This window comes from Halomonas sp. PAMB 3264, assembly GCF_031954245.1.
Classification (GTDB): Bacteria; Pseudomonadota; Gammaproteobacteria; order Pseudomonadales; family Halomonadaceae; genus Vreelandella.
In genome coordinates, this window is the sequence record NZ_CP134866.1 from 1880697 (window position 1) to 1937724 (window position 57028).

The window sequence follows — 57028 nt, forward strand, 5'->3', positions numbered from 1 at the left end:
ATCGACGCCGAGCTTCCGCAAACCCAGTGCACCAAGTGCGGACATGACGGCTGTCGCCCCTACGCCGAGGCGATTGTCCAGGGCGAAGCCATTAACCGCTGCCCGCCCGGCGGCGATGAAACGCTCAAGCGGCTGGCCGGGCTGACCGGTCGCCCGGTCATTGCGCTGGCCGAGCCGCCCCAGCCCCCGCTGCTGGCGGTGATTCGCGAGGCCGAGTGTATCGGCTGCACCAAGTGCATCCAGGCCTGCCCGGTGGATGCCATTCTCGGCGCGGCCAAACAGATGCATACCGTGATCGAGAGCGAATGCACCGGCTGCGAGCTGTGCGTCGCGCCCTGCCCGGTCGACTGCATCGAACTGATACCCCATCCGCAGTGGCAGGCGGCGTCCACACCCGACGAGCAAACCGATTACCTGGAGCAGCGCGCCCTCAAGGGGCGCTCGCGCTTTATTGCGCGCAACCAGCGCCTGGCCGCCGAGGCCGAGGCCAAAGCGCAGCGCCGCGCCAAACGTCACGCCGCCAGCCCGCCCGCTGTGGCCGCCCCGCAAGCGCCCGAGCTCTCGCCAAGCGCCCTGCGTGCCAGTCGCGCCCGCCAGGCGGCGGCGCTCAAGCGCCTCGAGCGCAAGCTGGCCGCCGAGCAGGATGACGCTCAGCGCCAGGTCGTAGCCGATCAGCTAGCGGCGCAGCGCCAGAAACTGGACGAGCTCGACACCACGCTTGAACGCCTTTCCGGCGTCGCGCCCGCCACGACGACCGAGCCCAACGCCACGCGCCGCCACCAGAAGCGGCTGGCGCTCAAGGCCGCCGAGCAGTCGCTTCGCCACGTGCGCCAGCAGCTCGCTCACGCCAAGCGCCAGCAGGATAGCGCGGCGGTGCGCCAGGTCGAAGAGCAGCTCGATAAGGCCCAGCAGGTGGTCGATTCGGCCCGCGCGGCGCTCGATTCGGAAACGACTCCATGAATGCTCAAAAACGTGCCGAGATCTTCTCCCGGCTTCAGGCGGAAAACCCGCATCCGACCACCGAGCTCAACTGGAGCACGCCCTTCGAGCTTCTGACCGCCGTGCTCCTGTCGGCCCAGGCGACCGACGTTGGCGTCAACAAGGCGATGGCCAAACTCTTCCCCATCGCCAACACGCCACCGCAAATTCTGGCGCTTGGATTGGAAGGACTCAAAGAGCACATCAAGACCATCGGCCTTTACAACACCAAGGCGCAGAATCTGATGAAAACCTGTCAGTTGCTCGTTGAGCGCCATCAGGGCGAGGTGCCCAAAAGCCGCGAGGCGCTGGAGGCGCTGCCCGGCGTCGGGCGCAAGACCGCCAACGTGATCCTCAACACCGCCTTCGGCGAGCCGACCATCGCGGTGGACACGCATATCTTTCGCGTCTCCAACCGCACCGGCATCGCCAGGGGCAAGAACGTGCTGGAAGTGGAGCAAAAGCTCGAGCGCCACGTGCCCCGCACGTTCAAGCAGGACGCTCACCACTGGCTGATTCTGCACGGCCGCTACACCTGTATCGCCCGCAAGCCGCGCTGCGGCAGCTGCCTCATCGAGGATCTGTGCGAATACAAGGAGAAAACCGAGCTCTGACCGCCCCCGGTCATTTCCCCACAATTAATTCGCGGTAGCGCGCCTGCCACTGCGGCCACTCGAACGTCTGAAGGTCGAGCGTTGGTGGTCGGCTTTCCGGAACCTCCAGCCACCCCTTCAGGCGCTCGAAAAGTCCGTCGCGTGTACCGTCGTAACAAAACGCCGCAGGGTAGAGTTCGGGAAAGCAGAGCCGCGCGGGGACCAGCGGGCGAGCGCCGCGCTGGGCGGCCTCCATGATGGCAAGCCCCTGAAACTCGTGCCAAGCGGTCGATACCACGATGCCGCCTTCGTCCAAAAGCGCCTGGTATTGTTGGTATTCGAGCGGCCCCCAGCAGTGGATATGCGCGCCAAGGCGCTCCCTAGCCTCATCAAAAACCGCCGGGGCGTCGCGAAAACGCTGCCCCACCACGGCAAGTTCAAACGAGACGCCTGCTTGGCTTAGTTGGAACAGCACCTCAAAAAAATCCTGCGGGTTCTTGTCGTACTCCCAGCGGTGGTTCCAGATGATTCGATTGATAGACGAACCTGAAGCGGCCTCGCCTGGACGTGCCTCGAGCGGTACCGGGAGAACACGTGCGCGACGCCGTAGCGCCTCCAGCGGCGCGGCAACGGGGAGTTTGTCCGGCATCTTTTTTAGAAACGCCTTCGCGCCGTCGATGAAGGAATCACGATTGAAGGCGGTGTTGAACGCGACCTCGTCGGCGGCCAGCGCCGAGTAGAGATTGACCATCATCGCCTCGACGGGCGGGCGCTGCGCGCTCGAACTCGGATAGGCAAACTGGTTTTCGTGGAAGTAGACGATCTTGCGCGCCTGCCCCAGGTGCGGAAAAAGCCCGATGAGCGTGGCCAGGTCCACCATCGAGGTAGCGAGTACGACGTCAAACGCCTGACTCAAGGTGGCGTGCTCCCTGAGCCACCAGCTCAGCGGATTGCCGCGAATACGCCACGCGAAATGACGCGGCGTAAGGCTTAGCCGCACCCACTCGATATCGTCCAGCCGCGCCGTCAATTGATCCGCCCAGTAGCGGTGGCTAACCGCCTCGTACGCCGAGAGTAGCAGTACCCGCATGCCCTGTCCTATTGACTAACGCTTTTAAAAGAGGCGGGATTATAGCAATCCTCGATGCGCCCCGCTTTCAAGCAATCACCGGCGGATTTGCACCAAGGTCGCCTAGGCGCAAGGCGCCTATCTACTTAAACTTCATTTTCAAAGCCCTGATGGGAATCGAGGCCTATCGCTATATCGAACCACTCAAAAGGCGTGATGTTGCACACTCCGGTTACGGCTCTACCCCGTCGCCGGGCGTTTGGCCTTTCCAGGAGTAAACGCCATGCGTAAAGGGCTGCCCACGCCGCAATGGCTCGTAGGCCTTTGGCTGTTACTGGGAGGCATAAGCCTCGCAGGCGGCGCCATTTTCGCAGCGTGGCTCGACAGTCGCCTGGCGCTGGAGCCTGCTGCCAGGCTTTTAATGTGGCTTTGCGCACTTTCAGGTGGAGCGACGCTGCTGGCGGTTGGGTATCTGCTCGAGCGTTATCTCTTCAAACCGCTGCGTACGCTGCATGCGGAGCTGGGTAAACTGATCGCCCATCCGGACAAACCCATCGATGCTCCCGGCGGCTGGCTCGAAAGCCTGGGCCCGGACCTTTGTCAGATTGCCAGACGCTGGAGAGACGACCGCGAACGGTTAAAGAACGCCCACCGAGACGGAGCGCGAGAAGCCGCGCGAATCCGTCAGGAGTTGGAAGGCCTGATCGAGCGTTTACCAACCCCCGTACTGCTTTTCGATCAGCACGGCAGATTGCTACTTTTCAACCCGGCGGCCAGCGCGCTTTTCCCCTCGCCGTTCAATTTGGGCCTGGGCAAGGAGCTCAAGCACCTTCTGCCCGACCCGGTACTGGCCGCACGTTTTAATGCGCTAGTTGAAGCGATGGATGCGGACGACACCTTTTCGCGCGACGTCCTGACCAGCGCTTTTGAGCGGACGATATCGGTCAGCCTGACCCGACTTTCCTCTACGCCTTGCGAGATTCTAGTGACACTCAAGGACGTTACGCGCGTCTGGCAAAACGAGCTGGGCGTTAGAAAACGCCTGACGCTGACGCTTGATTCGCTCGAGCAAACCGTGCCGGCGTCGTCACTTTCCACACTCAGAGAGCTTTGGCACCATAGTGAGTTGGTCAACGAGCGCCTGAGCTCGATCTGGTCCAACGCGTTCTGGCATACCCTGGATGAGCAGTTAAATCCCTCGCTCAAACTGATCACGCCGATCGGGGTACCGGGCTGGTTCAAGGGCCACGCGCCGTCGCTGATCGCGCTTTTCGATTTACTGGTGACCCAGCTGCACGGCCAACTGCCTCAATGCCGCTTCGAGGGCTCGCTGGTTCATGAGGAAAAAGGCGTTTGGCTAGCTTTCATCTGGCAAGGGGGGGCCATCGAGCAGACACGACTAAATCAGTGGCGAAACGCGGTGATCGACTCACTTCCGCTTTCGCCCACGGTGGGCGACATTCTTGGACTCCATGGCAGCGAACTTTGGAGTGAACAGGACGCGGATGGTGTTCACGCGCGCCTTTGCGTATCGCTTAAAAGCTCGACGCGCCAAAGCGCTCCAGACCCCGATATTGCCTCACGGCCCGAGTTTCATGACTTCGATATCGCCCGCCTGGCGCCGCCCCAAACGCCGCTTTCCGAGCGCGCGCTGGATCAACTGGCTATCGTTGCCTTCGATACCGAAACGACCGGGCTCGACCTTCGCGGCGCCGATACGCTATTGAGTCTTGGCGCCTGTCGTATCGTCAATAACCGGCTGCTGGCAAGGGACGTGTTTGAGCGCTACATCAACCCAAAGCGCGCTATCCCCGCCGCGAGTACGGCCATTCACGGCATTCGCGATGAAGACGTGCGCGATGCTCCCGCCGCAAGCGTGGTACTTGAAGCGTTTGAAACCTACGCTCGCGAAGCGGTGCTTTTGGCCCATAACGCCTCGTTCGATCTGCTCGCACTGAGCCAGGCAGGTAAGCGTCTCTCCCATCCGATACTGGATACCCTGCTGATATCCAAAGCGCTGGACAGTGCTCTGCCCGGCCACGATCTCGAATCCCAGGCAAAACGCTATGGTCTATCGATTCCTCCAGGGGCTCGCCACACCGCTTTGGGGGACGCCCAGCTAACCGCCGAACTGTGGCTTTCGATGTTGCCGCGTCTCAAGGCGCGCAAAATTCTCACACTCGATCAACTATTGGCTTTTCAAGCCAGCGCTCTGGACCGCCGTGATGGCAGCTTGTAGACACACATCAACTGTCGTTTTAGGCATAAGCCGTTTACACTAAAGCAATCATTATTTTCTTAAGCACAGTGATGTGACTATAACCAGATTAATATAAATTAATTTGACGCTCCAACTCCCTGCAAACTCGGAATGCACTCATCGAATGAACAGTGACACACTCGCGGAGGCTAGTAAAAACTATACGATTGCCCTGCAACCCATCGTTGACGGTCAACTTCGCCATGTCGCAGATGAGCTTCTTTATCGCGGCCACTTTGATGCCACCGCAGCCAGTATCGATGACGATGTCAAGGCAACCGCCCGCGCCTGCTCCGTTGCAATTTACGAAATTGGATTAAAAAAACTTTGTGGCGCGCGCAAACTGTTTGTCAACGTCTCGGAGCAGTGGCTGCTCAACCCCGACTTGCACGCCTTGCCTGCCAATCAGGTGGTACTGGAAATTCTTGAATCGACGCGCCCGACCCAGGAGGTCAAAAAGGCGCTGGAGCGGTTAAAAGCGCAAGGCTACACCCTGGCGATCGACGACTTTCAAACACAGGAAGATCACCAATCGCTGTTGGAATACTGCGATATCGTCAAGCTGGATATTTCATCCGATATCACCCATGAGATGATCAAATCACTTCAGCAACAAAAACTGACGCTACTGGCCGAGCGCGTGGAAACGCGTGAGGAGTTCGAGCATTTCAAGGCGTTGGGAGTGACGCTTTTTCAGGGCTATTTTTATGAGCGGCCAACCGCTCAAAAAACTCGCTATGTTCGTCGCTCGTCGCCAAAGGCCAACCTGCTTCGCCTGATTGCCAAGCTCTACAAGCCGGAAATCAATATGCAGGAGATCAGGTCGTTGGTCGCGCAGGACCCTTACCTGGTGGAAGCCGTATTGAGACGCGCCAACTCGGTTTGGCACGCGCTTGCAAAGCCCTCCTACAAGTTGAGTGATTGCATTCAGCTTCTGGGGGTCAACGAGCTTAGAACGATGGTGACGATTATTCTTTTTGCCAATAACAGTCCGGCCAACAAGCTCAACCTGATCAAGGGCTTGACCAAGGCACTGGCCTGCGAGCAGGTAGCGAAAAGCAGGCACATGGATGACGAAGAGGGGTTTATCATCGGACTCTTGTCGCACATGCCGGTGATTCTGAATATCGATCTGGACACGTTGATGAAAGAGCTCAACCTCGGCGGCAGCTTTTGGCGCACCCTGATCACGCGAGAAGGTCATTTCGGCGCGATGCTCAACGACGTCGAATCAGCCGAAAGCGGTATCAAACTGGAAGGCCTGCCGGATTCATTGATACTAAGCGCTGCCGCGCGCGCACGATCACTGATCGACAATACGCTCGTGTTATACCGACAGCATTAGGACTCGACCCGTCAGCTTTTATCTCGCGGGTCCGGCTCGAACATCGCCTCTCCGACCTCATCGATATAGCGCTTGGCCTTGGTGACCATCATTTCGTCGCAGGCCTGGCGCGACGGCAGCATGTCCGAGCGCTCGAAGCGGTGCTCACGCGCTTGGCCATCCTCAAATGTTTTGCTGATCGTACCGCTCACCCGGTACTGCCCGCTCTGGGCGTCCGGTGTGGAGACGATCGCGAAGTCGCAATAGATTACCGGTTCGGAAGCCCGGGATGTGGCAGCGGGCTTCTCGCTCCCGCCCATCAGGGCCGATAGTAGTTTCTTGAACATGACGCTCTCCAAAATCGATTGACCGACAACATCTTGATATGAAAACGGCCAGTCAGACTGGCCGTTTTTATTCACATCAAGCGTGCATCACGGGGCGGCTCAGCTCTGCTTGCGGCCCTTGCCGGCGGCGATGCGCAGGCGTAGCGCGTTGAGCTTGATAAAGCCCTCGGCGTCTTTTTGGTCGTAAGCGCCGGCATCGTCTTCGAACGTGGCGATCGACTCATCGAACAGCGACTGCTCGGACTTACGACCCACCACGGTGGCGTTGCCTTTATAGAGCTTCATGCGCACGACGCCAGACACGTTGCCCTGGGTTTCGTCGATGGCGGCCTGCAGCATGCGCCGCTCCGGGCTCCACCAGTAGCCGTTGTAGATCACTTCGGCGTACTTCGGCATCAGCTGGTCTTTCAGGTGCGCCTCTTCGCGATCCAGCGTCAGCGACTCGATGGCGCGGTGGGCGCGCAGCATGATGGTGCCACCAGGCGTTTCGTAGCAGCCACGTGACTTCATACCGACGTAGCGGTTCTCGACGATGTCCAGACGACCGATGCCGTTATCGCCGCCGAGCTTGTTGAGCTTCTCGAGCACTTCGTGGGGCTTGAGGGCTTCTCCGTCGATCGCGACGATATCGCCCTTCTCGAAGGTGAGCTCAATATAGGTCGGGGTCTCGGGCGCCTCTTCCGGCGAGACGCTCCAGCGCCACATGTCTTCTTCGGCTTCCGCCCAGGGGTCTTCCAGAATGCCGCCCTCGTAGGAGATGTGTAGCAGGTTGGCGTCCATGGAGTACGGCGATTTCTTCTTCTTGTTGGAGAAGTCGACCGGGATGTTGTGCTCTTCACAATAAGCCATCAGCTTTTCGCGCGAAGTAAGGTTCCACTCGCGCCAGGGCGCGATGACCTTGACGCCGGGCTTCAGGGCGTAGCCGCCGAGCTCGAAGCGTACCTGGTCGTTGCCCTTGCCGGTCGCGCCGTGGGAGATCGCATCGGCACCGGTTTCGTTGGCGATCTCGATGAGGCGCTTGGCGATCAACGGGCGGGCAATGGAGGTGCCCAGCAGGTACTCGCCTTCGTAGATGGTGTTAGCGCGGAACATCGGGTAGACGTAGTCGCGAACGAACTCTTCGCGCAGATCCTCGATGTAGATTTCCTTGACGCCGAGGGCCTGCGCCTTGGCGCGCGCCGGCTCGACTTCCTCACCCTGGCCGATGTCGGCTGTGAAGGTCACGACCTCACAGTTATAGGTCTCTTGCAACCATTTGACGATTACGGATGTGTCCAGGCCGCCTGAATACGCCAGCACAACCTTTTTGACATCGGACATTCTTGACTCCTTGGGGTTAGCAAAGCCCGTTTTAACGTCGGACTTTATCGAATGAGTTAAACCAAGAGTATAGCGCTCTCAATGGGCCGGGAACACCGTCAACGACGCCGCCAGGGTAAAGCTGCTAGAATCAGGGCACTGTTAGCGAACGCCTTCGCTATCCCCGACCGACGACTTCTTTACCGACTACTCGCTTTTAAGGAGAGCTGCATGAGCGAGGCAATAGCCCGCGACCTGATGGCCCAGCGTTTTCGCAGTTATCTACCGGTCGTCATCGATTTGGAAACGGGCGGCTTCAACGCCCAGCGCGACGCGCTGCTTGAAATCGCCGCGGTGACGCTGACGATGGACTCCGACGGCAACCTGCTACCCGATGATACCTACTCGTATCACATTCAGCCTTTTGAGGGCGCCAACGTCGAGCAGTCCGCGCTCGATTTTACTGGCATCAACCTGGACGACCCGCTCAGAAAACAGGTCGCGCTCTCCGAGGCCGACGCACTCGGCGAAATTTTCAAGCCGATCCGCAAATCGGTCAAGGCGCACAACTGCTCTCGCGCCATTCTGGTCGGCCACAACGCCGCCTTCGACCACGGCTTTTTGAACGCCGCCTCCGCTCGCTGCAATGTCAAAAGAAGCCCCTTTCACCCTTTTTCGAGCTTCGATACCGCAACGCTTGCGGGCTTCGTTTACGGGCAGACGGTGCTGGCCCGCGCCTGCCGCGCCGCGGGCATCGAGTTCGACAACAAGGCCGCGCACTCGGCGCGCTACGATACCGAACGCACCGCCGAGCTCTTTTGCACCATGGTCAACCGCTACAAGGATTTGGGTGGCTGGCGGCTGGCTCAGCAGGAGCAGGACCTGGATACAGCGGAGTAAGCACTCGCCCAACCATACTTGGGCCTGATGCAGTCCCGAGCGCTTTACGCTAAAATCCCGCCGTTTACGATGCGATTGGCCGGGCTCAAACGACCGGCCACGCTCTCTTTTGATCAGGAGTTAAAAGGTTTCCATGGCTCAGCACAACGCCTTCTACGCCCAGTCCGGTGGCGTCACCGCCGTCATCAACGCAAGCGCCTGCGGCGTGATCGAAGCCTGCCGCCAGGCGCCCGACCAGATTGGCAAGGTGTACGCCGGTCATAACGGCATCATCGGCGCGCTGACCGAAGATCTGATCGACGTGACTCAGGAGAGCGACGACGCCATCGCCGCACTGCGCCACACGCCCGGCGGCGCGTTTGGCTCGTGTCGCTACAAACTCAAGGATATCGAGACTCACCGTGCCCAGTACGAGCGCCTGATCGAAGTATTCAAGGCCCATGATATCCGTTACTTCTTCTACAACGGCGGCGGCGACAGCGCCGACACCTGCCTGAAAGTCTCCCAGCTTTCGGAAAAGCTTGGCTACCCGCTCACCGCTATCCACGTGCCTAAAACCGTGGACAACGACCTGCCGATCACTGACAACAGCCCGGGCTTTGGTAGCGTGGCCAAGTACATTGCCACCTCCACCCGAGAGGCCTCCCTGGATATCGCCTCCATGTGCGCTACCTCGACCAAGGTGTTCGTACTGGAAGTAATGGGCCGCCACGCCGGCTGGATCGCCGCCTCCGGAGGGCTGGCCGGTGAAGGTGAAGGCGAGCCGCCGCACCTGGTGATCTTTCCGGAGATCGCCTTCGATCGCAAGGCCGTCATGGCACGCGTCGATGAGAGCGTCAAGAAGTACGGCTACTGCGTTATCGTGGTGTCGGAAGGCGCGCGCTACGAAGACGGTACTTTCCTGGCGGACGCCGGCAACACCGACGCCTTCGGCCACCGCCAGCTCGGCGGCGTGGCGCCCACGCTTGCCGGCATGGTGAAGCAGGATCTGGGCTACAAGTACCACTGGGCGGTCGCGGATTATCTGCAGCGCGCCGCGCGTCACCTGGCCTCCAAAACCGACGTCGAGCAAGCCTACGCCGTGGGCCGCGAGGCCGTAAGCCTGGCGCTGGCGGGCAAAAACTCGATGATGCCGGCGATTCGCCGTATCTCGCAAACGCCTTATCAGTGGGACGTAATCTCGGCGCCGCTGTCGCAGATCGCCAACCAGGAGAAGTTCATGCCACGGGACTTCATCTCGGACAACGGCTTCGCCATCACCCAGGCCTGCCGCGACTACCTCTCGCCGCTGATCCAGGGCGAGGACTTCCCGCCGTTCGAGAACGGCCTGCCGAAGGTCGCCAAATTGAAGCTTGCAAAGGTCGAGCAAAAGCTGCCTACCTTTACCCTTTGAGCGCGATCGACTTGCGCCGGTGACGGCCGATAAAAAAGCGGGGCGATGATTACATCGCCCCGCTTTTTTGTGCTCGCCAAACGCTAGCGTAAAAGCCAGGAGAGCACGAGCAGCAGCAGCAGGATACCTGCCACGCCCTGCCAAAAACGCCGGGGCTCGCTTCGTATTTCGACATGGGGCACACGGCCAAGCGGTACGCGAAGCGCGTACAGAAGTTCCGACATTTTGCGAAAGCGAAGTGCCCGCTGCGGGTCCAACGCCCGGCGCAACGCATCGTCCAGCGCCGAGGTAATCTCGGGGTTGGCGCTGCGCGCGCTTTTGTAGGTAAGCGACTCGAGATCGGTGTGGCTTCTAAGCCGGTCCGGCGTCAGCGTATAGGGGAGCGCGCCGGTCAAAAGCCAGTAAACGGTGGACGCCAGCGAATACTGATCGCTTCGCCTTCCAACGCTGTCACCAAGCGCGTACTCGGGGGCGGTGTGCTCGGTGAACCCCACCTGGCGCAACAGCTCGCCGGAGTTACGGTGGCCTTCCATATCGCGCATGTGGCAGGCGCTAAAGTCCGCCAGCACTACCTTGCCGTGGATATCGATCAGCACGTTGTCCGGCGAAATTTGCTGATGAATGATGTCGCGATGGTGTAGCGCCTGCACCGCCTTACCGAGCTGATTGGCGATATCCAGGCGCTGTTTCAGGCTCGCCTGGGGGTGGCGGTCCGCCCACTCTCTGAGCGTTTCGCTTTCGACAAACGCCATCAGGTAGTAAAGGTAGCGTCTGGGCCTTGATGGCTCGATCACCCGTACCACGAAGGGCGAGTTGACCCGCTCCACGACCCACTGCTGAAGCAGAAAATGCTCAAGGTAGGCGTTTCTCAGCGAAAGTTCCGGGCTTGGCGCCTTCATGACCATCTGGCGCTGAGAGTGAACGTCGCGCACCTGGTAGACGCGGGACTGGGCGTTGCGCGATAAAACCCGCTCGACTTCCAGCCCGTCCAGGCGCTGCCCCGGGGAGAGCTCCGGTGGAATCGGCAAATCGCCGTAAATCAGCGCTGGGTCGTCCTCGGTCTCTTCGGGCAGCTCGTCGATGCGCAGTATCTGAAAGCAGAACTGATCCCCGCCGTAGCCGCGCTCCTGGGCGCGCTCTCTGGCTTCGCTTGCCAACCGCTCGCAGGCGGCGTCCAGGTCACTGGCGTTTTCACGGATCAGGCGCACGTAGTCCGACGGCATGAGCGTGCCGCGAACGCCTTGCGTGGTGAAGACGAAAAAGTCGCCCTGCTTGAGTTCGACCAGGCTGTAATCGATGTCGAGGCTGCCATCCATGCCCAGCGCCCGGGAGGGGTAGCGATAGCCGCCCACGTCGGTGACGTGGTCGCGGGTAAGCTGCTCGAACTCGGCCCCACGCAGGCGAAACACCAGCGTATCGCCCATATGAAACAGATTGGCTTCACCGCCTCTGAAGATCATTGCCGACATCGAGGAGACGAAGCTGCCCTCCTTGACGTGCTGGCTCTGGCTGTAGCACCAGCTATTGAGCGCCAGCATCACCCGGGTGGCCGAGGTCTTGATATCCCAGTGCTCGGGCGTGGAGTAGTAGTCGGCCATGAAGCCGCGCACGCTCAGATCGCCGGCCTGTTTGGCCATGGTGTTGCGCGACAGCGAATCGCTGATCACCGCGCAGGCACCCTTGAGGTTGAGCAAGGGAGTGTCGGGCACGCTCACCGACATGGAGCTTCTGTGCTTTCGCCGGTCCGGGGCGACGAAGGCCTGGCCGTAGCTGATCAGTAACTGAGCGTGCCCCACTGTATTCTCCTTGGCCTAACGTGCTACATCACTAAGGTACGTCGACAAAAGGCGTCGCGTCCAATGCACCGGGCGCGTCCCCGAGCGCTCCCTCGATGTTCGCTATCATACACGCTGCGCTATGGTTGCGATGCCCCATTGATTCTCGGTATCGCCAAACGTCCCTCTTGCCTTCTCGAAGGCGGCAGCGACGTCTAATCGAGGCGTGAAATTTGGTGTTCGAGCGTCGTTGAATTGGTAATCAGCGGCGCTTGTTCGTATAATTCGTCACAATTACGCAAGACATCAATCGCTTAAACCATCAACTAAACCACCGCTTGAATCACGCACGTCAAAAGCCAAGGATTGAAAATGAACTTCGACCACATTCCCGCTGGAAAGGATCTGCCCAACGATATTTACGTGGCAATCGAAATTCCGGCTAACCACGCGCCGATCAAGTACGAAATCGACAAGGATATGGGCGCGCTGCTGGTTGACCGCTTCATGGCAACGCCGATGTTTTACCCGGCCAACTACGGCTTCATTCCGCACACTTTGGCTGACGACGGCGACCCGCTGGACGCGCTGGTCGTCACACCGCATCCGGTCGCGCCCGGCAGCATCATTCGCGCTCGCCCCGTCGGCATCCTGAACATGACCGACGAAGCCGGCGAAGACGCCAAGCTCGTCTGCGTGCCGCATCCCAAACTGAGCACGCTTTACGACGACGTGCAGGAAGTCACTGACCTGCCGGAACTGCTTCGCCAGCAGATTGCCCACTTTTTCGAAAACTACAAGGATCTCGAAAAAGGCAAATGGGTCAAGGTCGAGTCCTGGGAAGGGGTCGAGGCCGCGCGCAAGGCGATCGAAAAATCCGTGTCGGCCTACGAGAAAGCGTAACCCCTCGTTGGTCCACCGTGAAAGAAGCCGCCTTCGGGCGGCTTCTTTCGTTGAAGTGCCAGCGTCTATCGGCGCGTCACGTCACCGCAGTCGCTACGCTCACCGTCTCCGGTCTGCTATTTTGGCCAGGTACGTTTTCAGGAAGCCGCCGTGTTATCGATCAAACGCTTACTTTGTCTTCTTTTGCTGATAGCCCCGCTGGGTGCTCAGGCGCAGTTTTTTTCCAGCAGCGGCCAGTCCGACTTTCTCCCGGTACTCGAGGCATTCGAAAGCCAGGCCTGGCACGACGGCGAGCGGGTTTACGTCGGCGTCGACATCGCCGATGGCTACTATCTTTACCGCCATCAGCTTGACCTTGAAGGCAACGGCCTCGAATCGCTCCAGATTCCCCAGGGCGAAGCGCACACCGATGAGTTTATGGGCGAAGCCCAGGTGTTCCGGCATCAGTTAGTGTTCCAGGCGCCGCTGGTCGAGGCGCATGACGGGCCGATGTCGCTCGAGTTTCGCTTTCAGGGCTGCGCCGATGCGGGGCTTTGTTATCCGCCGGAGCAGATCACGCTCGAGGCGGCGCAAACCACCGCGCCCCCCGCCTTTGCCGATGCCCTCGCCGAAAGCGACACCGCCGCCCCCATCGATACACCGGTGGATTTTGGCGCAGTGCAAAGCGAGGACGGGCACTTTAGCGCGCTGATCAGCGAGGCGAGCCTGCCGCTGGCGCTCGGTCTTTTCCTTTTGGCCGGTATCGGTCTGACCTTCACGCCCTGCGTGCTGCCGATGCTGCCGATCCTCTCGTCGATCATCGTCGGCCAGAATCCGAGCCGGCCGCGCGCCTTTATGCTTTCGCTGAGCTATGTGCTGGGCATGGCGATGACCTACGCGCTCGTGGGCGTACTGATGGGGCTTTTCGGCGCTGGCCTCAATTTGCAGGCAAGGCTTCAGTCGCCGCCGGTGCTGATCGGCTTTGCTGCTCTTTTCTCTCTATTCGCGGTCGCCATGCTGGGCGCGTTCAACCTGAGCCTTTCGCCCAAACTCGCCCACCGGGTCGAGCGCTGGCAGTCGCGTGCGCAGCAAAGCGGGCCGATGGGGCTTGCGCTTGCCGGGGCGCTGTCGGTACTGGTGGTATCGCCGTGCGTGACCGCGCCGCTGGCCGGGGCGCTGGTGTTCATCTCGAGTACCGGTGACGCGTTGATGGGCGCAGCGGTGCTGTTTACCCTCGGGCTTGGCATGGGGCTTCCGCTACTGCTGGTCGGTACCTTCGGCACGACGCTTCTGCCGCGCTCCGGCGCCTGGATGAACGGGGTCAAGACCGCGTTTGGGCTATTGCTGTTTGGGGTGGCCATCTGGATGGTCGAGCGTTTGATCGCCCCACCGCTGGCGCTGCTGCTCTGGGCGGCGCTGGCCATTTCCACCGCCCTGACGCTTGGGGCGCTTGCGCGCGCCGCCGACGGCTGGGCGCGGGCGCGCCAAACCCTGGGGCTGATGCTGCTGGTGTGGGGTGGCGCGCTGGTGCTGGGCGCCGCCGCCGGCGGCGGTGACCCGCTGCGCCCGCTGGATCACGCTGCTTCATCGTTCTCGCCTGGCCAAAGCCTTGAGGCGCGCGCCTTCGAGAGCGTCGAGGGACTCGACGGACTCAACGAAGCACTCGCACGAAGCGACGAACGACTCGCGTTCGTTCACTTCACCGCCGACTGGTGTATCTCCTGCAAGCTGATGGAGCGCGATGTCTACCCCGACCCACGCGTGATCGACGCCCTCAAGGACATGGCGCTGATCGAGGTCGACGTTACGCAGACGACGCCCAACACTCGCGCTGCTTTAGAGGCCTTCGATCTGTTCGGCCCCCCGAGCCTGCTGTTTTTCGACGGTGGCCGCGAAATTCGCCAGGCGCGTATTCAAGGCGAAGTCGATGCAAAAGCGCTTGCCGAGCACCTTTCTTCACTCAAACGCGCTTTAGACACGAGACCGAGCGCCTGATGCAAACCGTCGTACTCCTGACGCCCTCGTTTTCAAGCAGTACTGACCCCTGGCGCCGCAGCGGCCGCCCCCATCGAGAGCCGTACGCTGGACAACGCCGGCGTTTTTCGGCAAACTCCGCTCCCAATGGCGTTAGCGGCGGTTTTCAGGCATAAAGGCCTGTAACGTTCGTTAACGTGTCGCCTTTCGTTCGTTTTATCGTTTGGTTTACTGCGCCCTTCGGCGTGCCCCTTGAAGGTGCGCCAAGGCACATTTATTCACTGTTCAACACTACCGGGGCCCAGCAATGGATATTCGCAAGGTTAAAAAACTGATCGAACTGCTCGAAGAGTCCAACATCAGCGAGATCGAGATTCAGGAAGGGGAAGAGTCGGTACGCATTAGCCGCCACCCGGACGGCTCGACCTGGCAGCCCCAGCCAATGCCGCAGTACGGCTACCCGAGTCACGCCCAGCCCGCACCGGCCCCCGCCGCGCCCGCTTCCGGCGGTGACGCGAGCGCAGAAGCGCCGGCCAAAAGCTATCGTGGCGAAGCGGTCAACTCGCCCATGGTCGGCACGTTCTACAGAAGCCCGGCGCCGGGTGCGAAGTCCTTCGTCGAAGTGGGCGATACCGTCAAACAGGGCGATACGGTGTGCATCGTCGAGGCGATGAAAATGATGAACCAGATCGAAGCCGATCGCGACGGCGTGGTAGAGGCCATCCTGGTGGAAGACGGCGAGCCGGTGGAATTCGACCAGCCCATGGTCGTCATCGCTTAACTCTTTCATTTCAATACGGGTGGATTCTCCCATGCTGGACAAGGTACTTATCGCGAATCGCGGCGAGATTGCCCTGCGCATACTTCGCGCCTGTAAAGAACTCGGAATCAAGACCGTGGCGGTGCACTCCAAGGCCGACCGGGATCTGATGCACGTGCGTCTGGCCGACGAAGCGGTCTGCATTGGGCCGGCGCCGTCGGCGCAGTCCTACCTCAACATTCCGGCGCTGATCAGCGCCGCCGAGGTCACCGACTCGAGCGCCATACACCCCGGCTACGGCTTTTTGTCCGAAAACGCCAACTTCGCCGAGCAGGTCGAGCGCTCCGGTTTCACCTTCATCGGCCCGCGCGCCGAGACCATCCGCCTGATGGGTGACAAGGTCAGCGCCATCGAGTCGATGAAGGCGGCGGGCGTGCCGACTGTGCCCGGCTCCGACGGCCCACTGGGCGACGACGATGCCGCCAATCTGGCGACCGCCAAGCGCATCGGCTACCCGGTGATCATCAAGGCCGCCGCTGGCGGCGGCGGTCGCGGTATGCGCGTGGTGCACACCGAAGGGCACCTGCTCTCGGCGATCACCGTGACGCGCACCGAAGCCAGCGCCGCGTTCGGCGACGGCACGGTGTACATGGAGAAGTTCCTCGAGCGTCCGCGCCACGTGGAAGTCCAGGTACTGGCCGACGGTCAGGGCAACGCCATTCATCTCTATGATCGCGACTGCTCGCTTCAGCGCCGCCACCAGAAGGTACTGGAAGAGGCCCCGGCACCGGGCATCGACCCCGAGGCGCGCGCCAAGGTGCTGCAAGCGTGTCGTGACGCCTGCATCGAGATCGGCTACCGCGGCGCCGGCACTTTCGAGTTTCTCTACGAAGACGGCGAGTTCTTCTTTATCGAGATGAACACTCGCGTGCAGGTCGAACACCCGGTCACCGAAATGGTCACCGGTGTCGATATCGTCAAGGAGCAGCTGCTGATCGCCTCGGGCTTGCCGCTGTCGATTACCCAGGATGACGTGCAGATCAACGGCCACGCCTTCGAGTGTCGGATCAACGCCGAGGATGCGCGCACGTTCATGCCCTCGCCTGGCAAGGTCACGCTGTTCCACGCCCCGGGGGGTCTGGGCGTGCGCATGGACTCGCACATGTACACCGGCTACAGCGTACCGCCCCACTATGACTCGCTGATCGGCAAGCTGATCACCTGGGGCGCAAGCCGTGATACGGCGCTGACGCGCATGCGTAATGCGTTGGACGAGCTGCTGGTGGAAGGCATCAAGACCAATATCGACCTGCAAAAAGACCTGGTGCGCGATAGCTACTTCCGCCAGGGCGGCGTCAATATTCACTATCTCGAGAAAAAGCTCAGCAGCTAATCCCTGCGCGTGCTTGACACGGGGTGGCCTGGCCACCCCGTTATCGTTTATCCCGATCCCATTTCGACCCCATTTTCGGAGAGTGCCATGCCCTGGCTACAGCTTCGCGCCCACGTTGCCCCGGAGCAGGCAGAACTGCTCGAAGAGCTTTTGCTGGAAGAAGGCGCCACGGCCATTGGCCTTCAGGACGCCGAGGACGATCCGGTGTTCGAACCCGACCGCGGCACCACCCCGCTGTGGCAGGAAACCATTCTGACCGGCCTTTACGACGATCTCGAAGGGGTCGATGCGATGCTTGGTCGTATCGAAGCGGCTTGGGCGGAACAGATGCCTGGCGAGGCGTGCCCCGCCATCGAATACGAGCTCTTGGCCGATCGTGACTGGGAGCGCGAGTGGATGGACGACTTCTCGCCGCTCAAAATGGGCGAGCGGCTCTGGATCGTGCCGAGCTGGCACGAGCCGCCTGAGCCCCACGCGGTCAACCTGATTCTCGACCCGGGCCTGGCCTTCGGCACCGGTACTCACGCCACCACCGCGCTGTGTCTCGAGTGGCTCGATGGCCTGGCCGTCGAGGGGCAACTCGATGACAAGACCGTGCTCGACGTTGGCTGCGGCTCGGGAATTCTCGCCATCGCCGCGCTCAAGCTGGGCGCGGCCCGCGCCGATGGCACCGATATCGACCCCCAGGCGCTTCAGGCCAGCCGCGAAAACGCCGAACGCAACGCCATTGCCGAGGAAAGGCTCTCGCTTTACTACCCGGAGCAGCTCGAAGGTGAAGGCTACCCCGTGGTGACCGCCAATATCCTGGCCGGCCCCCTGGTCGAGCTCGCGCCCACCATCGCAGGTTACGTGGCGCCCGGTGGGCGTATCGCCCTCTCCGGCATTCTGGCCAACCAGGCCGATGACGTGGTGAAAGCCTACGAGGCCGAAGGCATCGTGATCGACGAGCCGGCCCTCAGGGAAGGCTGGGTGCGGCTGACCGGCAAGCGCCCGGGTTAATTGCCGCATGGCCTTCACGCTCGCGGCGCTGCGGCGTATCATACGCCCCTTTAATGCGCCTACCGCTTGCTCGATACCAACACCATGACGCGACCTTCTTCAACGCTTTTGACCATCGGCGACTACCAGCTGCAAAGCCCGGTCATGCTGGCGCCAATGGCTGGCGTGACCGACCGCCCGTTTCGCAGGCTCTGCCGGCGCCTTGGCGCGGGCTGGGTCGTGGGCGAGATGGTCACCGCCGACCCCTCGCTTTGGAACACCCGTAAATCGCGCCTGCGCATGGATCATCAGGGCGAGCCCTCACCTCGCGTGGTGCAGATCGCTGGCGGTGACGCCGCGATGCTCGCCAATGCTGCCAGGCTCAATGCCGAGCTCGGCGCCCAGGTGATCGATATCAATATGGGGTGTCCGGCCAAAAAAGTGTGCAACAAGGCGGCAGGCTCGGCACTGATGCGTGATGAGGCGCTGGTCGCCGAGATTCTCGAGGCCGTAGTCGGCGCGGTGGACATTCCGGTGACGCTCAAGATTCGCACCGGCTGGTGTGCCGACTCCAACAACGCGCTGGCCGTTGCCCGGCTTGCCGAATCCAGCGGCATTCAGGCGCTGGCGATCCATGGCCGTCACCGCGAACAGCGCTATACTGGATTGGCCGAGTACGACACCATCGCCGAGGTCAAATCAAGGCTGTCGATTCCCGTGATCGCCAACGGGGATATCACCTCGCCAGAGAAGGCAGCGTTCGTTTTGCGCCACACCGGCGCCGACGCGCTGATGGTCGGTCGCGCCGCACAGGGTAACCCGTGGATTTTCGAGCAGATCAATCACTACCTGGCGTACGGCGAACGGCTCGAGACGCCGCCGCTTGCCACCCGGCGCGACGTACTCGATGAGCATGTAAAGGCCCTGCACGCCTTCTATGGCGATACCATGGGCGTTCGCATCGCGCGCAAACACCTTGGCTGGTACCTCGATGAGGATACGCGCTTTGATAGCGCCCAACGCAAGACCCTAAAACAACAATTCAACGCGCTCGGTACGCCACAGGCCCAGTTCGAATGGATCGACAAAGCAATGACACCAGACGCCGCGGCGCACCTGCTCGCCAAAGGAAGCCATGCTGCATGAACGAACGTTTCTTGATGAACAGCGAATTGACCCCGCTTGGCCATCCGCCTTCAGGGGCGCAGGAGCCACCTCAGCCGCTCAGAGAAGCCGTAGAGAGCGCGATGCGCCGTTACTTCGAGCATCTCGATGGCAGTCAGGCAACTGATCTGTACGCCATGGTGATGGCCGAAGTAGAGGCGCCGCTTCTGGCCTGCGTGATGGATCACACCGACGGCAACCAGACTCGCGCCGCCGACGTGCTGGGCCTTAACCGCGGTACGCTGCGCAAAAAACTCAAGCAGTACGGTCTTATTGAAAGTGACGCCCCTTGAGTGGGGCGTCGTCGTTTTTAATCCCTGACTCTTTTTATCCCTAACTTCCATGAGCACCCCAATGGCAGATAGCACCCCCACCCCCGTTCGCCGCGCCCTTCTCAGCGTCTCCGATAAAACCGGCATCGTCGACTTCGCCAAAGGGCTGGTCGAGCAAGGCGTCGCCCTGCTCTCCACCGGTGGCACCTTCCGCCTCTTGCAGGAAAACGGCGTCGAGGTTCAGGAAGTGTCCGAGCATACCGGCTTTCCCGAAATCATGGACGGCCGCGTCAAGACCCTGCACCCGAAAATTCACGGCGGCATTCTGGCCCGCCGCGGCCAGGACGATGCGGTAATGGCCGAAAACGACATCGACCCGATCGACATGGTGGTGGTGAATCTTTACCCCTTCGCCGCGACCGTCGCCCGCGACGACTGCACCCTGATGGACGCCATCGAGAATATCGACATCGGCGGGCCGACGATGGTGCGTGCCTGCGCCAAGAACCACGCCTACACCACCATCGTCGTCAACGCCGACGACTACGCCCGCGTACTCGGTGAAATGGCCGTCCAAAACGGCGCGGTAAGCGACGCCACTCGCTTCGACCTGGCGGTCAAGGCCTTCGAGCATACCGCCAGCTACGATGGCGCCATTGCCAACTACCTGGGTCGCAAGGTCAGCGACAGCGACGCCGCGTTCGCCCGCACCTTCAATCTGCAGCTCGAAAAGAAACAGGACATGCGCTACGGCGAGAACCCGCATCAGCAGGCGGCGTTCTACATCGACCCCGATGCCAGCGAGCCGAGCGTGGCCACCGCCGTGATTCGCCAGGGCAAGCCGCTCTCCTACAACAACGTGGCGGATACCGACGCGGCCTTCGAGGCGGTCAAGGCGTTCGATGAAACCGCGTGCGTGATCGTCAAACATGCCAACCCCTGCGGAGTAGCCACCGGCGCCACGGCGCTCGAGGCCTACGACAAGGCGTTCGCCACGGACCCGACCAGTGCCTTTGGCGGCATCATCGCCTTCAACGTGGCGCTCGATGCCGACACCGCAAGGGCGATCGTCGATCGCCAGTTCGTCGAGGTGATCATCGCCCCCGGCATCAGCGATGAAGCGGCCGAGATCGTCGCGGCGAAAAAGAACGTACGCCTTCTGGAAGTCGCGCCGCTGACTGGAGCACACCCGGGCGCAGCGTTGGACTACAAGCGTGTCAACGGCGGTCTGCTGGTACAGGAGCTCGACCAGGGCAGCGTCACCCGCGACGAGCTGACCGTGGTGAGCAAGCGTGCCCCCACCGAGCAGGAGCTGAGTGACTTGCTCTTCGCCTGGCGCGTGGCGAAGTTCGTCAAATCCAACGCCATCGTCTATGCCAAAAATGGCCAGACCATCGGCGTGGGCGCGGGCCAGATGAGCCGCGTTTATTCGGCCAAAATTGCCGGTATCAAGGCCGAAGATGAAGGCCTTACGGTGCCCGGCTCGGTCATGGCGTCTGATGCCTTCTTTCCCTTCCGCGACGGCATCGATGCCGCGGCGAAGGCCGGTATCACCGCGGTGATCCAGCCCGGCGGCTCCATGCGCGACCAGGAGGTGATCGACGCCGCCGATGAGGCCGATATCGCCATGGTCTTTACCGGCATGCGCCACTTCCGCCACTAACGTGGCGCTGAGCCAAGCGACATCGCCGCGCGCGATACCGCTAAATCAAAAAGCCCGGGCGAATGCCCGGGCTTTTTTCATCGAGAAAGCAGTATCGAACGTCAGCTTCCCAGATCGATACACAGATACTTGGTCTCCAGGTACTCCTCCAGGCCCTGATGACCGCCCTCTCGACCCAAACCCGACGCCTTCACGCCGCCAAACGGTGCCGCCGCGTTGGAGATCAAACCGGTGTTGATACCGACCATGCCGTACTCCAGCGCCTCGGCGACCCGCCAAACGCGCGCCAGATCCTTCGAATAGAAGTAGGAGGCAAGTCCGTACTGGGTATCGTTGGCCATTTCGATGGCGGTCTCTTCGTCATCGAAAGGAAAGACCGCCGCCAGGGGGCCGAACGTCTCTTCACGGGCCACTTTCATCGAGTCGTTAGCGAAGCTGATCAGCGTTGGGGTGAAGAAATTACCCCCGAGCGGATGCGGCTGACCGCCGAGCAGCAGCTCGCCGCCCTTGTCCACCGCGTCCTGAACGTGCTCGCTCACCTTCTTGACCGCGTTATCGTCGATCAGCGGGCCGATGTTGATGTCGGGTTTTGTGCCATCACCGACGTGCAGTTCGCTGTTCATCGCCGCCGCGAGCTTTTCACAGAAGGCGTTGATGACGCTGGACTGCACCAGAAAACGGTTGGTACAGACGCAGGTTTGGCCGGCGTTGCGAAACTTGGCCGCCATGGCGCCTTCGACGGCGGCGTCCAGGTCCGCATCCTCGAACACGATGAACGGCGCATTACCACCCAGCTCCAGCGAAATTTTCTGGATGTGTTGAGAGGCCTTGGCCATCAGGTCGCGGCCCACCTCAGTGGAGCCGGTGAAAGTGATCTTGCGAACCTTGGGGGACTCGGTCAGCGCTGCGGCGATCTCGCTGGCGCTCCCCGGCACCACGTTGAACACGCCGCGGGGAATGCCCGCACGCTCGGCCAAAAGCGCAAGTGCGGTGGCGGAAAACGGCGTTTGGCTGGCGGGCTTGACCACCATGGTACAGCCAGCGGCCAGCGCCGCGCCCGCTTTGCGGGTAATCATGGCGGCCGGGAAATTCCAGGGAGTGATGGCGCCGACCACGCCGACCGGCTGTTTGGTCACCACGATGCGCTGGTTGGCGCTCGTGGCCGGAATGGTTTCGCCGTAGATGCGCCTTGCCTCTTCGGCAAACCAGCGAATGAAGCTCGCCGCGTAAGCGATCTCGCCTTCGGCTTCCTTGACCGGCTTGCCCTGCTCATGGGTCATCAAAACGGCCAGGTCGTGCTGATGCTCCATGATCAGATCGAACCATTTGAACAGCAGATCCGAACGCTCCTGGGCGGTCATCGCCCGCCAGGCGGGGAGCGCGCGATCGGCGGCGTCGATCGCACGCTCGGTTTCCGCCCGGCCCAGACGCGGCATGTCTCCCATGCTCTCGCCGGTCGCCGGATTGATGACGTTGATCTGCTCGCCGCTGTCCGCGGCGACCCAGCTGCCGTCGATATAGGCAAAGGGGCAGTACAGTTCGGTTTCCTTGAGCGCTTCCATGACATACTCCTGACCGAAAGGTGGTCGCTATTGGCCAAACTCTCTATCGAGCTAAACATGTCATGCTAGGACGAATCGATGCGTTTGACCAAATGTTTACCCGCCCCATCGCACATTTTCGTAAGGCCAAGCCGACTCAGTTAACCAAAGTCAAAAACTCCTGGCGCGTGGCCTGACTGCTTCTAAAGCGCCCGAGCATGACCGAGGTGGTCATACTGGAGTTCTGCTTTTCGACCCCGCGCATCATCATGCACAGATGGCGCGCCTCGATCACCACGCCCACGCCCTTGGCACCGGTCACTTCCTGCACCGTTTCGGCGATCTCGCGGGTCAGGTTCTCCTGGATCTGCATGCGCCGGGCGTACATGTCGACGATACGCGCGAACTTGGAGAGCCCGAGCACCTTGCCATCCGGCAGGTAAGCAATGTGGCACTTGCCGATGAACGGCAAAAGGTGATGCTCGCACATCGAGTAGAGCTCGATGTCTTTCACCAGCACCATTTCGTCGGTCTGCGACTCGAATACGGCGTTGTTGATGATTTCGTCCAATGACGTTTTATAACCCGCATTGAGAAACTGCATCGCCTTGGCGGCACGGGTCGGGGTATCGCGCAGTCCTTCCCGGTCGGGGTCCTCGCCGAGCGCGGTAATAATGTCGCGATAGTTCTTTGCAATGTCATCGGTCATGATGAGCCTCGTTCAACCTGGCTTTCGGACAGCAGTGAATAGATAAGCAGTATGCTGGGCGCATTTTACCCTACCCGGCGCGGGGAAGGCAGAGTCAAGCCGTTCAAAAAGCGTGACGAAACATCTACATCCCGACATCGAGCGGTAAAACGTCAAGCCAGCCAGCGCGGCTGCTCGAGCTGCAACAGCTGCTGTTCGAGCTGGCGAATGTGCTGATCCCAGTAGCCGTTATCGCCCACCCAGGGAAAGGCGCGGGGAAAGGCCGGATCGCTCCAGCGCGACACGAGCCAGGCGGTGTAGCGAATCAGCCGGTAGGCGCGCAGCGGCTCGATGAGCGTTAACTGCTCGCTCGGAAAGGGCCGGCTCTGCTCGTAGCCTTCGACGACCTCGCTTAGCCTCGCCTGCCACCCCTGCTCGTCCTCGGGCAGAAGCATCCAGACGTCCTGAATCGCCGGCGCCATCATGGCGTCGTCGAAATCCACCAGCGTAAAGTGCTCATCGCGGCCAAGTACGTTGCCAAGATGGCAGTCGCCGTGGATGCGAATCAAGGGAGTGCTGGCCCAGTCGCAGCGCGCAAGCGCGGTCAGGGTTTTATCGACCGCGCTCGAATAGGCCCGGCGCTGCTGCGCATCGAGCCGGTCGCTTGCCAGCACCCGTCCCCTTGCATCCTCAATGTCGGCGTCGACGTCGAACGTGTGGCGATGCACGAAAGCGCGCTGGGCGCCCTGCTCGTGAAGCGCCCCCAGCGCCTCACCAAGCGCAAAGAGGTGCGCCGGGTTGTCGAGCTCCGGCGCCTGCCCGGTGCACTGGCGAAACAGGGCAAAGCGAAGCCCTTGATACTCGAAAAGCGATTGGCCTTCGTCATTGCGCCAGGGGGCGCTTACCGGCACACGAGCCCGGTCGAGCTCGGTGAGAAAATCGTGCTCTTCCTGGATCGCCGCGTTTGACCAGCGCGCCGGGCGGTAAAACTTCACCACCCAGCGCGCTCGGTCGTCGTCCTGAAACATCAGCACGCGGTTTTCGTAGCTGTTGAGCGCGAAGGGCTCGACGGCCGGGTAGACACCGACGGATTCCACGGCGGACATGACGACGTCCGGGGAAAGCGCGCTAAAGTCATGGGCCGTGGCATTGGCCATCGCATCGACCATAAGAGAGTTCCTGAACAAAACCTGGATTCTATCAGCTGTTGCCCAGCGGCGTCCGCGCCGGCGCCCAAAGGTCGACCCGTTCAGCGCCCTGCTCAAGCGCCAGCCGCGCGAGTTCGTGGGCGGTCGCGCCGGTGGTGACGACATCGTCGATGATAGTGAGGTGCGCCGGCAGCGGCGCAGATAGTCGAAACGCCCCCTTCAAGTTGGCCGCCCGCTGGCGGCGGCCAAGCGTACGCTGCGAGGGCAACTGTTTGATACAGGTTGCGCCAAGCAGAGGTAGCGAGAGCCGCTGCGAAAGCTCATGGGCCAACCAGTGCGCCTGGTTGAAGCCGCGCTCACGAGCACGGCCGGGGTACATGGGCACTGGCAGCAGCGCCTGACCCAACTGCGCCGGCGGCTTTGCGAGCATCAGCTCGACCAACAGCGTACCCGCGCGGGGCGAGGCCTGAAACTTGAAGTCGCGCACCAGCGCCTTGACGGCCCCGTCGTAAAGATATTCCGCCGTGGTCACGGTAAACGCTGGCGGCGCACTCAGGCAGTGGCCGCAAAGCCGGGCGCTTGTCTGATGGTCGAAGGACGTTAACGGCTCTTTACAGCGGGGGCAGCCGGCATCGTTATGCTTTAACAGCGCAAAACACTCATCGCACCAGCCCTCGATACGCGCGTGAGACGACAGGCAAAAAGCGCAGTAGCCCGGCAGCGCCCTCTTGAGCCAGCTACCGGCGGTCAAAACCCAACGTGTCCACGCCATTTCGCCCTCCCGCGGGTAAAATACCCGCGCTAGCGTATTGACCCTGCTCGAAAAGTTGGTACCATACGCCTCGTCTTCTGCGGATGTGGTGGAATTGGTAGACACGCTAGATTTAGGTTCTAGTGCCGTAAGGTGTGGGAGTTCGAGTCTCCCCATCCGCACCAATTTGATTTTCCTCGTATTTCTCTCTTCCAGCAGTTCCTTTCGAGCCTACTGAATTAATCGATGTGACCAAGTTGTGACTCGGTTAACGCACCCTTGACGGCTTTATCGACTCTCCTTTCAAGCTATATCTTTCCGAACTATCTCTCATTGTGGCGAAAACGCGTAGTCCACCACTAGCGAGTTCATCGTGCCGCTCTCATCGTCGACCTCGGTAAGCTCGATCTTATCGGCCATGCGGATCAGGTTAAAGTTGTGCGGCATGTAGACGTAGAAGTCCGCATCGGTACCGCTTTCCAGCGTAATGGTCTCATGAGTGTTAGGCGGGCCATAAAGATCCCGGATTCTCTCTGCCTCGGCGCGCGCATATTTGCCCTTGTACGTCGCCTGCAGCTCGGTCAGCCAATCATCGTGGAAGGTGTAGAGATAGGTTGCCGGATGCACTTCTCTCGGCGCCTCGCGCGCGTGATAGCGTTTGACCGCCGGGGGCCCTTGTTCGTCCATCGCTGGATCGTGTTCGAAATCGATCAACGCTCTTACCTGCAGATGCGAAAGCCCGTTCTCGAGCCCTAGCGCACCATTCCACGCCAGAACCGAGCCGCTAACCAATATCAGGACCACAGCCAGCACCCACTTTCGTATCACGATGTCACCTCTAAATGCGTTGCTGGATCATTGAAACGGTGCGTCACGTCCGCCAAACGCTTATGGTAGCAAAGCCCCTTGAGAAAGGTCCCCTGCGCTTTCGCGAAGCGCGAGGATAAAGCCCACACACCGCTGACACGACATCGCATCACATACATCAAGGATTTTACATCGACGCTCGGATAGATTATCTACCCAGCCTCATTTGTTAAAAGGATACAGCCATGGAGTGGCTCAATAACAACGCCCAGGCCATCTCGGCGGTCACCAGTATTTGTACGCTGTTCGTCTGGCTTTTCTACGCTCAACTGCTCTACTACAACTTCTCTCGCCAGCGCCGTCCGCGCGTGATTATCAACCGGGGTAAAGGCGTTGGGCTGGATGCGCTGTGTCTGGTCAGTAATATGAGCACCGAGTCGGTCTACATTCAGCACGTCATTGCGGTTTTGCACACCGACAGCCACGACTACCATCTGGACATCGTCGAGTATCAGCAGCAAAGCGATGACGATGAGGAAGATTGCTACCGCACCCACCAGGGGCCGCTGGACTCGGGCGATCACATCCATCTTCAAAGCTTTGGCTCGATCGTCAATCAGATTCAGAACCACTGGGACGTCGACCAGCACTCTCTCGAGCAGTCGAACCTGCAGCTCGAAATCCGTGTGATCGCCATTTACGGGCCGGAAGACCTGCCCATTGGCGCCTCGCGCCGTTTCGATCTCGCCATGAACGCGGAACCCAATCGCCAGCTCGTTCCCACCAGTATCGATACCGAACGCCTGGTGAGTCGTCGCTCGCGCAAGCGCGTCGTGAAGTGGGCCAAGGACATCGAGCTTCATAAGGCCCAATAGTGTTCGCAGGCGTAACGGCGCCTGAACGTTAAAGGCGCAGCCCTCCGTCGCACTCGATGATGCGGGCGGTGAAGTAGTCGTTCTCGAACACGAACGCCACGCTTTGGGCGATGTGGGACGGCTCGCCAAGCTCCTTGAGCGGCACGCTCTTTTTGATGCGCTCGAGCATGTCCGGACGCATCGCGGCGGTCATCTCGGTGGCCACGAAGCCAGGGGCGACGGTCGCGGCGCGAATATTGTAACGGGCGAGCTCCTGGCCCCAGGTCACACTCAGCGCGTGGATCCCCGCCTTGGCTGCGGCGTAGTTGCTCTGGCCCATGTTGCCGGCTTTAGAGATGCTCGAAATATTGACGATAACGCCCGCGTGGTTCGCCTCGATCATCTGCGTGGCGGCTTCGCGCCCGCAGAGAAACGCGCCGGTCAGGTTCACGTCGATCACACGTTGCCAGGCCGAGAGCGACATGCGCTTTTCGATTTCGCCCTCCCGGGCTTTCACCAACATTGCATCGTCAGTGATCCCCGCATTATTGACGCAGCCGCTGACCGGGCCAAGCGCCTCCTTGATGGCGGCAAAACCGTCGATCACCGACGCCTCGTCTGAAACGTCGACCACGAACCCTTTCGCCTGAATGCCGCGCTCGTTCAATGATGCTACGGCCTTATCGAGCGTGTCACGATGCGTATCCAAAAGCGCGACGCTGGCGCCCTGCTCCCCCAAATGCTTGCCCATGGCCAGGCCCAACCCCCGGGCCCCGCCGGTAATCGCGATCACCTTGTTATCCACGTTCATTTGATTTTTCCCCAGTTGATCCAACGTTCAAAAGCGGCGTTGATGAGCTGATGACACACGCGGCTGCTTGTTTTTACGTTTTTTGACACCATAGAGGGTACTAACGTTAGCGGGAGGCAGCCATGCCCATATTACTGTTTATATCGATTTTCACCCTGCTCGACTTCGTCGTGCTGTTTTCGGTGGGAAGCCATATCGGCCTAATGACCACGTTGATACTGGTGCTCCTTACCGGCTTTATTGGGCTCCATCTCATTCGCCGCGAAGGAGTGTCGACCCTGGCACGAGCGCGCTCGCGCCTACAGGCCGGCGAAATTCCGTCTTCCGAGCTTTTCACCGGCGCGGCGCTGATTTTCGGCGGCGCGCTATTGATGGCGCCGGGCTTTCTCTCCGACGCTCTGGGCCTTGCGTGCTTGATTCCCAACGCCCGCCGACTGATGGGCCGGGCGTTTACCTGGTTTGGCCTCAAGGCGAGCGTTTATCAGCCGGGTCAGTCACAACGCTCGGGCGCGCATACCGCTGAGGCACCGTTTGGCCATGATCAGCAAACACACCGGGAGTCGCGGGCCGGCTCAAATGAGCACCGCGCCGGATTTGACGAGCGTGAGCCCACCACGCTCGAGGGTGAATTCATCAGCCGCGACGATCAGCGCCGGCGCTGATCCAGCTAGAGGGTTTTGAGACTTAAGTCCAGGCGCCCGGGATAATTTTTTTGTCACCGGGGCCTTGAAAGGATCAGGCTAGCCCCCACTTTTCGAGTCAGCACAGATTCGGCAACGGCATACGCGGTTGCCTTTGACATGAAGGCAAAATGCCTTCGCTTCTCGAGGCCCCGCCACGAGAATTCACTTAAAATTGCCCGCTGGGCTTTGACGAACCTCAGGAGAACGAGAGCATGAATATCCGTCCCTTGCACGATCGCGTCGTTATTCGTCGCGTGGAAGAAGAACAGAAAACCGCTGGCGGCATCGTGCTACCGGGCAACGCCCAGGAAAAGCCCACGCGGGGCGAAGTGCTCGCGGTAGGCAATGGTCGCATTCTGGACAACGGTGAAGTTCGCGCCCTCGACGTCAAGGTAGGCGACACTGTGATCTTCAAGGACGGCTTCGGCGTCGAAAAGCAGAAAATCGACGGTGAAGAAGTTCTGATCATGAGCGAAGCCGATATTCTGGCGGTCGTCGAAGGCTAATTCGACTGTCTCGCGTATTTACTTTCACACTTTTTATTTCAAATTCAGGAAGTAACGATCATGGCAGCTAAGCAAGTCAAGTTTTCAGATGATGCTCGTAAACGTATGGCGCGCGGCGTCGATACGCTGGCCAACGCGGTAAAAGTGACGCTCGGCCCGAAAGGCCGCAACGTGGTACTGGACAAGTCCTTCGGCGCGCCGACCGTGACCAAGGACGGTGTATCTGTCGCCAAGGAAATCGAACTGAAAGACAAGTTCGAAAACATGGGCGCGCAGATGGTCAAGGAAGTCGCTTCCAAGACCTCTGACGCCGCCGGCGACGGCACCACCACCGCTACCGTTCTGGCCCAGGCAATCGTCGCCGAGGGTTTGAAAGGCGTGACCGCGGGCATGAACCCGATGGACCTCAAGCGCGGCATCGACCAGGCGGTCGCAGCGGCGGTCAAGGAAATCCAGGCGATGTCCGTGCCCTGCACCGACACCAAGTCCATCGCCCAGGTCGGCACCATCTCTGCCAATGGCGACAAGCGCATCGGTGAAATCATCGCCGAAGCGATGGACAAGGTCGGCAAGGAAGGCGTCATCACCGTCGACGAAGGCCGTGGTTTCGAAGACGAGCTGGAAGTGGTCGAAGGCATGCAGTTCGACCGTGGCTACCTCTCGCCCTACTTCGTCACCAACCAGGACACCATGTCCGTTGAACTCGAAGACCCATACATCCTGCTGGTCGACAAGAAAGTCTCCAACATCCGCGAGCTGTTGCCGGTGCTGGAAGCCGTTGCCAAGCAGGGCAAGCCGCTGGCCATCATCGCTGAAGACATCGAAGGCGAAGCGCTGGCGACACTGGTCGTGAACAACATGCGCGGTATTGTCAAAGTGGCCGCCGCCAAGGCGCCGGGCTTTGGTGATCGTCGCAAGTCCATGCTGCAGGACATCGCGATCCTGACCAACGGCACCGTGATTTCCGAAGAAGTGGGTCTGACGCTCGAGCAGGCGAACCTGGATCATCTGGGTACCGCCAAGCGCATGACCATGTCCAAGGAAAACACCACCATCATCGATGGCTCCGGTCAGGAAAACGACATCGAAGCACGCGTCAATCAGATCCGCGCGCAGATCGAAGAGACCTCTTCGGACTACGACAAGGAGAAGCTGCAGGAGCGTGTTGCCAAGCTCGCCGGCGGCGTCGCGGTTATCCGTGTGGGTGCTGCGACCGAAGTCGAAATGAAAGAGAAGAAAGCCCGCGTTGAAGACGCGCTGCACTCTACTCGCGCAGCGGTCGAAGAAGGCGTCGTACCTGGCGGCGGTACCGCGCTGGTTCGCGTCATGGCCAAGGTACAGGGCCTGACCGGTGACAACGAAGACCAGAACCACGGTATCAACATGGCCCTGCGCGCCATGCAGTCGCCGCTGCGTCAGATCGTCACCAACGCCGGTGAAGAGCCTGCGGTCGTGATCAACCGCGTGAAGGACGGCGAAGGCAACTTCGGCTACAACGCGCAAACCAGCGAGTACGGCGACCTATTCAAAATGGGCGTACTGGACCCGGCGAAAGTGACCCGCACCGCGCTGCAGTCAGCAGGCTCCGTCGCTGGCCTGATGATCACCACCGAGTGCATGATTGCCGACGATCCGGAAGAGAAAGAAGCCGCGCCGGACATGGGTGGCATGGGCGGAATGGGTGGCATGATGTAAGCCCCCAATCCCTGTTGTAACGCCTTGAGCTAGCCTTTTACAGCTAGCCTTGAAAGAACCCCGCCTCGTGCGGGGTTCTTTGCGTTGAGCTCTTGTCAGCACGCGTACTGCCCGGGCTTTAAAGCGTGCTACCATGCGCGCTTTTCCAGACGCCAAGGTCTTTCGCCGTGCTTTCCCGAATTCGTATCGTGCTCGTTCATACCTTCCACCCCGGCAACATTGGCGCCGCCGCGCGGGCAATGAAGACCATGGGCCTGATTGATCTCGTGCTCGTCAACCCGCGTGAATTCCCAAGCGAGGAGGCGACCCGCCTGGCCGCCGGCGCCACGGACGTGCTCGAAAGCGCTCGCGTAGTCACAAGCCTGAATGAAGCGGTGCAGGATTGCGTGCAGGTGATTGGCGCCAGCGCCCGCCTGAGAAGCCTGCCGCTGCCGCACTTCGACGAGCCCGACGAGATGGCCCAAAGCGCCGTGGAGAACGCCGAACACGCCCCGGTGGCGCTGGTGTTCGGCCGCGAGCGTTCGGGGCTGACCAATGACGAGATTCGCGAGTGCACCCACCAGGTGAGCATTCCCGCCAACCCGGAGTACGGTATTCTCAACCTCTCCCAGGCGGTTCAAATTCTGGCGTATGAGGTGCACCGCGCCTGGCGCCGGCGCCCACAAAGCGATTTTTCCTACCAGCGCCCGGTGGAGGCCACACCGCCCACGCGCGAGCAGCTCGACCACTTCCAGGTACACCTGGGGCGACTAATGCGCGAAAGCGGTTTTCTGACCCAGCCCCACGCCCGCACCGAAGAGCAGCTTCAAACGCTCTTTACCCGCGCCGAGCCCAGCCGCAAGGAGCTGTCTCTGCTGCGCGGTCTGTTGAGCGCGTTCGAAGTGCACCTGCCAAAGGAGCGCTAGGCAGCGCAGAGCGATACGCCACGCACAAAAAAGGCAGCCGACGCTGCCTTTTTTGTTGTATGCGCAGGGCTGTTAGAGCCACATGGCGCCGAGCCAGCCAAACGCGATCAGCGGCAGGTTGTAGTGCAAAAAGGTCGGCACTACGCTGTCCCAGATATGATCGTGCTGACCGTCGACATTGAGCCCGGAAGTCGGCCCAAGCGTCGAGTCCGAGGCCGGCGAGCCCGCATCGCCGAGCGCGGCGGCGGTGCCCACCAGTACGACCGTGGCCATGGGCGAAAAGCCGAACTGCACCGCCAGCGGCACGAAAATGGCGGCGATGATCGGAATGGTCGAAAACGATGAGCCGATCCCCAGCGTAATGAAGAGCCCCACCAGCAGCATGGTCAGCGCGGCCAGGCCCCGGTTGTCGCCGAAAATCTCGAAAGCGCCGTTGACCAGCGTGTCGATGTGGCCGGTTGCTTTCATCACCTCGGCAAAGCCCGCCGCCGAGATCATGATAAAGCCGATCAGCGCCATCATGCGCATGCCGCTAGTGAAGAGGTCATCCGCCTCGCGCCACTTGAAGATGCCGCCCATCGACAGCACGCCGATGCCCACGAGCCCGCCCAGAATCATCGAGCCGGTATAGAGCTGAAGCCCAAGGGCGGCCACGATCGCCACGCCGGACATGACAAGCCCCAACGCATGAGGCGTGGCCGGGGCGGTAGACACGAGCGAGGTGCTCGCCGCGACCTCTTTTTCCGCGTAGCCGCGCGCGCCGCGATAGCTCACAAACAGCGCGACCAGAAGGCCGATGGCCATGCCGCCGACCGGAATGGCCATCGCCATCGGCACCATCGAGCGGGTGATGTCGAGTCCCAACGGCTCACCGGCGCTGTTGAGGTTGGCCAGCAGAATATCGTTGAGAAAGATCGCGCCAAAGCCCACCGGCAGCAGCATATAGGGCGCGGTCAGCCCAAACGTGAGCGCGCAGGCCACCGCCCGACGATCGAGCTTCAGGCGATTCATCAGCGCCAGCAGCGGCGGGATCAGAATGGGAATGAAGGCGATATGCACGGGAATGGCGTTTTGCGAGAAGATCGCCATCAATAGAACGGCACCAAGCAGGATCCACTTGACCCGGCTCTGGTGCGCCGCCGTGGCCTCCTGGCCCAGCAGCCGAATCAGGCGGTTGGCCAGCATATCCGGAAGGCCGGAGCGTGAGATCGCCACGGCAAACGCGCCGAGCGTGGCATAAGCCAGCGCCACCTGAGCGCCGCCGCCGACGCCGTCGTTGAACGCGCCAAGCGTCTCCTCCAGCGATAGCCCGCCGACCAGTCCCCCTACCAGCGCCCCGGCCACCAGCGCGAAAACCACCGAGACACGCAAAAGCGACAGTGCCACCATCACGAGCACTGCAATCATGACTGCATTCATCGAATTACCCAAAGCCTTGAAAAGCGGATTGAAGCTTGCATCCAAGCAGAAGGTGGCGAATCTTAGCAGATGCGCCGGCTTTTTAGCAGGCTAATCCCCGTTTGGCTCTGTTTGCTTGCTTACGACTTTAGTCGCCTCACCATTGCTGCCTTGCAGCATCGCCTCTACGCTTTTGCCCTTATCGATCTTTCAAACCATCAAGGGCCTGACGACTCATGAGCATGCTGGCGATTATCGTCTCTCTCGTTTTACTGATGTTTCTGGCCTACCGGGGGATTTCGGTACTGCTGCTGGCGCCTTTGATGGCATCGCTTGCGGTGCTGCTCTCCGGCGACGGCGCCTTTTTGCTACCGGTGTATACCGATACCTTCATGAGCGCGCTCGGCGGCTACGTGACCCAGTTCTTTCCGCTGTTCATTCTGGGGGCGCTGTTTGGCCAGCTGATGGCGGACTCCGGCGCGGCGCACGCCATCTCGACCGGCATCGTCAAGCGCCTCGGCACGCGCCATGTCGTGCTCACCGTGGTCATGGCCTGCGCGGTGCTGACCTATGGCGGGGTGTCGCTGTTTGTGGTGGCGTTTGCGCTCTACCCGATCAGCCGAGAGCTCTTTCGTGAAGCGAACGTGCCCAAGCGCCTGATTCCAGCGTCCATTGCGCTGGGCTCGTTCACCTTTACCATGACTGCGCTGCCCGGCACGCCGGCGATCCAGAACGCCATCCCTATCCCCTACTTCGGCACCAACAGCTTCGCCGCGCCAGGCCTTGGGGTGATCGGCGGCGTGATCATGCTGGGGCTGGGCATCACCTATCTTCAATCCAGAGTTCGCAAGGCCAGCGCCAACGGCGAGGGCTACGGCACGCATACCGAGAAGAAGCGCGAAGATACGCCGGACGACGCTCCCGCGGCGACCATGGCGCTGGCGCCTGCGCTGATTCCGCTGGTCATGGTGATCGGCCTCAACGCGCTGTTCACTTACGGCGTGTTCCCGGCGCTGGATTTGAGCTTCATCGACGCCGCCTTCGATAACGTCTCTGCCGATAGCCAGGCCGGCCTGTGGGCGATTTTGATTGCGCTACTCAGCGCCTCGGCGTGGCTGATGGTGACGCGCTGGCGCCACTGGGCGGATTTGAAAGCGACGATCAACAAGGGGTGTCTCGGCTCGCTCTTGCCGATTTTCAACACTGCCTCGGAAGTGGGCTACGGCGCGGTGATCGCAAGTCTGGCGGGCTTCGCCCTGATTCGCGACGCGGTGCTCAACGTCTCCCCGGGGAATCCGCTGATTTCCGAGGCGCTTGCCATGAGCGTGCTGGCCGGTATTACAGGCTCTTCCTCCGGCGGGCTATCGATTGCGCTTGAAACCCTGGGCGAGGAGTATCTCGCCATGGCGCAGCAGGCAGGTATCGACCCGGAACTGATGCACCGCGTGGCAACGTTGGCCGCTGGCGGTATGGACACGCTGCCCCACTCCGGCGCGGTGATTACGCTATTGGCGATCTGCGGGCTCACCCACCGCCAATCCTACGCCAACGTCGCCATGGTCACGATCGTACTGCCGATAGCGGCACTCGTTAGCGTCATTACGCTGGGTACGCTGTTCGGAAGCTTTTAGGTTCACCACAAAGCTTGTCCCAGGTCATGAACCGGACCGGGGCGTTGGGTAACATGATCCGACGCCCCCTGGACGTGACCCCATGCTTTTCGCTCTCTCGATGTTACATCAGCTCAAGAACAGCCTGCGCGATCTAACGCCGATCGTGCTGGTGATGGGCTTTTTCCAGCTCGTGGTGATTCGCCAACCGCTGCCGAATACGTTGGCACTCGCCGACCTCGCTTTTGGAATACTCTGCGTGCTGCTGGGGCTGACGCTATTCATCAAGGGGCTCGAGCTCGGACTTTTCCCACTGGGCGAGCGCCTGGCCCACGCCTTCGTCACCAAGGGCTCGCTTTTCTGGCTGCTGCTGTTCGCCTTCGCACTGGGCTTTGGCTCGACGGTGGCCGAGCCTGCGCTGATCGCGGTTGCCGCGCGGGCTGGTCAGGTGCTTTTTGACGGCGGGCTGATCGAGCAAACCAGCCAGGCCCGGTTTGCGCTGACGCTCAGAATGGTGGTGGCGCTCTCCGTGGGCGCCGCGGTCGTACTCGGCGTGATGCGCATCATCAAGGGCTGGCCGCTGCCGCCACTGATCGTCGGCGGCTACGTGCTGGTGCTGGTGCTCACTCTCTTCGCCCCCACGGAGCTGGTCGGCATTGCCTTCGATTCCGGTGGCGTGACGACCTCGACCATCACCGTACCGCTGGTCACCGCACTGGGCGTGGGCCTGGCCTCCAGCATCAAGGGGCGCAATCCGATGCTCGACGGTTTCGGGCTGATTGCGTTGGCCTCGATCATGCCGATTATTTTCGTGCTCGCCTTCGGCATCCTGGGCCCTGGCGCCTTGACAGGCGGTGGGCTGTGAACCTCTGGCAGAGCCTCTGGGCAACGCTTGGCGACATCGCGCCGATCGTACTGATCGTGTTCGGCTTTCAGTACGGCGTGATTCGAAAGCCGCTAAAGCGCCCTATGCACATCGCGCTGGGTTTCGCCATGGTGTGGCTTGGGCTGGCGCTGTTTCTGGTGGGTCTCGAAAACGCGCTGTTCCCACTGGGGGAGCTCATGGCGCACCAGCTGACTCATGCGCAATTTCTGCCTGCGCTGCCCGACGGGGCGGCGCGTCACTGGAGCGACTACTACTGGGTCTACCTGTTCGCCTTTGCCATCGGCGCCAGCACCACCATTGCCGAGCCAGCGCTAATGGCAGTGGCGCTGAAAGCGGGTGAGATCTCCGGCGGCACGCTCAATCCCTTGATGCTGCGCATTGCGGTGGCGCTGGACATGGCGGTCGGCATCACTTTGGGCGTCTGGCGCATCGTCATGGGCTGGCCGCTTCACGGGTTCATCATTGGCGCTTACGTGTTGGTGATTCTGCAGACCCTGCGCGCGCCGAAGGCCATCGTGCCGCTGGCGTTCGACTCCGGCGGCGTGACCACCTCGACCATCACCGTGCCGATCATCACCGCGCTCGGGCTCGGCATCGCCGGTGCCATTCCCGGGGGCAGCCCGCTGGCGGACGGTTTCGGCATGATCGCCCTGGCCTGCCTGTTCCCGATCATGAGCGTCATGGCCTACGCACGGCTAAGCCAGCTACTCGCCAAACGAAAGCGCGCCGATGGCGCCAAGCGTCTCTAACACAAGGTAGAAAGGAGAGAAGCATGCGTTTCAAACTGATCGTGGCACTGGTGGAGGATGCACTCACCGACCGAGTCATGAACGCCGCCCGCGAGGCTGGCGCCACGGGCGCCACCGTGATCAACAACGCCCGCGGCGAAGGTCGCCACCAGGTGCGTGGTTTTCTGGGCATCGAAATCACCGCTCAGCGCGACGTGCTACTTTTTCTGGTCGATGCGCAAAAAAGCCGCGCTGTGCTGGATTCAATCGCCGACGCCGGCGAGTTCGACGAAACGCCTGGGACCGGCATCGCTTTTCAGCTCGACGTGGAAGAGGCGCTGGGCGTACAAAGCCAGATTCAGTCGCTCAACGAGCGCGAATAGGTCGGCGCGCCAGCCAACATGGTGAACCCCGAGTAGAAATTATCACAGACGCCTTACCTGCTCCGCTCTTCGCCCCGATGTGCTAGTATGCCCGCAAACGTGGTCGGCTTTGCGAAAGCACCGAGGCGATTGCTCGCCCTACGCCCCCATCGGGGTCGATACTCAGGCGCGCCACGCGACACTTTCCATCTACCGTCAGTAAGTCCTGCCAATGAGTGATGAATCCACGCCGCACCGCTCGCTCAAGGGCGGCCACAGCCACGATGCGCTACCGCCGGTCGAGCAGCACGCACGCCAGTACGAAACGGTGCGCAACGCTCATGAAACCGAACTGATCGAGGATTACGTCGAACTCATCGGGGATTTGCTGGATCACCGGGGCGAGGCGCGCGCCGCGGATATCGCCAACCGCATGGCGGTCAGCCAAGCAACCGTGTCAAAAATGATTCGCCGGCTCAACGAGCTGGGGCTGGTCACGAGCCAGCCCTACCGTTCGCTGTTTCTAACCGATGAAGGCAGGAAGATGGCCCAGACGTCCCGCGGTCGTCACGACGTCGTCCTCCATTTTCTGCGCGCACTCGGCGTGCCCGACAGCACCGCACGCATCGACGCCGAAGGCATGGAGCATCACGTCAGCGACGAAACGCTTGCCATCATGCAGCGCTTTACCGACGACAACGCCGGTTAGCTTCCCCCTTGTATCAGCGGGGGCCAAGGGTCGTGAGTCGATTCACCTGAGCCAGCCCCGCGTTCCAGACCATTTCGATATGCGTGGTCTGGACGACATCCTCCACCCAACGCGGGGTCATCAGTGCCCAGCACACCGCGCCTTCGCGGCGTACCGAGCGGTAGCGAAGCCCCGGCTCACCGGCGCGGCGAAGCGCGTGGCCCAGCGTGCGGGACTCGGTGTAGCTATCCGGGTCGTAAATGGTGTGGCTGTTCTCGAGCGCGAGGCCATCACGACACGCCTTCTCATCGAACGTGCAGCGCAGCCCACGAAATACGAAGCGTTCAAAATGCAGCGCCGGCACCCGCTCCCAGTACGCCGTTTGATGATGGCTGACCTCGGCAATGGCGGTGTCCAACGTATCGGCGATATAGAGCACACCAAAACTGCCGTCACTAAAGCGAGAACCGTCCGGATTGACGTGGGTAAACGCAGCCGCGGCGTAGGAGCAGCCGCGAATGTGAAAGGGAATTTCCTCCAGCGGCAGCAGCGCCAAATTGCCCAGCTCGTTACACAGGCGTGGGTTGGTCAACGCCTGAAGCTGATAAAGCGCCTCGAACTCGTCGCGGTCGGCCACGTCGTCAAATAGCGCGATCGGCGGAAACTTGCTATTGATCAGCCGATAGCCGAGCACCCGGTTCGACGGAATCGGCGCAAGCTCTTTAGGCGCTACCACTGCGCGCCTCGCAGGCTATCGAGACGCTTGAAGGTCTCGTACAGCGCCGCGAAATCACCGCCGCCGATCACCTCGAGCGGCGTTCGGCCGTTGAAGTAGGGATTATGATTGGCCATGGAAACGAACCCGTAAACGTTCTCCGGATTCTCGAACAGCGTACGCAGCGCGGCGTGAATGTTGAGCAGGTAGCTTACGCGGGTGAGCTGGTCGCTATCGAGCTTGATTTCTGCAAGGTCACCTCGCCGCGCGCGCGCGTAGGTCGAGTGTGAGACGCGCAAAATCGCCTCGCCCTGCTCGTTGCTGGCCTGCCATTTATCGAGAATGCGCACCGCGGTCTTCAAACCGACGGCAGCGGCGGCCTTGTTACCTTCAAGACGGGTGACTGTTTGCATCGCTACTCTCCAAAACCTTGTCTGTAAATACTAATCGAATAAAAATGTATCTGCAAACAAGGAGCGAGACGGTTTATTCGTGCCGAATGACCGGACGCGTCATGCCGATCCGCCCAATGCCAGGAAGCTTTAGCGCCGGGCGCAGTACATCCACTCCCAGGCTGAGCCCTAACAGATTCAGCTCGACGCCCTCCTCCCAGGCAAACATCACGCAAAACACACCACCGAGCGAAAACTGATAGCCGGTGCCGCTGGGCGTGGCGGCGAACCAACTGCCGAAAAGATAATCCTTACCCACCGCCGTTACCGGCAGCGCCATGTCGAGGCCGTCGATTTGGCGCACCATCCAGGCAATGAAACTGTTGCTGTTGGGCCCCGGCCAGACGCGATAAAGATTGACTTGCGGGTAGCGGGTAGCGGCGTCCTCTATAAGAGGAATCAACCGAGCAGCTTGGCTGCCGCGATAATCAGCCAGCAGGGTCGGGGCTTGGCCAAACCAGGCCCGATCCGGCGTATCGCTGGCCGATACCACCGTGGGTCGGCGCCAGCTCAGCACCTGATGCAGCCGGTAGTTCGGCGCGCCCTCGGCCTTGGTCGCAATCCAGATATGCACGCCAAACGCCCCGCGCCAGCTAAACGCCCGCGCGGCGTACACCTGCACCACCGCCGGCGCGTACGCCTCGGGCAGCGGCGCCAGCCCGGCGGAGTCACGGTTGGCGCTGGACCAATGACCGCCACTTTCGACGCGGTCGGTCAAGAGTAGCCACGCCGGGCCGGCCAATAGCAACGCCAGCATCAGCACGCAGGTTAAAAGCCACAGGAAAAGCGTTTTCATGACGATCCTTGAATCACCGTATCGACGGCATCGTATCGAATGCGCGCAACGAGTGGTTCAACGAATGAAAGGAGTCAAAAAGAGATCAATACGAAAAGGAAGGGGTAAAACTGGAGGCGGCCCCAAAAGCCACATCCCGGCACACGCATCCACCACTACCGTTGCTCCCTTCCGGGCCTGGCGGGGTTTGCAGTTTCGCGTTGCGGGAGGACCTAAGGGGCCACCATAGTGATACAGACCTTTTAAAACTGGCTGTATCGCGCGTGATGTGGTGGCTACGCCCTGATTTGAACAGGGGACCCCATCATTATGAGTGATGTGCTCTAACCAGCTGAGCTACGTAGCCTTTGCCTCATCAGCGGGTGCAGAGTATGCCCACTTTAAACGCAAAAGGCAAGCCAAAATGGCCTGCCTTTTTCGCCAAGTGGTTAAAACTCAACGGGCTTTGGTGAAAGCGCTGCGGTCAAAGCGCCTCACGTACTGCGGGTAACCCTTCGTCACCGTCAATCGTGGTCACGCCGTCGAGCCACTCGGCCAGCAGGTCATCGTGCTCTTTCAGATAGGCGTTGGCGGCGTCACGGGCGGCGACGCCGTCATCCATGATGGATGCCATCAGCTCGTTTTCCATCTCGAGGGTGAAGCTCATGTTCTCGAGCAGCTGGCCGACGTTCGGGCACTGCTCGACGAAGCCGGCGCGGGTGTTGGTGTACACCGTCGCCCCGCCCAGATTGGGGCCGAAGTAGTCGTCGGCATCCGAAAGATAGGCCATCTCGAAGTTGGTGTTCATGGGGTGCGGCTCCCAGCCGAGAAACACCATCCACTCCTCGTTGGGCACGCGGGTTCTAAGTTCCGAGAGCATGCCCGCCTCGCTCGAATCGATCACCTGCCAATCGCCCAGCCCATAGGCGTCGTCACTGATCATCTGCTCGATCAGCTCGTTGCCATCGTTACCCGCTTCGATGCCGTGGATACGACGATCGAACTCGTCGGCGTGCTCGGCCAGATCCTCAACCGACGTTACGCCGGCGTCATACACGTACTGCGGCACCGCCAGGGTGTACTTCGCCCCTTCCAGGTTTTCGGTAAGGCGCACCACGTCGCCGTCTTCCACGTACGGGTCGCTGATGGAGGCCATCGACGGCATCCAATTGCCCAAAAATACGTCGAAGTCGTTGTTGCGTAGGCCAGCGTAGGCGATCGGCACCGATACCGTGTCCACGCGGGGCTCGTAACCCAGCGCCTCGAGCACTTCGCTGGCCATGGCGGTCGTGGCGGTAATGTCGGTCCAGCCAACCTCGGCAAAGCGCACGGTGCTGCATTCATCGGCCATCGCCGTTGCGGGCAGCGCGGTCATGACCGCCAGTGCGCCTAAGCGTGCCTTTTTCGTATTGCTCATCATCTATCTCCTGTGGGTGTCGACCTAGCTTAGCCGCTATAGCGCGGTCAAGTGAACGCGGTTTTATTGATTGAACGCTCAATTAAAAAATGCCACGCTATAAGAACATCACGATAGGTGCGGAATTTCAAATCGAGCCGTGAGCGCCTTGCCCTTTAAACCAAACGGTATCCAACGATTCAGGGAGGTCATCGTGCCCAAAGTGGGAATGGAGCCCATTCGCCGTCAGCAGCTGATCGCGGCCACCATGGCCGCCATCGACGAAGTGGGGCTTGGCGAGGTCACCATCGTGCGTATCGCCCGCCACGCCGGCGTCTCTTCAGGCATCATCAGCCACTATTTCGGCGGCAAGGATGGGCTTTTGGAGGCCACCATGCGCCAAATCCTGACCGATTTGAGTCAGGCGGTCGCCCGTCGACGCCGCGCACTGAATGAGCAAGGCGCTCGCGCGCAGATCGGTGCCATCATCGAAGGCAACTTCGATCGTTCCCAGATCAGCGGCCCGGCGGCCAAGACCTGGCTGGCGTTCTGGGCCAGCAGCATGCACCGCCCGGCGCTGGCGCGGCTGCAAACCATCAACGACCGCCGCCTTTACACCAACCTTTGCTACCAGTTTTGCAAGGCGATGCCGCGCGAGCAGGCGAAAAACGCGGCAAAAGACCTGGCCGCGTTGATCGACGGGCTCTGGCTTCGCGGCGCCCTCGCTCGAGAAGGGCTCGACGCCGATGCCGCCCGCGATTTGGCGCTTGCGCACCTGGACCGGCTACTGACCGCTTAGCCCGCTGACTGACGACACGCTTTAAAGGAGTCTTGTATGGATACTCAACACATCGAGCCGCTTTACATCGACGGCCGCACGGTCGCTGCCACCTCTGGCGAGACGTTCGACGTCGTTAATCCTTTCGATGGCGCAACACTTGCGCGCGTGGGGCAGGCAAGCCAGCAGGACGTTGACCGCGCCGTCGAGGCGGCAAGCCAGGGTCAGCGCGTGTGGGCCGCCATGACGGGCATGGAGCGCTCGCGCGTGCTGCTCAAGGCCGTGACGCTTTTGCGCGAGCGCAACGACGAACTTGCAAGGCTCGAGACCCAAAACACCGGCAAGCCGATCAGCGAAACCGCGAGCGTGGACATCGCCACCGGTGCCGATGCGCTCGAATACTTCGCCGGCCTGGCGCCGGCGCTGGAAGGCAGCCAGATTCCGCTGCGCGAGGACTCTTTTGTCTATACCCGGCGCGAGCCGCTTGGGGTGATCGGCGCGATTGGCGCCTGGAACTACCCGATCCAGATCGCCTGCTGGAAAGCGGCGCCGGCGCTCGCCGCGGGTAATTCGGTGGTGTTCAAGCCAAGCGAGGTCACCCCGCTCTCAGCGTTGAAGCTCGCCGAGATTTTCACCGAGGCCGGTCTGCCCAACGGCGTATTCAACGTGGTGCAGGGCGACGGCCAGGTCGGCGCGATGCTCACCGAGCATCCGGGCATCGCGAAGGTGTCGTTCACCGGCGAGGTGGGTACCGGCAAACGGGTGATGGCCGCCGCCGGGGGCTCCACGCTCAAGGAAGTCACCATGGAGCTTGGCGGGAAGTCGCCGCTGATCGTCTTCGCCGACGCGGATCTCGAGCGCGCCGCCGATGCCGCCATGATGGCCAATTTCTACTCCAGCGGTCAGGTCTGCACCAACGGCACGCGGGTCTTCGTCGAGGCGAGCGTCAAGGAAGCGTTCGAGGCCAAGCTCGTCGAGCGCGTTCGGCATATCAAGGCGGGCGACCCGCTGGACCCGGCAGTGAATTTCGGCCCGCTGGTAAGCTTCGAGCATCAGGCGAAGGTGCTCTCCTACATCGCACTGGGCAAGCAGGAAGGCGCGCGCGTGCTTGTCGGCGGCGATGAATGGATAAAGGACGAGTACGCAAGGGGCGCCTGGGCGGCGCCCACCGTGTTCACCGACTGCACGGATGATATGCGCATCGTACGTGAAGAGATTTTCGGACCAGTGATGTCGGTGCTCGCCTTCGATGACGAGGCCGAGGTGATACGTCGCGCCAACGACACTGATTTTGGTCTGGCGGCGGGCGTGTTTAGTGAGTCGCTCAACCGCGCGCATCGCGTCATTCATAAACTCCAGGCAGGAATCTGCTGGATCAACACCTGGGGCGACTCCCCCGCCGAAATGCCGGTGGGCGGCTATAAAGCCTCCGGCATCGGCCGCGAAAACGGTGTCGAGACGCTCTATCACTACACCCAGATCAAATCGGTGCAGATCGAAATGGGGCCGTTTGCCTCGGTCTTCTAGCGTTTCGAGCGGCAAGCGCTACGCGAGTATCACGAGTTCGATTGTGGGAGGTGTTCATGGCCTGGCAAGGCGAGTTTGACTACATCATCATCGGCGCCGGCTCAGCGGGTAACGTGCTGGCCGCGCGGCTGAGCGAAGACGCGGATACGAGCGTGCTGCTGCTCGAAGCCGGCGGGCCAGACTATCGGTTCGACTTTCGCACCCAGATGCCGGCGGCGCTCGCCTTTCCGCTACAGGGCAAGCGCTATAACTGGGCCTTCGAGACCGAGCCGGAACCCTGGATGAACCACCGGCGCATGGAGTGCGGCCGGGGCAAGGGTTTGGGCGGCTCGTCGCTGATCAACGGCATGTGTTACATCCGCGGTAACGCCCTGGATTACGACCACTGGGCGAAACAGCCGGGCCTGGAAGCGTGGGACTACGCAAGCTGTCTGCCCTACTTCAAAAAGTGCGAAACCCGCGACATTGGCGAAAATGCCTACCACGGCGGTAACGGCCCGGTCAGCGTCACCACGCCAAAAAGTGACAACAACCCGCTCTATCGCATCTTCATCGAGGCCGCCAAACAAGCGGGGTACGCCGAGACCGATGATGTCAACGGCTACCGCCAGGAGGGCTTTGGCCCGATGGACCGTTTCGTCACGCCCAAGGGGCGGCGTGCCTCCAGCGCTCGGGGCTACCTGGATGCTGCAAAAAAGCGCGGCAATCTGCGCATCGAAACCCACGCGCTCACCGATGCCATCGAGTTCGAGGGCAAGCGCGCGGTAGGGGTTCGCTACCATCGCAAGGGGCAGACGCACCGGGTGCGCGCCAAACGCGAAGTGCTTTTGTGCGCCGGCGCGATCGCCTCGCCGCAGATTCTGCAGCGCTCCGGCGTGGGCGAGCCGGAGCATTTGAAAGCGCTTGGCATCGAGGTCGTTCACGCGCTTTGCGGCGTGGGTGAAAACCTGCAGGATCACCTGGAGATGTACATTCAGTACGAGTGCAAGCAGCCGATCTCACTCTACCCGGCGCTGAAGTGGTACAACCAACCCAAAATTGGCGCCGAGTGGCTGTTCAAGGGCACTGGCATCGGCGCGAGCAACCAGTTCGAAGCCTGCGGCTTCATTCGCTCGAACGACGACGAGCTCTGGCCAAACCTTCAGTACCACTTTTTGCCCATCGCCATCAGCTATAACGGCAAAAGCGCCGTGCAGGCGCACGGCTTTCAGGCCCACGTCGGCTCGATGCGCTCGGAAAGCCGTGGGCGCGTGCGCCTGCGCTCGAAAGACCCGAGCGCGGCGCCCAGCATTTTGTTCAACTACATGGCGACGGAGAAGGATTGGGAGGAGTTTCGCGACGCCATTCGTCTGACCCGTGAGATCATCGACCAGCCGGCCTTCGATGCCTACCGCGGCCGCGAAGTCGCACCGGGCCCAGAGGTGCAAAGCGACGAGGCGCTGGATGCCTTCGTGCGCAAACATGCGGAAACCGCCTACCACCCCTGCGGCAGCTGCAAAATGGGTGAAGGCCCTGATGCCGTCACCGACGGCCAGGGCCGCGTTCACGGGCTCGAGGCGCTTAGAGTCGTCGACGCTTCGCTCTTTCCACTGATTCCCACCGGCAACCTGAATGCGCCGACGCTGATGCTGGCGGAAAAAATCGCCGACCATATCCGCAATCGAGCGCCGCTGCCGCGCGAGCAGGTCGACTACTACGTGGCCGGCAGTGCGCCGGCGCGAAAAGCGCCCAAGCGATAGCTCAAACGACCGCCTGACCACGTCTTGCACGCCGCGGCGGCCCGCGGCGTTTTTTCGTTTTATCGCTTGACGCATATTTTGCGTATCGCGTCAGGCTCGAAGAGTTCATACGGCGCATCAACCACTATACTGAGAGCGATACTCGACGCCAGGGTGAAGTACTTGCGCGGGATAGCGCGAGTCTGCCACTATTCAAACATCCGTTTAAATACGTACCCCCAACCACGTTTGAATAATCCTTATAAACGATATGGAGAGATTCTATGCTCACGCTACTGCTGATCGTGCTGGCCATCGTGGGCCTGCTCGTCGTGATGCGCCGGGAGGCCGGCGCGGCGCCGGCCGTCGGGGTGTTGGCCGTGCTTGGCCTAATCGGGCTGGTGTTCGACGCCCCGGTCATCGGCTTTCTTCTTCTGCTGGTAGCGCTTGGCGTGGCGGCAGCGGGTTTGCCGGCGCTGAGAAGGCTGTGGCTCACGCCACGCGTTTTCGGCATGTTCAAAAAGGTGGCACCGAAAGTGTCCGACACCGAGCGTACCGCGCTCGAGGCCGGCAGCGTGTCCTGGGACGGCCAGCTCTTTTCCGGCAAGCCGGACTGGAACGCCCTTCTAAGCTATAAGGACGAGGGCCTGCGCGAGGACGAACAGGCGTTTCTGGATAACCAGTGCGCCACCGCTGCCGGCATGTGTAACGCCTGGGACATTTCCATCGAGCGCGCCGACCTGCCTCAGCAGCTTTGGGACTTCCTGAAGAAAGAACGCTTTTTCGGGATGATCATTCCCAAGGAGTACGGCGGTCTTGGTTTTTCCGCCAAGGCGCAGTCCATGGCGCTGCAAAAGCTCTCCGCCAATGAAACCCTGATGGTCACCGTGGGCGTGCCCAACTCGCTCGGCCCGGGTGAGCTTTTGATGAAGTACGGCACCGAAGAGCAGAAGAATCATTACCTGCCGCGCTTGGCCGACGGCCGTGAAATCCCCTGCTTTGGCCTGACCGGCCCTCGGGCGGGGTCGGATGCCACCTCACTGCCGGACACCGGCGTGGTGTGCAAGCAGACCGTCGACGGCAAGGAAGTACTGGGCATCAAGCTGACATTCGAGAAGCGCTGGATTACCCTGGCACCGATCGCCACCGTAGTAGGCTTGGCGTTTCGCCTGTTCGATCCGGAAAAACTTCTCGGTGACGAAGAAGATCGCGGCATCACGCTGGCACTCATTCCCCGCGACACCGAGGGCATGGAGATCGGCCGGCGTCACCACCCGATCGGCAGCCCCTTCATGAACGGCCCGATCAAGGGCGTGGACGTGTTCGTGCCGCTGGATACCATCATCGGCGGCCAGGACATGATCGGCCAGGGCTGGCGCATGCTGGTCGAGTGCCTGTCTATCGGACGCTGCATCACCCTGCCCTCGGGCGCTACCGGCACCGCACGCTACGCGCTGGGCTGGAGCGGCGGTTTCACGCGCGTCCGTCGTCAGTTCAACGTTCCTGTTGCGGAAATGGAAGGCGTGCAAGAGCCGCTAGCCAAAATGGCTTCGCTTGGCTACATCGCCCAGGCCACGGTGTATCAAACCGCTAACCTGATCGACCACGGCGAAAAGCCTGCGGTGCCCTCGGCGATTCTGAAAAGCCAGCTCACCGAGTTCCAGCGTGAAATTCTAAGCCACGCCATGGACGTGCACGGCGGTAAAGCGGTCACGCTCGGCCCGCGTAACTATCTGGGGATCGGCTACAGCGCCAACCCGGTGGCGATCACCGTGGAAGGCGCCAACATCATGACGCGTAACCTGATGATCTTTGGTCAGGGCGCGATTCGCTGCCATCCCTACGTACTCGATGAACTCGCCGCCAAGGACGCAAACGACGTCAAGGCTTTCGACACGGCGTTCTTCAAGCACGCCGGGCTGATCTTCGGCAACGCCGCGCGCGCGCTGACGCTGGGAATCGGCATTGGCAAGCCTTCGGTGCCGTTCGATGCTCCCGCCGCCGCCTATGCCCAGGACATCGCACGCCTGTCCGCAGGCTTTGGCCTGTGCGCCGACGCTGCCATGGCAAGCCTGGGGTCGGCGCTCAAAAAGCGCGAGATGATTTCGGCGCGCCTGGGCGACGTGCTCTCCAATCTGTATCTCGCCTCCATGGTACTCAAGCAGTGGCAGGCCGGCGACAAGGTCGAGGGTGAAGAGGCACTGCTGCACTATAGCTGCCGCTTCCTGCTGCACCGCGCCGAGCAGGCCTTTGTCGAAATTTTCGACAACCTGCCCAACCGCGCGCTGGGCAAGGTGCTCAACGCTGTAGTGATGCCGTTGGGCCGTCGCTGGAACAAGCCGCACGACGATCTCGCCCGCGATATCGCCCATCGTGTATCCACCCACAGCGCACTGCGCACCAAGCTGCTGCGCAATACCTGGGACCAGGACGACGGCGAACAGCGCAACCCCCTGGCGCGTTACAACGCACTGCTGGTGGAGTACGAGCGCGCCGAGAAGATCTACCGCACGGTCAACAAGGCCTACGCCAAGGGCGAGATCGCGCAAACCGCGCTGCATCCGGAAGCCCGGGTCGAAGCGGGTCTGGAAGCGGGTATCGTCAGTCAGGAAGACGCCGAATTCATGCGCACTTTCGAGAAAGAGGTGCTGGAGATGCTCACCGTGGACGATTTCGCCTATAACGAGTTCGCCACCGACAAGTCCACCCTGATCGATCACAATCCCGCGGCGCCCAAGGCACCGCCGGTCAATGCCGAGGAGAGCGTCAAGTAACACCTCTTTTATCGAATCTCTAGCCGGCCCTGGGCCGGCTTTTTTTATGTCTGCCACCTGAAATTCACCGGTCTCAAACGCGTTGAATGTTCGAAAACGATCATCTATAGTTTCGTTATTGAAAATATCAAGCGACGTATCCACGTTCGCGCTTTCGACCCAACGGAATTCGCCATGACGCTTCGAACTCAAAATCTCGAAAAGCTGCCAAGTGAAGAGTATGACGTGCTGATCATCGGCGGCGGCATCAACGGCGCCGCCGCCGCCTCGGCGCTCGCGGGTAAAGGCGCGAAAGTGGCGGTGATCGACCGCGGCGACTTCGCCGGCAGCACCAGCATGCACTCCTCGAATCTGGTGTGGGGTGGCATCAAGTACATGGAGAGCAACGACTTCGCACTGGTGCGAAAGCTCTGTAAAAGCCGCAATCACCTGATCAAGAGCTACCCTTCTACGGTCAAGGAGATCCGCTTTCTCACGACCATCTCCAAGGGCTTTCGCCACTCGCCGCGCTATCTATGGGCGGGTACCTGGCTCTACTGGCTGATGGGCAACGGTTTTACGAAGCGACCCCGCCTGCTGTCGCCAAAGAACATCAAGCAGGAAGAGGCCATCATCGACACTGAAAACGCCGTTGGGGGCTTCGAGTACTCCGATGCGTATCTCTACGACAACGACGCCCGCTTCGTTTTCAATTTCGTGCGCCAGGCAATGACCTTCGGCGCGGTGGCGGCCAACTACGTCGAATCATTGGGTGCCGAGCGCGAAAACGGGTGTTGGGTGACCCGCGCGCGCGACGTGATGACCGGCGATACCTTCAACATCCGCTCAAAAGTGCTGATCAATGCCGCCGGCCCCTGGGTCGATGAGCACAACGCGCTGACGAAGCAGTCCACCTCGCACCAGCACCTCTACTCCAAGGGCATTCATTTGATCGTGCCGCAGCTCACCGAGCAAAAGCGGGTGCTGGCATTTTTCGCCAACGACGGCCGGCTGTTTTTCGTTATCCCCATGGGGAACCGCACCTGCATCGGCACCACCGATACCCACATGGAGAACCCGTACCCGGAGGTCACGCAGGAAGACATCGCGTTCGTGCTCGAGAACATCAATGCACGCTTGAGCCTCGAGACGCCGCTGACCGAAAAGGACATCATCTCCACCCGCTGCGGCGTGCGCCCGCTGGCGGTCAAGGCGGACAAGGGCCAGAGCCGCGACTTTTTGCAGCTCTCGCGCAAGCACGTGATCGACACTCACGAATCCACCGCCCATATCAGTATTTTTGGCGGCAAGTTGACCGACTGTTTGAACGTGGGTGAGGAGATCAGTGACGAAGTGCAAAAGCTCGGGGTAACGCTTGGCGCCCCCGCCACGCGCTGGTACGGCGAGCCGGATGACAAGGTGAAGGCATCGTTCATGCAGCAAGCCCGCGACGCGAAACTCGACGCGCTGACGCCGGCCACGTCCAACGAGAAGCTCTCGTCGCGGCTGTGGCGGCGCTACGGCAACGACGCCTTTGGCCTGCTAGAAAAAATCAAGGCTGACCCCAGCCAGGCGGAAATTCTGATCGACAAGACCGAGTACGTCCGCTGCGAGCTCGAGTACGCCCGCGATCACGAGATGATCACCGAACTCGAGGACTTTCTGCGCCGGCGCGCCAAGGTATCGCTGGTGGTTCACCGCGACGAGCTGATGAACTCCGAGGGGCTCAAAAAAGCCTGTGAGGTGCTGTTCGGCGACCAGGCCCAGACCCGGCTCGATACCTATTTCGCCGAGAACCCGGATACGACCCGCCCCAACGCCCCGCGCTCGGAAGCCGTTCTGGCCGAATAACGGCGTTATCGGTAAAAACGAGAAAGCCCCCTCGCGGGGGCTTTCTCGTTCAAAGGCGCTACTCTTCGTCTTCGATAATCAGCTGCGAATCCTGGGCGAGTACCTCCTCCCAGGCCTGTTCCATCGAGTAGCCTGCGCGGGTATCGATCGTGTCGATCACCTCGACCGCCTGCTGAAGCGACTCGCCTTGACACTTGAGCGCCAGCACCAGTTTGGCCAGTTCCTGCTTGCTGAACGTGCTGGCGATACGGTCGGCCTGCTGAGTGAGTTCGATGCAGTTCATAAACCACCTCTGTTTGTTTTATCACTGTCGGCTAATGAGCTTATAAGCGCCTGAGGGTGGGCGCAGACGCCGCAGGCGGTAGACCTCGCGGTGCCGTGCTGGCACGCATTGACCGGTTAAGTAGGCGCGCCGGGCTTTGAAAGGGTTGGTGTTTCAAAGCCATGGTGTGACTATGGTCGAGCCTCGTTTGGCCAACAATCCGCCATTGGCAGGGCCTCTGGTTGTAGTTAAACGACAGAGTGTCGTACTTCGCGTTTATCGTGTCAGCCGATTTCAAACGAGCGTATTATCGAACGTTTCGGCCCTTTTACGCGGCGTTAGTCGGCATAACGTCGAACGAAAAAGCCGCGATCTTTATCGCGGCCCTGAATAAAAAAGCGCTATTTATTTAAACAGACGGCTGGGCGTGACGGCCCTGACCTTTTCAAGTCAGGACACGCTATCAAAGTGAAATGTGGGTTGGTTCAGGCGATATGCAGCGCCACGGCGTGTTCGCTCAAAAGCTTGACGATCGGCTCCGGCGGGCGGCGGTCGGTAAACAGCGCATCGAGCTGGGCGATATTGCCCTGACGCACGACCGGATTGCGATGAAACTTGGAGTGGTCAGCGGCCAGATACACCCGGCGCGAGTTGGCGATGATCGCCTGGGCGACCCGTACTTCCTGATAATCGAACTCCAAAAGCGAGCCATCTTCGTCGATACCGCTGATACCGATGACGCCCACGTCGACCTTGAACTGGTTGATGAAATCGATGGTCGCCTCGCCGATGATGCCGCCGTCGCGAGAGCGTACCTGGCCGCCAGCAACGATCACCGAGAAATCCTCCTTGCGCTGCAAAATGGCCGCGACGTTGAGGTTATTGGTGATGATCTCGAGGCCCTTGTGCTCCAAAAGCGCCTGAGCGATCACTTCGTTGCTGGTCCCGATGTTGATGAACAGCGACGAGTGATCCGGAATCTGCTCGGCCAGCGCCCGGGCAATGCGCTCCTTCTCCCCCAGGTTGAGCGTCTTGCGCGTGCTGTAGGCGGTGTTGACCGTGCTCGACTCCACCCCGGCGCCGCCGTGAACGCGGCGAATGCGCCCTTCGTCCGAGAGCGTATTGAGATCGCGGCGCACGGTTTGCGGCGTCACCGTGAAGTGCTCGGTGAGCTGCTCGATACTCACGTAGCCGTGCAGGCGGACCAGTTCGACGATGGCGTCCTGGCGGTGTTGCTGATTCATGGGCCGAGCCTTTTGATTCAGCGGGCAACCGAAGTGCCCGCCTATTGTTTAACGATGCATTTACACCTGCGCGAGCACTTTAGCCCGACAGCGGCCACACCAGCAAAATCACGGGAATCGCCGTTACCATCACCACCAGCGACAGCGGAAGCCCAAGCTTCCAGTAGTCGCTGAAGCGGTAGCCACCGGGGCCAAGCACGAGAGTGTTCGACTGATGTCCAATGGGCGTCAAAAACGCGCTGGAGGCGCTGACCGCCACCGCCATCAAAAACGGCTCCAGCGCGACATCGAAGCCGTTGGCCAGGCTCACCGCGATGGGGGCCATCAAAAGCGCGGCGGCGGCGTTGTTGACGATATTGGAGAGCAGCATGCAGAGCAGAAATAGCCCGCAAAGCGACACCACGACCGGCCACTCGGCGCCAAAATACAACAGCGAATTGGCGATGATATCAGCGCCGCCGCTGGTTTCAAGCGCCTCGCCCACCGGCAGCATCGCCGCCAGCAGCACGATCACCGGCCCGTCGATGGCGTTATACCCCTCTCTCAGCGGTAGCACGCCGATCAGAAGCGACACCAGTGCCGCCGTGCTCATGGCCACTGCCGCGGGCAGCAAATCGAACAGCATCGACACGATGGCCAAGGCGAAAATCCCCAGCGATAGCGCCAGCTTGCGCGGCTGCCCCAGGTGTAGCTCGCGGCTGGCCAGCGGCAAACACCCAAGCGACGAGAGGCTATCGTTGATCTCCTTTTCACTGCCCTGAAGCAGCAGCACGTCGCCGGTTTGAAAGCGAATGTCGCGCAGGCGCTGCTTCAAGCGCCCGCCGTCCCGGGCCACGGCCACCAGGTGCAGGCCAAACTGGTGGTTCAAGCGAAGCTGACGCACGCTGCGATTGATCATCATCGAGCCGCTTCGCACCACCGCCTCGACCAGTTGCAGGCCTTCGGTATCGATGGCCTCATCTTTTGCTGGCTCGCTCGCTTTATCGGCGTTTTTTGCGGCGCGCTCGTCCTCTTCGCGGTCGTCCTCCTCGAGCTCGGCGACCGCGCTCAAGCCCGCCTTGTCCTCGAGAAGTTGAAGCTCCTCCGGTCCCGCCTCGAGCAGCAGAATATCGCCCTGTTTGAGCACGCCGTGAAACGAGTACCCTGCCCGGCGGTTGTCATCGCGCACCACGGCCAGTACGGGAATGGTTTCGTCGAGCTCGTCGCGAAGCTGTTGCAGCGTCAGGCCGTTGGCTCTGGACTCTTCCGAGACCTTTAGCTCGACCAGGTAGTTGGCGGTGTCGAACATGTCCGCCGCGCCGGCGGCGCTGTTGCGTTTGGGCGTCAGGCGCCAGCCCAGCAGCACGATGAACGCAAGCCCTGCCAGCGCCACCGCCACGCCGACCGGTGAAAAGCTGAACATGCTGAAGTTTTCACCGGTGATGTTGCCACGGTAGGTGGAAATAATGATGTTGGGCGGCGTGCCGATCAGCGTCGAGAGCCCGCCGAGCAGCGAGCCAAACGCCAGCGGCATCAGCAAAAGCGAGGGCGACGTGTTGTGTTCCCGCGCCAGGCGCATGGCCACCGGCAGCAGCAGCGCCAACGCGCCGACGTTGTTCATCACGCCGGAAAGCACCACGACCGTGCCCACCAGTGCCAGCAGCTGCAACAGCAAACGCTCGCCGGCTTTCATCACCTGGGCGGCGATGATATCCACTACGCCAGAGCGCTCGAAACCGCGGCTGATCACCAGCACCGCCGCCACGGTAATCACCGCCGGGTGGCCAAAACCGGCAAAGGCCTCGTCGGCGGGCACCAGCCCCAGCAGTACCGAACTCAATAGCGCGGCCAGGGCGACGACATCATAGCGAAAGCGGCCCCAAATGAAGGCGACCAGCGTCAAAGCGAGTATCATGAAAATGAGCGTACTGGGGGCCAATCCGATAGCCTCGATCGCCATGTAACGGTGTCTCCATTAAACGCCGAGCCCAAGCGCCGGCGGTGTGGTGTATCCCACTTGATAGATCAAAACACAATATAAGTTAACTGATTCTGCGAGTTTTTTTAAACGTGATCGGCGGTGGCGCCCACTCACAAGCACGTTTGAATCATTTGCCCTGCTCGCTAAACTACCCAGTCACTCCTCTTTGAAAACGATAACAGCGAGATAACCTCATGGATCTATGCCAGCGGCTGCGTCAGGCGGCCAACCCGTACTGGGACGCCTCGGTCAATCACCGTTTCGTCGATGAGCTCTTGAGCGGTCACATCGATGACGAGGTGTTCGCCTGCTACCTGGTACAGGACTTCTGCTTTTGCGACAGCTTCGTGCGGCTACTCGGGGCGGCGGTGTGCGCCGCCGATGATCCCGAGGCGCGGCTGACCCACGCGCGCCAGCTCAGCGTGCTGGCCGGCGGCGAGTACCGCTACTTCATCGACTCCTTTCAGGCTCTCGGTGTGGCCGAAAATCACTGGCGCAACCCGCCCATTGCCGAGCCGACCCAGGCCTTCGTCGAGTTGATGGACCGGGCCTGCGCCTCCCAGGACTACGCGCTGATTCTCGTGGTGCTGGTGGTGGCAGAGTGGCTCTATCTGGAGTGGGCGCAGCGAAGCCCGACGCCGCCGCCCGAGCGCGCCGAGCACCGCGACTGGATCGTGATCCATAACGAGCCGGCTTTCGTACAGTGGGTCGACTTTCTTAAAAGCGAGCTCAACCGGGTGGGCGAAACCCAAAGCTTCGAGAGCCTGCGCGCGCCCTTTGTCGAGGCCAGCCGCATCGAAAAGCGCTTTTTCGATATGGCCTATGACGGCCCGGATGCCTGATCGATACGCCACCCCGATTCTGGGGTGGCATCAAGCAGGCCTTCAGGTTCGAATTCAGGGAAGCAGGATGGTCGAGCCGGTCGTCTGGCGCGACTGCAGCGCATCCTGAGCCTTGCCGGCCTCTGCCAGCGGATAGCGGTTGGCCACGTCGATGTCGATCTTGCCGCTTTCGATCATCTCGAAGAACTCGCTGCACATCTGCTCCAGGCGCTCGCGGGTGTCGGCGTAACCGTTGAGGCTCGGGCGCGTGACATAGAGCGCCCCCTTCTGGTTGAGAATGCCGATATTGACACCTTCGACCGGGCCCGAGGCGTTACCGAAGCTGACCATCAGCGAGCGCGGCTTCAGACAATCAAGCGAGGTCTCCCAGGTATCCTTGCCAACGGAGTCGTAGACCACGTCGCACATCTGGCCACCGGTGAGTTCGCGCACCCGCTCGACCACGTTCTCTTTCGAGTAGTTGATCGTCGCCCAGGCGCCGTTTTTCTCGGCAAACGCGGCTTTCTCGTTTGAGCTCACGGTACCGATCAGCTTTACGCCCAGCGCCCTGGCCCATTGACAGGCGATGGAGCCCACGCCACCGGCAGCGGCATGAAACAAAATGGTCTCACCCCCCTTGAGCTCATAGGTCTGGCGCAGCAAATACTGCACCGTCAGGCCCTTGAGCATACTCGCCGCGGCGGTTTCGAAGTCGATACCGTCGGGGAGCTTTACGACCTTGTCGGCGGGCAGCGTGTGGAGCTCGGCGTAGGCCCCCAGCGGGCCCTGGGCGTAGGCGACCCGGTCGCCCTCTTTCAAGTGACTTACGCCCTCACCCACCGCGTCTACCACGCCGGCGCCTTCGGTGCCCAGCCCCGAGGGCATGCCGGGCGCGGGATAGAGTCCGGTACGAAAATAGATATCGATGAAGTTGAGCCCCACCGCCTTATTGGCGATGCGCACCTCGCCCTTGCCCGGCGCCTTGACGTCGACCTCCTTGAGCTCGAGCACGTCTGAGCCGCCGGTTGTTGCAAACTCGATCCGCTTGGCCATGACCACTTTCTCCTGTGTGAGTGAACGGCTAAAGAGCGTCATCCAACCGCGTTAACCGTTATAAATCAAGCGGTGCCATTGGGTTGTCATACGCCCATGCTAGACTGAGCGTTTTCAACCAGCACTCGGTGAATTCCCATGTCGCACCCCGGCATTTTGTTACCGGCGCTCGTCGCCCACCGCGGCTACTCGGCTGCCGCCCCGGAAAATACGCTAGCGGCAGTACGCGCCGCGTTTGATGCCGGCGCTACCTGGGTCGAGCTCGACGTGCAGCTTTTGGGCGACGCCACGCCGGTCATCTGGCACGACCAGGACGTTCGCCGCTGCTCCGACGGGCGCGGCGAGCTTTCCAAGCTTAGCCTGCAAAGCGCCATGGCGCTCGACGTGGGCGGCTGGTTTTGCGACCGCTACGCCGGTGAGAAAATGGCGACGCTTGACGAGATGCTCGCGCTTCTCGATGAGCTCGGCATGGGCGTGAATCTCGAGATCAAGGTCAACAAGGGCCGCGACGCCAACGCGCTGGTCGATGCGGCGCTGCCGCCGCTGATGGAGCGAATCCCCGCCGAGCGGCGTATCGTCTCCTCGTTCGATGAAAAGGCGCTCAGGCGCTGCCGAACGCTTGCCGGCCCCGACCGCCTGGCCCTTGGTGTGCTGTTCGGCGCCACGCCCGCGCGCTGGCAAACGCTGTGTGAAGAGCTCGAGGCATTCAGCGTTCACCCGGACTGGACGCGGCTCAAGCGCTCCCAGGCCATGGCAATGGTCGAGGCGGGCTATAAGGTGCTTTGCTACACCCCCAACGACCCGAGCGCCTTCGAGCCCCGCTGGGCCTGGGGGGTCTCGAGCGCGATCACCGACCAGCCGGAAACGTTCAAGCGTTTTTTGGATCAGCGTTAACCGGCATAATAGCGTTACACTCGCAGACCTCGGGAAGTTGTCATGAAGTATATCGGTGCGCACGTTAGCGCGGCCGGCGGCCCGGATCAGGCCGTTCACCGCGCCGTCGAGATCGGCGCCAACGCGTTTGCGCTATTCACCAAGAATCAGCGCCAGTGGAAAGGCAAACCCCTGACCATCGAGGCCATTAGCGCGTTCAAGAAGGCTTGCCAAAAGCACGGCTTCGCCTCGAACCAGATCCTTCCCCACGACAGCTACCTGATCAACCTGGGTCACCCGGAAGCCGAAGGCCTCGAGAAGTCCCGCGCGGCGTTTCTCGACGAAATGCAGCGCTGCGAGCAGCTAGGGCTTTCGCTGTTGAATTTTCATCCGGGAAGCTTTCTGAAAAAGATCAGCGAGCGCGACTGTCTGCTGCGTATCGCCGAATCCGTCAACCTGGCACTCGATCAAACCCGTGGCGTCACCGCGGTGATCGAAAACACCGCCGGGCAAGGCACGAATCTGGGTTGGCGCTTCGAGGATCTCGCCACCATCATCGAGCACGTCGAGGATAAAAGCCGGGTCGGCGTGTGCATCGACACCTGCCACGCCTTCGCCGCCGGTTACGATCTGCGCGGCGCCCGAGCGACCGAGCAGACCCTCGACGAGCTGGGAAGCGTGGTGGGGTTCGAGTATCTGTGCGGCATGCACCTGAACGACGCCAAGAGTGAGTTTGGAAGCCGCGTGGATCGCCACCATAGCTTGGGCAAGGGCAATATCGGCCTGGAGGCGTTTACCACCATCATTCAGGATGAACGCACCGACGGCATCCCCTTGATTCTCGAAACCGTCGAGCCGGCAAACTGGCCCGAGGAGATCCGCTGGCTGCGCGCTCAGCTGCCGGACGCCGCGCCCGGCAGGTAGTGGATCACATCGTGAAAGCGCAGCCGCTTTTCGGTAGCGTTGCGCATGGCGTGGGGCCGGTCGGCTAAAAAGCGCAGCCCCTCGCCCTCTTTCAGGGACTGCCACTGCCCGTCCAGACAAAACTGAAGCTCGCCTTCCACCACCACGATATGCTCGACCACGCCGGCGGCGTGCGGGGCGGACTCGCTCAACGCGTGGGGGGCGAGTTCGATCATGAACATCTCGAAACCCAACAGCGGATCGAAGGGAAACAGCAGCCGCGCCTGCATGCCCACGCTATCCTCCCCCCATACTGGCACGTGCTGGTCGCACTCGAGCGCCTCACGAGTCGCCGCACCGCTGTCAAAAAGACTCGAAAACGACACGCGAAAGCCGCTGGCGATCTTCCAAAGCGTCGAGACCGTTGGGCTCGACTCCCCCCGCTCGATTTGCCCGAGCATCGCCTTGCTCACGCCGGTTTCGACCGCGGCGCGGTCCAGACTCCACGCCCGCTCGCGGCGAAGGCGTTTAACGGTATGGGTAACGTGCGCGGCGATCGGCGTCGGTGGGCTTGCCATCCAGGGCTCCTGACATGCCCCGAGTACGCAGGGCGTGGATGAGAATCAAAAGCGCAAGTTTTGCAGCTAATGCGTTCGTTGCCTAGGCTTACAGCGACTTGACGCTTGAGGAGCCCCCCAAGCGGCGTCACCCAAGGACGACAATCGACAAGGAGCTACCGTGAGCGAAACCGATCTAGGCCTGATGGACGCCAACTCCCTGCGTACGCTTTATCAAGATAAGCAGGCGTCGCCGCTGGAAGCCACCCGTGCCGCCCTCGAGCGTATCGAGCGTTTCAACGACC

Annotated in this window: 53 protein-coding genes, 2 tRNA genes and 1 other RNA gene (2 of these 56 only partly in view); 34 read left to right on the forward strand and 22 right to left on the reverse strand. The window is 61.1% G+C overall.

The genetic code is table 11. The features are described 5' to 3' along the window. Positions 1-960, forward strand: partial view of an RnfABCDGE type electron transport complex subunit B gene (locus RN347_RS08460; RefSeq protein WP_311957882.1) — the 3' portion only. The gene continues 27 nt to the left of window position 1, outside the view; 960 of the gene's 987 nt are visible here — the last part of the coding sequence; its start codon lies off the left edge, out of view; the stop codon is at positions 958-960. Next, the gene (gene nth / locus RN347_RS08465) at positions 957-1592 is read left to right on the forward strand and encodes an endonuclease III (protein ID WP_263587220.1); all 636 of its coding nucleotides are present in this window, start codon (positions 957-959) and stop codon (positions 1590-1592) included. Before RN347_RS08460 ends, nth begins: the two co-directional genes overlap by 4 nt. A gap of 10 nt (positions 1593-1602) precedes the next feature. Here the strand turns inward: nth and RN347_RS08470 are convergent, their stop codons facing one another. Further along, the gene (locus RN347_RS08470; protein ID WP_311957883.1) at positions 1603-2661 is read right to left on the reverse strand and encodes a DUF3524 domain-containing protein; all 1059 of its coding nucleotides are present in this window, start codon (positions 2659-2661) and stop codon (positions 1603-1605) included. A 262-nt stretch (positions 2662-2923) separates the two neighbouring features. On the opposite strand from RN347_RS08470, the gene RN347_RS08475 reads away from it, so the two are divergent. Then, positions 2924-4879: an exonuclease domain-containing protein gene (locus RN347_RS08475; protein ID WP_311957884.1), complete on the forward strand. Its 1956-nt coding sequence runs from the start codon at positions 2924-2926 to the stop codon at positions 4877-4879. A 145-nt stretch (positions 4880-5024) separates the two neighbouring features. Next, complete coding sequence (locus RN347_RS08480) at positions 5025-6245, forward strand: EAL domain-containing protein (RefSeq protein WP_311957885.1); 1221 nt, start codon at positions 5025-5027, stop codon at positions 6243-6245. An 11-nt stretch (positions 6246-6256) separates the two neighbouring features. On the opposite strand, the gene RN347_RS08485 is transcribed toward RN347_RS08480, so the two are convergent. After that, on the reverse strand, positions 6257-6571 hold the full coding sequence (locus RN347_RS08485; protein WP_263587216.1) for an HlyU family transcriptional regulator: 315 nt from the start codon (positions 6569-6571) through the stop codon (positions 6257-6259). A gap of 99 nt (positions 6572-6670) precedes the next feature. Further along, positions 6671-7891: an argininosuccinate synthase gene (locus RN347_RS08490; protein ID WP_263587215.1), complete on the reverse strand. Its 1221-nt coding sequence runs from the start codon at positions 7889-7891 to the stop codon at positions 6671-6673. Positions 7892-8101: 210 nt separating this feature from the next. Here RN347_RS08490 and rnt point away from each other — a divergent pair, with 210 nt between their 5' ends. After that, on the forward strand, positions 8102-8770 hold the full coding sequence (rnt, locus tag RN347_RS08495; protein WP_263587214.1) for a ribonuclease T: 669 nt from the start codon (positions 8102-8104) through the stop codon (positions 8768-8770). A gap of 133 nt (positions 8771-8903) precedes the next feature. Further along, positions 8904-10163, forward strand: coding sequence for a 6-phosphofructokinase (locus RN347_RS08500; RefSeq protein WP_263587213.1), 1260 nt, complete (start codon positions 8904-8906; stop codon positions 10161-10163). A gap of 83 nt (positions 10164-10246) precedes the next feature. Here RN347_RS08500 and RN347_RS08505 read toward each other — a convergent pair whose 3' ends face one another. Next, positions 10247-11959: a protein kinase domain-containing protein gene (locus RN347_RS08505; protein WP_311957886.1), complete on the reverse strand. Its 1713-nt coding sequence runs from the start codon at positions 11957-11959 to the stop codon at positions 10247-10249. A gap of 351 nt (positions 11960-12310) precedes the next feature. Here RN347_RS08505 and ppa point away from each other — a divergent pair, with 351 nt between their 5' ends. The 8 genes from ppa (at position 12311) to purH (ending at position 21024) form a co-directional block, all read left to right on the forward strand. Continuing rightward, a complete protein-coding gene (gene ppa / locus RN347_RS08510; protein ID WP_263587211.1) occupies positions 12311-12841 on the forward strand; it encodes an inorganic diphosphatase in 531 nt (176 codons plus the stop codon). A 150-nt stretch (positions 12842-12991) separates the two neighbouring features. Next, positions 12992-14815, forward strand: a complete 1824-nt coding sequence (gene dsbD / locus RN347_RS08515; protein WP_311957887.1) for a protein-disulfide reductase DsbD — start codon at positions 12992-12994, stop codon at positions 14813-14815. Between the two features lie 286 nt (positions 14816-15101). Beyond that, positions 15102-15575, forward strand: coding sequence for an acetyl-CoA carboxylase biotin carboxyl carrier protein (accB, locus tag RN347_RS08520; RefSeq protein WP_263587209.1), 474 nt, complete (start codon positions 15102-15104; stop codon positions 15573-15575). A 31-nt stretch (positions 15576-15606) separates the two neighbouring features. Next, a complete protein-coding gene (gene accC / locus RN347_RS08525; protein ID WP_311957888.1) occupies positions 15607-16947 on the forward strand; it encodes an acetyl-CoA carboxylase biotin carboxylase subunit in 1341 nt (446 codons plus the stop codon). Positions 16948-17034: 87 nt separating this feature from the next. Continuing rightward, positions 17035-17946, forward strand: a complete 912-nt coding sequence (gene prmA / locus RN347_RS08530) for a 50S ribosomal protein L11 methyltransferase (RefSeq protein ID WP_311957889.1) — start codon at positions 17035-17037, stop codon at positions 17944-17946. A gap of 84 nt (positions 17947-18030) precedes the next feature. Then, a complete protein-coding gene (gene dusB, locus RN347_RS08535) occupies positions 18031-19071 on the forward strand; it encodes a tRNA dihydrouridine synthase DusB (protein ID WP_311957890.1) in 1041 nt (346 codons plus the stop codon). Next, positions 19068-19382, forward strand: a complete 315-nt coding sequence (gene fis / locus RN347_RS08540; protein WP_263587205.1) for a DNA-binding transcriptional regulator Fis — start codon at positions 19068-19070, stop codon at positions 19380-19382. The genes dusB and fis overlap by 4 nt, the downstream gene beginning before the upstream one ends. A gap of 61 nt (positions 19383-19443) precedes the next feature. Continuing rightward, positions 19444-21024 carry a bifunctional phosphoribosylaminoimidazolecarboxamide formyltransferase/IMP cyclohydrolase gene (gene purH / locus RN347_RS08545; protein ID WP_311957891.1) on the forward strand — a complete coding sequence of 527 codons (1581 nt, stop codon included), beginning with the start codon at positions 19444-19446 and terminating at the stop codon, positions 21022-21024. A 101-nt stretch (positions 21025-21125) separates the two neighbouring features. Here the strand turns inward: purH and RN347_RS08550 are convergent, their stop codons facing one another. The 4 genes from RN347_RS08550 to RN347_RS08565 all read right to left on the reverse strand — a co-directional run bounded on the left by RN347_RS08550 (position 21126) and on the right by RN347_RS08565 (position 25173). Continuing rightward, positions 21126-22586, reverse strand: coding sequence for an NAD-dependent succinate-semialdehyde dehydrogenase (locus RN347_RS08550; protein WP_311957892.1), 1461 nt, complete (start codon positions 22584-22586; stop codon positions 21126-21128). A 136-nt stretch (positions 22587-22722) separates the two neighbouring features. Next, positions 22723-23274, reverse strand: a complete 552-nt coding sequence (folE, locus tag RN347_RS08555; protein ID WP_263587202.1) for a GTP cyclohydrolase I FolE — start codon at positions 23272-23274, stop codon at positions 22723-22725. A 152-nt stretch (positions 23275-23426) separates the two neighbouring features. Then, positions 23427-24422 carry a serine/threonine protein kinase gene (locus tag RN347_RS08560; RefSeq protein ID WP_311957893.1) on the reverse strand — a complete coding sequence of 332 codons (996 nt, stop codon included), beginning with the start codon at positions 24420-24422 and terminating at the stop codon, positions 23427-23429. Between the two features lie 31 nt (positions 24423-24453). Then, complete coding sequence (locus RN347_RS08565) at positions 24454-25173, reverse strand: ComF family protein (protein WP_311957894.1); 720 nt, start codon at positions 25171-25173, stop codon at positions 24454-24456. Between the two features lie 79 nt (positions 25174-25252). Between RN347_RS08565 and RN347_RS08570 the strand changes: the two genes are divergently transcribed. Continuing rightward, positions 25253-25337, forward strand: a tRNA-Leu gene (locus RN347_RS08570). Between the two features lie 145 nt (positions 25338-25482). Here RN347_RS08570 and RN347_RS08575 read toward each other — a convergent pair. Next, complete coding sequence (locus tag RN347_RS08575; RefSeq protein WP_311957895.1) at positions 25483-25980, reverse strand: hypothetical protein; 498 nt, start codon at positions 25978-25980, stop codon at positions 25483-25485. Between the two features lie 224 nt (positions 25981-26204). On the opposite strand from RN347_RS08575, the gene RN347_RS08580 reads away from it, so the two are divergent. Continuing rightward, on the forward strand, positions 26205-26834 hold the full coding sequence (locus tag RN347_RS08580) for a hypothetical protein (protein ID WP_311957896.1): 630 nt from the start codon (positions 26205-26207) through the stop codon (positions 26832-26834). A 28-nt stretch (positions 26835-26862) separates the two neighbouring features. Here RN347_RS08580 and RN347_RS08585 read toward each other — a convergent pair whose 3' ends face one another. Then, complete coding sequence (locus RN347_RS08585) at positions 26863-27624, reverse strand: SDR family NAD(P)-dependent oxidoreductase (RefSeq protein ID WP_311957897.1); 762 nt, start codon at positions 27622-27624, stop codon at positions 26863-26865. Positions 27625-27746: 122 nt separating this feature from the next. On the opposite strand from RN347_RS08585, the gene RN347_RS08590 reads away from it, so the two are divergent. The 4 genes from RN347_RS08590 to RN347_RS08605 all read left to right on the forward strand — a co-directional run bounded on the left by RN347_RS08590 (position 27747) and on the right by RN347_RS08605 (position 31413). Continuing rightward, positions 27747-28286 (forward strand): FxsA family protein, encoded by a 540-nt coding sequence (locus RN347_RS08590; protein WP_311957898.1) that lies wholly within the window; start codon positions 27747-27749, stop codon positions 28284-28286. 233 nt (positions 28287-28519) lie between these two features. Next, entirely contained in the window at positions 28520-28813 is a 294-nt protein-coding gene (locus RN347_RS08595; RefSeq protein WP_252108658.1) for a co-chaperone GroES, read from the forward strand. Positions 28814-28873: 60 nt separating this feature from the next. Next, positions 28874-30508, forward strand: coding sequence for a chaperonin GroEL (groL, locus tag RN347_RS08600; RefSeq protein WP_311957899.1), 1635 nt, complete (start codon positions 28874-28876; stop codon positions 30506-30508). A gap of 167 nt (positions 30509-30675) precedes the next feature. Next, on the forward strand, positions 30676-31413 hold the full coding sequence (locus tag RN347_RS08605) for an RNA methyltransferase (RefSeq protein WP_311957900.1): 738 nt from the start codon (positions 30676-30678) through the stop codon (positions 31411-31413). Positions 31414-31485: 72 nt separating this feature from the next. Here the strand turns inward: RN347_RS08605 and RN347_RS08610 are convergent, their stop codons facing one another. After that, a complete protein-coding gene (locus RN347_RS08610) occupies positions 31486-32832 on the reverse strand; it encodes a Na+/H+ antiporter family protein (RefSeq protein WP_263587194.1) in 1347 nt (448 codons plus the stop codon). A 215-nt stretch (positions 32833-33047) separates the two neighbouring features. On the opposite strand from RN347_RS08610, the gene RN347_RS08615 reads away from it, so the two are divergent. From RN347_RS08615 to mntR, 5 genes are all read left to right on the forward strand, one after another. Beyond that, on the forward strand, positions 33048-34442 hold the full coding sequence (locus tag RN347_RS08615; RefSeq protein ID WP_311957901.1) for a GntP family permease: 1395 nt from the start codon (positions 33048-33050) through the stop codon (positions 34440-34442). Between the two features lie 82 nt (positions 34443-34524). Further along, entirely contained in the window at positions 34525-35286 is a 762-nt protein-coding gene (locus RN347_RS08620; protein WP_311957902.1) for a DUF1538 domain-containing protein, read from the forward strand. Beyond that, positions 35283-36056 (forward strand): DUF1538 domain-containing protein, encoded by a 774-nt coding sequence (locus RN347_RS08625; protein ID WP_311957903.1) that lies wholly within the window; start codon positions 35283-35285, stop codon positions 36054-36056. Before RN347_RS08620 ends, RN347_RS08625 begins: the two co-directional genes overlap by 4 nt. Positions 36057-36079: 23 nt before the next feature. Continuing rightward, the gene (locus RN347_RS08630; RefSeq protein ID WP_311957904.1) at positions 36080-36418 is read left to right on the forward strand and encodes a P-II family nitrogen regulator; all 339 of its coding nucleotides are present in this window, start codon (positions 36080-36082) and stop codon (positions 36416-36418) included. A 211-nt stretch (positions 36419-36629) separates the two neighbouring features. Continuing rightward, positions 36630-37106, forward strand: coding sequence for a manganese-binding transcriptional regulator MntR (gene mntR, locus RN347_RS08635; protein WP_263587189.1), 477 nt, complete (start codon positions 36630-36632; stop codon positions 37104-37106). 13 nt (positions 37107-37119) lie between these two features. Here mntR and RN347_RS08640 read toward each other — a convergent pair whose 3' ends face one another. The 6 genes from RN347_RS08640 to RN347_RS08665 all read right to left on the reverse strand — a co-directional run bounded on the left by RN347_RS08640 (position 37120) and on the right by RN347_RS08665 (position 40444). Next, complete coding sequence (locus RN347_RS08640; RefSeq protein WP_311957905.1) at positions 37120-37821, reverse strand: RES family NAD+ phosphorylase; 702 nt, start codon at positions 37819-37821, stop codon at positions 37120-37122. Further along, positions 37815-38213: an antitoxin Xre-like helix-turn-helix domain-containing protein gene (locus tag RN347_RS08645; RefSeq protein ID WP_263587187.1), complete on the reverse strand. Its 399-nt coding sequence runs from the start codon at positions 38211-38213 to the stop codon at positions 37815-37817. Before RN347_RS08645 ends, RN347_RS08640 begins: the two co-directional genes overlap by 7 nt. A gap of 73 nt (positions 38214-38286) precedes the next feature. Then, a complete protein-coding gene (locus RN347_RS08650) occupies positions 38287-39048 on the reverse strand; it encodes a DUF3750 domain-containing protein (protein ID WP_311957906.1) in 762 nt (253 codons plus the stop codon). A 120-nt stretch (positions 39049-39168) separates the two neighbouring features. After that, positions 39169-39265, reverse strand: an RNA gene (gene ffs / locus RN347_RS08655) — signal recognition particle sRNA small type. Between the two features lie 52 nt (positions 39266-39317). After that, a tRNA-Met gene (locus RN347_RS08660) sits at positions 39318-39394 on the reverse strand. Between the two features lie 117 nt (positions 39395-39511). After that, positions 39512-40444, reverse strand: a complete 933-nt coding sequence (locus RN347_RS08665; protein ID WP_409335759.1) for a choline ABC transporter substrate-binding protein — start codon at positions 40442-40444, stop codon at positions 39512-39514. Positions 40445-40637: 193 nt separating this feature from the next. On the opposite strand from RN347_RS08665, the gene betI reads away from it, so the two are divergent. From betI to RN347_RS08690, 5 genes are all read left to right on the forward strand, one after another. Beyond that, complete coding sequence (betI, locus tag RN347_RS08670) at positions 40638-41222, forward strand: transcriptional regulator BetI (RefSeq protein WP_311957907.1); 585 nt, start codon at positions 40638-40640, stop codon at positions 41220-41222. Between the two features lie 36 nt (positions 41223-41258). Beyond that, positions 41259-42728: a betaine-aldehyde dehydrogenase gene (betB, locus tag RN347_RS08675; protein ID WP_311957908.1), complete on the forward strand. Its 1470-nt coding sequence runs from the start codon at positions 41259-41261 to the stop codon at positions 42726-42728. A gap of 56 nt (positions 42729-42784) precedes the next feature. Continuing rightward, positions 42785-44467 carry a choline dehydrogenase gene (gene betA / locus RN347_RS08680; RefSeq protein ID WP_311957909.1) on the forward strand — a complete coding sequence of 561 codons (1683 nt, stop codon included), beginning with the start codon at positions 42785-42787 and terminating at the stop codon, positions 44465-44467. Between the two features lie 263 nt (positions 44468-44730). Continuing rightward, entirely contained in the window at positions 44731-47220 is a 2490-nt protein-coding gene (locus RN347_RS08685; protein ID WP_311957910.1) for an acyl-CoA dehydrogenase, read from the forward strand. A 174-nt stretch (positions 47221-47394) separates the two neighbouring features. Continuing rightward, a complete protein-coding gene (locus RN347_RS08690) occupies positions 47395-49050 on the forward strand; it encodes an FAD-dependent oxidoreductase (RefSeq protein WP_311957911.1) in 1656 nt (551 codons plus the stop codon). A 58-nt stretch (positions 49051-49108) separates the two neighbouring features. Here the strand turns inward: RN347_RS08690 and RN347_RS08695 are convergent, their stop codons facing one another. From RN347_RS08695 to RN347_RS08705, 3 genes are all read right to left on the reverse strand, one after another. After that, a complete protein-coding gene (locus RN347_RS08695; protein ID WP_263587179.1) occupies positions 49109-49333 on the reverse strand; it encodes a hypothetical protein in 225 nt (74 codons plus the stop codon). A 464-nt stretch (positions 49334-49797) separates the two neighbouring features. Next, positions 49798-50556, reverse strand: coding sequence for a DeoR/GlpR family transcriptional regulator (locus RN347_RS08700; RefSeq protein WP_311957912.1), 759 nt, complete (start codon positions 50554-50556; stop codon positions 49798-49800). 79 nt (positions 50557-50635) lie between these two features. After that, positions 50636-52495 (reverse strand): SLC13 family permease, encoded by a 1860-nt coding sequence (locus RN347_RS08705; RefSeq protein ID WP_311957913.1) that lies wholly within the window; start codon positions 52493-52495, stop codon positions 50636-50638. 215 nt (positions 52496-52710) lie between these two features. Here RN347_RS08705 and RN347_RS08710 point away from each other — a divergent pair, with 215 nt between their 5' ends. Beyond that, positions 52711-53358 (forward strand): TenA family protein, encoded by a 648-nt coding sequence (locus tag RN347_RS08710; RefSeq protein ID WP_311957914.1) that lies wholly within the window; start codon positions 52711-52713, stop codon positions 53356-53358. Between the two features lie 54 nt (positions 53359-53412). Here the strand turns inward: RN347_RS08710 and RN347_RS08715 are convergent, their stop codons facing one another. After that, the gene (locus RN347_RS08715; RefSeq protein WP_311957915.1) at positions 53413-54390 is read right to left on the reverse strand and encodes an NADPH:quinone reductase; all 978 of its coding nucleotides are present in this window, start codon (positions 54388-54390) and stop codon (positions 53413-53415) included. Between the two features lie 138 nt (positions 54391-54528). Between RN347_RS08715 and RN347_RS08720 the strand changes: the two genes are divergently transcribed. Then, the gene (locus tag RN347_RS08720; RefSeq protein WP_311957916.1) at positions 54529-55284 is read left to right on the forward strand and encodes a glycerophosphodiester phosphodiesterase family protein; all 756 of its coding nucleotides are present in this window, start codon (positions 54529-54531) and stop codon (positions 55282-55284) included. Between the two features lie 42 nt (positions 55285-55326). After that, entirely contained in the window at positions 55327-56187 is an 861-nt protein-coding gene (nfo, locus tag RN347_RS08725) for a deoxyribonuclease IV (protein ID WP_311957917.1), read from the forward strand. On the opposite strand, the gene RN347_RS08730 is transcribed toward nfo, so the two are convergent. Further along, the gene (locus tag RN347_RS08730; RefSeq protein WP_311957918.1) at positions 56157-56744 is read right to left on the reverse strand and encodes an XRE family transcriptional regulator; all 588 of its coding nucleotides are present in this window, start codon (positions 56742-56744) and stop codon (positions 56157-56159) included. The two genes, nfo and RN347_RS08730, sit on opposite strands and share 31 nt — an antisense overlap. Before the next feature lie 160 nt (positions 56745-56904). Between RN347_RS08730 and RN347_RS08735 the strand changes: the two genes are divergently transcribed. Beyond that, on the forward strand, positions 56905-57028 hold the 5' portion of the coding sequence (locus RN347_RS08735; protein ID WP_263587171.1) for an amidase. It continues 1295 nt past the right edge of the window; the window shows 124 of its 1419 coding nt (coding positions 1-124); the start codon lies at positions 56905-56907; its stop codon lies off the right edge, out of view.

What these genes read in the sequence shown, in the direction of transcription:
- nth (WP_263587220.1), top strand. Translation starts at nt 957, where the DNA reads ATGAATGCTCAAAAACGTGCCGAGATCTTCTCCCGGCTTCAGGCGGAA.
- RN347_RS08470 (WP_311957883.1), bottom strand. Translation starts at nt 2,661, where the DNA reads ATGCGGGTACTGCTACTCTCGGCGTACGAGGCGGTTAGCCACCGCTAC.
- RN347_RS08475 (WP_311957884.1), top strand. Translation starts at nt 2,924, where the DNA reads ATGCGTAAAGGGCTGCCCACGCCGCAATGGCTCGTAGGCCTTTGGCTG.
- RN347_RS08480 (WP_311957885.1), top strand. Translation starts at nt 5,025, where the DNA reads ATGAACAGTGACACACTCGCGGAGGCTAGTAAAAACTATACGATTGCC.
- RN347_RS08485 (WP_263587216.1), bottom strand. Translation starts at nt 6,571, where the DNA reads ATGTTCAAGAAACTACTATCGGCCCTGATGGGCGGGAGCGAGAAGCCC.
- RN347_RS08490 (WP_263587215.1), bottom strand. Translation starts at nt 7,891, where the DNA reads ATGTCCGATGTCAAAAAGGTTGTGCTGGCGTATTCAGGCGGCCTGGAC.
- rnt (WP_263587214.1), top strand. Translation starts at nt 8,102, where the DNA reads ATGAGCGAGGCAATAGCCCGCGACCTGATGGCCCAGCGTTTTCGCAGT.
- RN347_RS08500 (WP_263587213.1), top strand. Translation starts at nt 8,904, where the DNA reads ATGGCTCAGCACAACGCCTTCTACGCCCAGTCCGGTGGCGTCACCGCC.
- ppa (WP_263587211.1), top strand. Translation starts at nt 12,311, where the DNA reads ATGAACTTCGACCACATTCCCGCTGGAAAGGATCTGCCCAACGATATT.
- accB (WP_263587209.1), top strand. Translation starts at nt 15,102, where the DNA reads ATGGATATTCGCAAGGTTAAAAAACTGATCGAACTGCTCGAAGAGTCC.
- accC (WP_311957888.1), top strand. Translation starts at nt 15,607, where the DNA reads ATGCTGGACAAGGTACTTATCGCGAATCGCGGCGAGATTGCCCTGCGC.
- prmA (WP_311957889.1), top strand. Translation starts at nt 17,035, where the DNA reads ATGCCCTGGCTACAGCTTCGCGCCCACGTTGCCCCGGAGCAGGCAGAA.
- dusB (WP_311957890.1), top strand. Translation starts at nt 18,031, where the DNA reads ATGACGCGACCTTCTTCAACGCTTTTGACCATCGGCGACTACCAGCTG.
- fis (WP_263587205.1), top strand. Translation starts at nt 19,068, where the DNA reads ATGAACGAACGTTTCTTGATGAACAGCGAATTGACCCCGCTTGGCCAT.
- purH (WP_311957891.1), top strand. Translation starts at nt 19,444, where the DNA reads ATGGCAGATAGCACCCCCACCCCCGTTCGCCGCGCCCTTCTCAGCGTC.
- RN347_RS08550 (WP_311957892.1), bottom strand. Translation starts at nt 22,586, where the DNA reads ATGGAAGCGCTCAAGGAAACCGAACTGTACTGCCCCTTTGCCTATATC.
- folE (WP_263587202.1), bottom strand. Translation starts at nt 23,274, where the DNA reads ATGACCGATGACATTGCAAAGAACTATCGCGACATTATTACCGCGCTC.
- RN347_RS08560 (WP_311957893.1), bottom strand. Translation starts at nt 24,422, where the DNA reads ATGGTCGATGCGATGGCCAATGCCACGGCCCATGACTTTAGCGCGCTT.
- RN347_RS08565 (WP_311957894.1), bottom strand. Translation starts at nt 25,173, where the DNA reads ATGGCGTGGACACGTTGGGTTTTGACCGCCGGTAGCTGGCTCAAGAGG.
- RN347_RS08580 (WP_311957896.1), top strand. Translation starts at nt 26,205, where the DNA reads ATGGAGTGGCTCAATAACAACGCCCAGGCCATCTCGGCGGTCACCAGT.
- RN347_RS08585 (WP_311957897.1), bottom strand. Translation starts at nt 27,624, where the DNA reads ATGAACGTGGATAACAAGGTGATCGCGATTACCGGCGGGGCCCGGGGG.
- RN347_RS08590 (WP_311957898.1), top strand. Translation starts at nt 27,747, where the DNA reads ATGCCCATATTACTGTTTATATCGATTTTCACCCTGCTCGACTTCGTC.
- RN347_RS08595 (WP_252108658.1), top strand. Translation starts at nt 28,520, where the DNA reads ATGAATATCCGTCCCTTGCACGATCGCGTCGTTATTCGTCGCGTGGAA.
- groL (WP_311957899.1), top strand. Translation starts at nt 28,874, where the DNA reads ATGGCAGCTAAGCAAGTCAAGTTTTCAGATGATGCTCGTAAACGTATG.
- RN347_RS08610 (WP_263587194.1), bottom strand. Translation starts at nt 32,832, where the DNA reads ATGAATGCAGTCATGATTGCAGTGCTCGTGATGGTGGCACTGTCGCTT.
- RN347_RS08615 (WP_311957901.1), top strand. Translation starts at nt 33,048, where the DNA reads ATGAGCATGCTGGCGATTATCGTCTCTCTCGTTTTACTGATGTTTCTG.
- RN347_RS08620 (WP_311957902.1), top strand. Translation starts at nt 34,525, where the DNA reads ATGCTTTTCGCTCTCTCGATGTTACATCAGCTCAAGAACAGCCTGCGC.
- RN347_RS08630 (WP_311957904.1), top strand. Translation starts at nt 36,080, where the DNA reads ATGCGTTTCAAACTGATCGTGGCACTGGTGGAGGATGCACTCACCGAC.
- mntR (WP_263587189.1), top strand. Translation starts at nt 36,630, where the DNA reads ATGAGTGATGAATCCACGCCGCACCGCTCGCTCAAGGGCGGCCACAGC.
- RN347_RS08645 (WP_263587187.1), bottom strand. Translation starts at nt 38,213, where the DNA reads ATGCAAACAGTCACCCGTCTTGAAGGTAACAAGGCCGCCGCTGCCGTC.
- RN347_RS08650 (WP_311957906.1), bottom strand. Translation starts at nt 39,048, where the DNA reads ATGAAAACGCTTTTCCTGTGGCTTTTAACCTGCGTGCTGATGCTGGCG.
- RN347_RS08665 (WP_409335759.1), bottom strand. Translation starts at nt 40,444, where the DNA reads ATGAGCAATACGAAAAAGGCACGCTTAGGCGCACTGGCGGTCATGACC.
- betB (WP_311957908.1), top strand. Translation starts at nt 41,259, where the DNA reads ATGGATACTCAACACATCGAGCCGCTTTACATCGACGGCCGCACGGTC.
- betA (WP_311957909.1), top strand. Translation starts at nt 42,785, where the DNA reads ATGGCCTGGCAAGGCGAGTTTGACTACATCATCATCGGCGCCGGCTCA.
- RN347_RS08685 (WP_311957910.1), top strand. Translation starts at nt 44,731, where the DNA reads ATGCTCACGCTACTGCTGATCGTGCTGGCCATCGTGGGCCTGCTCGTC.
- RN347_RS08690 (WP_311957911.1), top strand. Translation starts at nt 47,395, where the DNA reads ATGACGCTTCGAACTCAAAATCTCGAAAAGCTGCCAAGTGAAGAGTAT.
- RN347_RS08695 (WP_263587179.1), bottom strand. Translation starts at nt 49,333, where the DNA reads ATGAACTGCATCGAACTCACTCAGCAGGCCGACCGTATCGCCAGCACG.
- RN347_RS08700 (WP_311957912.1), bottom strand. Translation starts at nt 50,556, where the DNA reads ATGAATCAGCAACACCGCCAGGACGCCATCGTCGAACTGGTCCGCCTG.
- RN347_RS08705 (WP_311957913.1), bottom strand. Translation starts at nt 52,495, where the DNA reads ATGGCGATCGAGGCTATCGGATTGGCCCCCAGTACGCTCATTTTCATG.
- RN347_RS08710 (WP_311957914.1), top strand. Translation starts at nt 52,711, where the DNA reads ATGGATCTATGCCAGCGGCTGCGTCAGGCGGCCAACCCGTACTGGGAC.
- RN347_RS08715 (WP_311957915.1), bottom strand. Translation starts at nt 54,390, where the DNA reads ATGGCCAAGCGGATCGAGTTTGCAACAACCGGCGGCTCAGACGTGCTC.
- RN347_RS08720 (WP_311957916.1), top strand. Translation starts at nt 54,529, where the DNA reads ATGTCGCACCCCGGCATTTTGTTACCGGCGCTCGTCGCCCACCGCGGC.
- nfo (WP_311957917.1), top strand. Translation starts at nt 55,327, where the DNA reads ATGAAGTATATCGGTGCGCACGTTAGCGCGGCCGGCGGCCCGGATCAG.
- RN347_RS08730 (WP_311957918.1), bottom strand. Translation starts at nt 56,744, where the DNA reads ATGGCAAGCCCACCGACGCCGATCGCCGCGCACGTTACCCATACCGTT.